Genomic DNA, 57,062 nt, shown 5'->3' on the forward strand with positions numbered 1-57,062 from the left:
TTCGCGATGACGATCCTGGGTGCGCAGACCGACCAGTACACGGTCTCGATCGGTCTCAAGTCGTTCTTCGGCCTGCACTCCAACGACTGGGGCAGCATCATGGCGGCGTCGACCATCATCACTGTCCCGGTCATGATCTTCTTCGTGCTGGTGCAGCGCAAGCTCGCCTCCGGCATGGTCGCGGGAGCCGTGAAGGGATGACCGACGAGCTCGAGCGCCTCGCGAACGGGGTGCTGTGGCCGGGATTCTTCGGCACCGAGGCGCCGGAGTGGCTGCGCGCCGAACTGCGTGACGGCCTGGCCGGGGTCGTGTACTTCGGTCAGAACGTCGGCGAAGGCCTCCCGGCGCTCAGCGCGGCGATCCTCGACGCGAACCCCGACGCCCTGATCGGCATCGACGAGGAGGGCGGCAGCGTCACCCGCCTGGAATCCGCCACGGGGTCCACGGTCCCGGGAGCCGCTCAGCTGGGTCTCCTCGACGACCTGGTGGCCTCGGAGAAGACCGGGGCGGAGCTCGCCCGACGCGTGCGCGCGGTCGGCGCCAACGTCGTGCTCGGCCCGGTCGCCGACGTCAACACCGACCCCCGCAACCCGGTCATCGGCGTGCGGGCCTTCGGCGACGACGAGGCACTCGTCTCGCGGCACGTCGTCGCCACGATCGACGGCATCCAGGACGCAGCGGTCGCTGCATGCGTCAAGCACTTCCCGGGTCACGGCGACACCCACATGGACTCGCACCACTCGCTCCCGGAGATCACGCTCGACCTCGACGAGTTCGAACGCGTGCACCTGGAGCCGTTCCGTGCCGCTGTCGACGCCGGCGTGGATGCGGTGATGACCGCGCACATCGTGGTCCCCGCCTGGGGTGAGCAGCCAGCGACCCTCAACCCGCGTGTGCTGGGCATGCTGCGGGACTGGGGTTACGGCGGCGTCATCATCACCGACGCGCTCGACATGGCCGCCATCCGTGAGACGGTCGGGCTCGGCGGGGGAGCGGCCCTGGCGCTCGCTGCCGGCGCCGACCTGCTCTGCATCGGCAACCCGACCAACCCGGGCGATGCCGCGCTCCCCGACCAGGACGAGCAGGACTTCCGCGCTACCCGCGACGGGATCGTCGCCGCACTGCGCGACGGCTCGCTCTCGCGCGAGCGCGTCGAAGAGGCGGCCCGCCGAGTCGCCGCCCTCGCTGCGAAGCTCCATGCCGCCGCCGACCGCGACCAAGAACCCGCCGACGAGTTCGACGCCGCGGAGATCGTGCGTCGCGTCCTGACAGTCACCGGCGATGCCCCCGCTGCGGCATCCGAGCTCGCCGTGATCGATGCCCGTCGCCGCTCGACGCTCGCGGTCGACAGCGCCGGCTCGTACGTCGCGAACGCCCTTGCCGACGACGGCCTGCGGGTACGCCTCGATGTCGCATCCGCCCCGCTCGCCGAGCAGGACCGCGTGCTGGACGAGGTCACCGCCGCCCCGGGCACGACGGTGCTGCTGATCGACCGGCCCGACACGGATCCCGCGCAGCGGGCGCTCGTCGAGCGGGCGGCGCTGCGTGATCCGGCAGCGGTCGTCGTCAACGTCGGTCTCCCGACGGCGACCCCGTTGCCGCTGCCGAGCGTCGAGGTCGCCGCTGCCAGTAGGCTCGGTGCGCAGATGGCGCGTGACGCACTCCTGGGGCGTTTCGCCGTGCAGCAGAGGACCAGCGTCGACTGAGGACAGGACCACTCCATGGACGATGACGTTCTGGCACGTGTGCGGCGCTCGCTTCCCAAGGTGAGTGCGGCGGAGGCGCGTGTCGCGGAGACGATCCTCGGCGACCCGACGCTCGTCGTGGATCTGGCCATCAACGATCTCGCCCAGCTCTGTCGCACTTCGCTGTCGACGGTGGCACGCTTCTCCCAGTCGCTGGGGTATAGCGGCTACCGGGAGCTGCGCGTGGCGGTGGCGCGTGCGATCACCCTGGAACAGGCGCAGCAGGCACGGTTCGGCCTGGACACGACGGCCATCGACCCCGATGACGGGCCGACGGCGATCGCCGCGAAACTCGCCGCGCAGGAGATCGACGCGATCGAGAAGACCGCGCTCGCCCTCGATGCCGTCGCCCTCGACCGGGTCGCCCGTGCGGTGGTCGACGCGCGACACATCGATCTCTTCGGCCAGGCGGCTTCGTCGCTGACGGCGCAGGACCTGCTGCTGAAGCTGTCGCGCATCGGGTGCTCCGTCTCGCATTCGCCGGACCCGCATCTCTCGGTGACGACGGCGTCGCTGCGAACCGCGGATGACGTCGCGATCGCGTTCTCGCACGGCGGGGAGACTGCAGAGACCCTGCGTGCTCTCGAGGTCGCGCGGGACTCGGGGGCGCTGACGGTCGCCGTGACCAGTGTCGCGGACTCCGCTCTGGCGCTCGCGGCGGATGTGGTGCTGCTGACCCACGCGCACGAGTCGCCGTTCCGGATGGCGGCGATGTCGAGCCGCATCGCCCAGCTCGCTCTGGTCGACGTGCTGTTCGTGCGCGTCGTGCAGCACCGCGGCGAGCCGGTCGCCGTATCGCTGCAGCGCACCCACGACGCGGTCCCCGCCCGTCGCCGCCGCAGCTGAACCCGGTGCCTCCCCCGCGTGGGGAGGAATCCTCCGTGTCAGGCGGAGAAATCCGGGGCAGAGTTCCGCCGCACGGCGAGTTCTCCTCCCGCGGCGCGGCTCAGTCGACGTGGTCGCGCGTGCTGAGGAGCGCGCGGGTCGCGATGCGGTGCCCGCGGGCGACACTCCCCGTGAGGGACAAGCCGGTCAGCACTCCGGCGAGGAATCCTGCCGCGAACGCGTCTCCCGCGCCGATGGTCTCCACGACGGGGGCATCGAGCGCGTCGCTCTCCGCTCGCTCGTCTCCGTCGAAGGCGACGGCTCCGCGGGAGTCGGTCACCACCAGGTATCGCGGCTGGGGGAACAGCGCGCGCAGCTCCTGGGGGTCACTGCTCCCGAACACGGCTTCGGCATCGGGGCGCGTGCAGAACACGATGTCGGCGCGGCGGGCGAAGTCCGACACGATCGCCCTGCCCTCCGCCTCGCGGCCGCGCCACAGCGCCGGGCGCCAGTTCAGGTCGAAGCTCACCAGGCGGGCGTGACGATCTTCCGCGAACAGCGCGTGTTGGGCGGCGAGTGCGGATGCCGAGAGGGCGGGCGTGATCCCGGAGGTGTGCACGAGCGAGGCCTCGGCGAGGAGGGCGGATGCCGCCGGCGCGGCCAGGGTCTCGGGCGACATCGCGGCGGCGGCGGACCCCGCGCGGTAATAGTGCATCGTGCCGTCGACGGCGCCGTCCACGCGGGCTACGAGCTCCTTCACGTAAAGCCCGGTCGGCGCCTGATCGTCGACCTCCACGGCCGCATCGTCGACGCCGTGCGCGCGCAGTTCCGCGGTGAGGAAACGTCCGAATCCGTCGTCGCCGACCCGGGAGACGACCGCGGTGCGGATGCCCGCCGACGCCAGAGCGATGGCGGTGTTCCACTCGGCACCGGCCAGGGAGCGATGGAAGGTTCGGCACTCCTCCAAGGGGCCGACGGTGGCGGCGACGAGGGCGACCATGCCCTCACCGAAGCAGACGGCGAGCGAGGTGGAGTCGGACACGGTCTGGACACTACCCGATGGGCAGGGCTCTCGCCGATACCGGATTGCAACGTGTATGGGTTTGGCATCTGCCGATCCGCTGGGTACCGTCTAGTCATCACCGTCCCCGAGGCGAAGAAGCCTCGGGACGCGCAACGAAGCGCCCGACAGGGAAGGTCACACAATGCACCAATCAGTCACGCGTCGGCGAGGACTCATCGCCGTCACCGGAGCCACGATCGCCGCGATCGCCCTCGCAGGGTGCGTCGCCAGTGAGCGAGGCGATGACGGCGAGAAAGCTGCAGGCGATGTCGACGGGACGTTCGTCTTCGCGGCATCCTCCGATCCGGCCAGCCTCGATCCCGCGTTCGCGCAGGACGGCGAGAGCTTCCGCGTCTCGCGCCAGATCTTCGAGGGTCTGGTCGGCACCAAGCCCGGCACGGCAGACCCGGCGCCGCTCCTCGCCGAGAAGTGGGAGTCGTCCGACGACGGCATGTCGCACACGTTCACCCTCAAGGAGGACGTGACCTTCCAGGACGGCACCCCGTTCAACGCCGAGGCCGTCTGCGTCAACTTCGACCGCTGGTTCAACTGGACCGGTCTCGCTGCGTCCGAGGCGTTCGGGTACTACTACAACAAGCTGTTCAAGGGGTATGCCTCCAACGCGGCCGATGCCGTGTACAAGTCGTGCACCCCCGATGGCGACTACTCGGTCACGATCGAGCTGAACAAGCCGTTCGCCGGGTTCATCCCGTCGCTCTCCCTCCCGTCGTTCGCGATGCAGAGCCCGTCGGCGCTGCAGGAGTTCGGTGCGGATGAGGTCGCCGGCTCCGCCGAGGCGCCGCAGCTGTCGGAGTACGCGATGGGGCACCCGGTCGGCACCGGCCCGTACCAGTTCGACGAGTGGGCGCCGGGCGAGCAGGTCACGCTCAAGGCCTACGACGACTACTGGGGCGAGGCGGGGCAGGTCGACGAGATCATCTTCCGCACGATCGACGACCCGACCGCTCGCCGCCAGGCGCTCGAGTCCGGCTCGATCGACGGCTACGACCTGGTCGGTCCCGCCGACACCAAGGCGCTGGAGGACGACGGCTTCACGATGGTGTCGCGCCCGCCGTTCACGATCCTCTACCTGGCGTTCAACCAGGCGATCCCGGAGTTGCAGGACCCGAAGGTCCGCGAGGCGCTGTCGTACGCGGTCGACAAGGACGCGCTCATCAGCCAGGTCCTCCCCGAGGGCACCCAGAAGGCGACGCAGTTCGTGCCGGAGGTTGTCAACGGGTACAACCCGGATGTCACGACCTACGATTACGACCCCGCGAAGGCCAAGGAGCTGCTCGCCGAGGCCGGCTACGACGAGGCCAACCCGCTGAAGCTCACCTTCAACTACCCGGTCAACGTCTCGCGTCCCTACATGCCGGACCCCGAGCAGATCTACACCGTTCTGTCGTCGCAGCTGTCCGAGGTCGGCGTCGAGACCACCCCGGTCTCGGAGGAGTGGGTCGAGTACCTCGACCGCACCACCGGCACCGCCGATCACGGCATCCACCTGCTCGGCTGGACCGGCGACTACAACGACACCGACAACTTCGTCGGCGTCTTCTTCGGACAGAAGAGCTCCGAGTGGGGCTTCGACAACCCGGAGCTGTTCCAGAAGCTGACCGAGGCGCGCGGCGTCTCCAGCCTCGACGAGCAGACCCCGCTGTACGAGGACATCAACGAGATGGTCGCCGAGTTCATCCCCGGTGTCCCGCTCGCGCACCCGGCGCCGACGTTGGCGTTCGATCCCCGCGTGAAGAGCTACCCGGCCAGCCCGGTGAACGACGAGGTCTTCACCGACATCGTCCTCACCAAGTAGTCGGCCTGACCACCTGATATGCCGAGTCCCGGTTCCGCACGTGTGCGGGACCGGGGCACGGCGTACCTTCTGATCGACGGAGATCTTCGTGCTGCGCACCATCGGCAGGCGACTGCTGTTCCTCATTCCCACTCTGTTCGGGCTCAGCATCCTGCTGTTCGCCTGGGTCAGAGCCCTTCCCGGCGGCCCCGCGGTCGCCCTTCTCGGCGAGAAGGCCACACCGGAGGCCGTCGCCAGGGTCAACGAGCTCTACGGCTTCGACAAGCCGCTCATCGAGCAGTACTTCATCTGGATCGGACGTCTCCTCCAGGGCGACTTCGGCACCTCCATCCAGACGAACCGACCCGTGGTCGAGGAGTTCATGCGCCGCTTCCCGGCGACGCTCGAGCTCAGCGTCATGGCGCTCATCTTCGCGGTGGGCGTCGGCATCCCGCTCGGGTACTGGGCCGCTCGACGGCACGGCAAGTTCACCGACCACGCGTCGGTGGTGATGAGCCTGGTCGGCATCACCATCCCGGTGTTCTTCCTGGCATTCATCCTGAAGTACGTCTTCGCCGTGCAGCTCGGATGGCTGCCGTCTGATGGCCGTCAGGATCCTCGGATAGATGCCACCCATCCCACCGGGTTCTACGTGTGGGACGGCATCATCACCGGAGAATTCGACGCCGCGTGGGATGCCATCCTGCACCTGATCCTGCCCGCGCTCGCGCTCGGCACCATCCCGCTCGCCATCATCGTCCGCATCACCAGAGCCAGCGTGCTGGAGGTGCAGAACGCGGACTACGTGCGCACGGGGCGGGCGAAGGGCGTCGGATCCTCGACACTCCGCAGCCGCTTCATCCTGCGCAATGCGATGCTCCCGGTGATCACGACCATCGGCCTGCAGACCGGACTCCTGATCTCGGGCGCGGTGCTCACCGAGACGGTGTTCGCGTTCCCCGGCATCGGGTCGTTCCTCGCGAGGGCCATCTTCACCAGGGACTTCCCCGTGCTCCAGGGATTCATCATCTTCATCGCCATCGCGTACGCGCTGATCAACCTGGCGGTCGATGTCTCCTACAGCTTCATCGACCCGAGAGTGAGGGTGCAGTGATGTCCCTCCCCATCGTCCGAAAGGAGGCGGTCGTATGAGCATCGCTCTCCCGCCCGCCCAGGGCCCGTCTGCAGAGAGCGGCGGCAGCATCGACACCGTCGCGATCGCCCAGGCGGATCTGAAGAACGGCTCCGGCGGATACTGGCGAGACGTGTTCCGCCGCCTCCGCCGCAATCCGACGGCGTGGATCGGCGCGATCATCGTGCTGCTGTTCCTCCTCGTCGCAGCCCTCGCTCCCTGGCTCGCTCCCTATCCGGAGACGGCACTGCCCGGCGCGAAGTACATCACGCCGACCCACATCCCCGGTCCCGGCGAGGTGCCGGAGTTCCCCTTGGGACTCGACCGCTTCGGCGGCGACGTGCTGTCCAAGCTCATCTGGGGTGCACAGGCATCGCTCATGATCGGCGTGATCTCCACCGCGATGGGTCTCGCCGGTGGAATGATCCTCGGCCTCCTCGCCGGCACGTTCGGCGGATGGGTCGACACGCTCATCATGCGCGTCGTCGACATCATCCTGTCGGTGCCGAACCTGCTGCTGGCGGTCTCGATCGCTGCGATCCTCGGGCAGACGCCGTTCGCGATCATGATCGCGATCGGGGCGTCGCAGGTGCCGATCTTCGCGCGTCTGCTGCGGGCCTCGATGATGCAGCAGCGATCGAGCGACTATGTGCTCTCGGCGCAGACCCTGGGGCTCGGCCGCGGCAGCATCACGATGTCGCATGTGCTGCCCAACGCCATCGGTCCCGTGATCGTCCAGGGCACCCTGACGCTCGCGACCGCCGTGATCGATGCGGCAGCGCTGTCGTTCCTCGGTCTCGGCGGCGGCGGCCCCGCGACCGCCGAGTGGGGGCGCATGCTCACATATGCGCAGGCCGAGCTCGCGATCGCACCGTGGCTCGCGTTCCTCCCCGGTATCTGCATCGCCGTCACCGCGCTCGGCTTCACCCTGCTGGGCGAAGCGCTGCGCGAGGCGATGGACCCCCGGACGAGGGCGCGATGAACGCCCGCGACGAAGGCGCGTCGCGCGCCGCGAAGGAGAATCAGATGTCGACCGAGCCGCTGCTGTCGGTCCAGGGACTCGCGGTGGACTTCGCCACCCTGGACGGGGTCGTGCACGCCGTCGAGGGCGTGGACCTCGAGATCCGTCCCGGGGAGACCGTCGCGATCGTGGGCGAGTCCGGTTCCGGCAAGTCGACGACGGCCATGGCCATCATCGGTCTGCTCGCCGGGGGAGGGAAGGTGGCGTCCGGCAGCATCCGGCTCGACGGGAAGGAGATCTCCCACGCGCCGGAGCACGAGCTGCGGACGATCCGTGGTCGCGACATCGGCCTCGTCCCGCAGGACCCGATGTCGAACCTGAACCCGGTGGCGAAGATCGGCACCCAGGTGGCGGAGGCGCTGCTCGCGCACGGACTCGCCACTCGGCAGAACGTGCAGGCGAAGGTGGTCGAGGCCTTGACCGCAGCCGGCCTCCCCGACCCGGAGCGCCGTGCCAAGCAGTATCCGCACGAGTTCTCCGGCGGCATGCGTCAGCGAGCGCTGATCGCGATCGGTCTGGCGTGCAATCCGCGACTGCTGATCGCCGACGAGCCGACCAGTGCGCTCGATGTCACGGTGCAGCAGACGATCCTCGACCAGATCGGGCAGATGACGCGCGAGCAGGGGACGGCCGTGCTGCTCATCACCCACGACCTCGGACTCGCCGCCGAGCGCGCGGAGCGGGTGGTCGTGATGCATCGAGGCAAGGTGGTCGAGCAGGGCGCCGCCCGTCAGATCCTCGAGGACCCGCAGCATCCGTACACGCAGTCGCTCGTCAAAGCGGCGCCGTCGGTGGCGGCGGCGCGACTGCGGCCGGAGGCGTTCCGGGTGCAGGAGAGGGATGCGGAGGCGGATGCCGTCGCCGATGCAGCTCCCGCCGACAACATCGTCGAGATCGAGAACCTCACCAAGGTGTATCCGGTGCGGGGTCGCGGCGAGGACTTCGTGGCCGTCGACGACGTGTCGCTGGTGATCCCCCGCGGCGAGACCGTCGCGATCGTGGGGGAGTCCGGTTCGGGCAAGACCACGACCGCGCGGATGCTCCTGAAGGTGATCGAACCCACGAGCGGGCTGATCCGTTACGAGGGCAAGGACATCGCGTCGCTGAGCAAGGCGGAGACGAAGGAATTCCGCCAGCAGGTGCAGCCGATCTTCCAGGATCCGTATTCGAGCCTGAACCCCATGTTCACGATCGAGCGGCTGATCGGGGAACCGCTCGACTTCTACAAGCGGGGGAGCAGCGCAGACCGGCGCACGCGCGTTCGCCAGCTGCTCGACGACGTGGCGCTGCCGCAGTCGATGCTGCGCCGGTATCCGTCCGAACTGTCCGGCGGTCAGCGGCAGCGTGTCGCGATCGCGCGGGCGCTCGCGTTGTCTCCCGATCTGATCGTGTGCGACGAGCCGGTGTCGGCGCTGGACGTGCTGGTGCAGGACCAGATCCTGAAGCTGCTCGGCGACCTGCAGCGCGAGTACGGGCTGAGCTACCTCTTCATCTCGCACGACCTCGCAGTGGTGCGCCTCATCAGCGACTACGTGTGCGTGATGAAGGACGGGAAGCTGGTCGAGGCGGCCTCCTCGGAGGAGATCTTCACGAACCCGCGCGACCCGTACACGCGGCGTCTGCTGGCGTCGATCCCGGGCAACGAGCTGAACATCGCGTCCTGAGGCCGCCTCGCCGAGACCCCGGTCTTCCGCCGAGACCCCGCACTGCGGGCATCGGCAGGCCGGGGTCTCGGCACGAACACGGGGTCTCGACGGAGGTGATCGGATGCTCATACCGCAGCATCCGAGATTGGTCAAGGATTGAGGTTGCCATGTCGCACAATCGTGCGTATAGTTGGTAGTTGCGCTCGCTTCTCCCTGCCCTCATATGGTGGTCGGCATCTGTTGAGTTCCCGGGCGCACACTCCACCTGACGACAAAGGAATCGAGAAGCCCTGCGGGGCTCACGGAGGTTATTCCCTTGGCTGCTGCTCGCAACGCATCCACATCCACCACCACCAAGAACGGACGCGGAGCTTCCCGTCTTTCGTTCGCCAAGATCTCCGACACGCTGACTGTCCCAGACCTTCTTGCCCTGCAGACCGAGTCCTTCGGTTGGCTGGTCGGAAACGACGCCTGGAAGGCGCGCGTCGCCGAGGCCAAGAAGCAGGGTCGCACCGACGTCAACGAGAACAGCGGTCTCGGCGAGATCTTCGAGGAGATCTCTCCGATCGAGGACCTCGGCGAGACGATGCAGCTGTCGTTCACGAACCCGTACCTCGAGCCGGAGAAGTACTCGATCGAGGAGTGCAAGGAGCGTGGCAAGACCTACGCCGCTCCGCTGTACGTCGAGGCCGAGTTCATGAACCACCTCACGGGTGAGATCAAGACCCAGACGGTCTTCATGGGCGACTTCCCGCTCCAGACCGACAAGGGAACGTTCATCATCAACGGCTCCGAGCGCGTCGTCGTCTCGCAGCTCGTGCGCTCGCCGGGTGTCTACTTCGACAAGACCCCCGACAAGACGAGTGACAAGGACATCGTGTCCGCTCGCGTCATCCCGAGCCGTGGTGCCTGGCTCGAGTTCGAGATCGACAAGCGCGACCAGGTGGGCGTGCGCGTCGACCGCAAGCGCAAGCAGTCGGTCACGGTCTTCCTCAAGGCGCTGGGCATGACCAGCGAGGAGATCCTCGCCGAGTTCGCCGGCTACACCTCGATCGAGGAGACGCTCGCGAAGGACACGATCGTCACGAAGGAAGATGCGCTCCGCGACATCTACCGCAAGCTCCGTCCGGGCGAGCAGGTGGCCGCCGAGGCCGCTCGCGCGCTGCTGGACAACTTCTACTTCAACCCGAAGCGCTACGACCTGGCCAAGGTCGGTCGTTACAAGATCAACCACAAGCTGGGCCTGGACCAGCCGCTGAACTCGTCGGTGCTCACCGTCGAAGACATCGTGGCCACGATCAAGTACCTCGTCCGCCTGCACGCAGGCACCGAGGAGACCTTCACGGGCATCCGCGGTGGCAAGAAGGCCGAGATCCGTCTCGCGACCGACGACATCGACAACTTCGGCAACCGTCGCATCCGCGCGGTCGGCGAGCTGATCCAGAACCAGGTCCGCACCGGTCTGTCCCGTATGGAGCGCGTCGTCCGCGAGCGCATGACCACGCAGGACATCGAGGCCATCACGCCGCAGACCCTGATCAACGTGCGCCCCGTCGTCGCCGCGATCAAGGAGTTCTTCGGAACGTCGCAGCTGTCGCAGTTCATGGACCAGAACAACCCGCTCGCGGGTCTGACGAACAAGCGTCGTCTCTCCGCGCTCGGCCCCGGTGGTCTCTCGCGTGACCGCGCCGGCGTCGAGGTCCGTGACGTCCACCCGTCGCACTACGGCCGCATGTGCCCCATCGAGACGCCTGAAGGCCCGAACATCGGTCTGATCGGTGCTCTCGCGACGTTCGCGCGCATCAACTCGTTCGGCTTCATCGAGACGCCGTACCGCAAGGTCGTCGACGGTGTCGTCACCGAGCAGATCGACTACCTGACCGCTTCCGAAGAGGTCGACTTCAACATCGCGCAGGCCAACGCCCCGCTCGATGCCAAGGGTCGCTTCCGCGAGAGCCACGTCCTGGCCCGCCCCAAGGGCGGCAGCGGCGAGGTCGACCTGTTCGTCCCCGAGGAGATCGGCTACATCGACGTCTCCCCGCGCCAGATGGTGTCGGTCGCGACCTCGCTCGTGCCCTTCCTCGAGCACGACGACGCACAGCGCGCCCTCATGGGTGCCAACATGCAGCGTCAGGCTGTGCCGCTGCTGCGCAGCGACTCGCCGCTCGTCGGAACCGGTATGGAGGGCTACACGGCCATCGACGCCGGTGACGTGCTCACCGCCGAGAAGGCCGGTGTCGTCTCCGAGGTCTCCGCGGACCGCGTCGTCGTCATGCTCGACGAGGGCGGCACGCAGGAGTACCACCTGCGCAAGTTCGACCGCTCCAACCAGGGCACGTCGTACAACCAGAAGGTCGTCGTCAACGCCGGTGAGCGCGTCGAGGTCGGAGAGGTCATCGCCGATGGCCCCGCCACCGAGAACGGCGAGCTGGCCCTCGGAAAGAACCTCCTCGTCGCGTTCATGACGTGGGAGGGCTACAACTTCGAGGACGCGATCATCCTGAGCCAGGACCTGGTGAAGGACGACACCCTCTCCTCGATCCACATCGAGGAGTACGAGGTCGACGCGCGCGACACCAAGCTCGGCAAGGAGGAGATCACCCGTGACCTCCCCAACGTCAGCCCGGAGCTGCTGAAGGACCTCGACGAGCGCGGCATCATCCGAATCGGCGCCGAGGTCCGCCCCGGCGACATCCTCGTCGGCAAGGTCACGCCGAAGGGTGAGACCGAGCTTTCGGCCGAGGAGCGCCTGCTCCGCGCGATCTTCAACGAGAAGAGCCGTGAAGTCCGTGACACCTCGCTGAAGGTGCCCCACGGTGAGCAGGGCACGATCATCGCCGTCAAGGAGTTCAACGCCGAGGACGGCGACGACGAGCTCGGCTCGGGCGTCAACCGCCGCGTCGTGGTCTACATCGCCCAGAAGCGCAAGATCACCGAGGGTGACAAGCTCGCCGGCCGTCACGGCAACAAGGGTGTCATCGCGAAGATCCTCCCGATCGAGGACATGCCGTTCCTCGCGGACGGAACTCCGGTCGACATCGTGCTCAACCCGCTCGGCATCCCCGGTCGAATGAACTTCGGTCAGGTCCTGGAGACCCACCTCGGGTGGATCGCCAAGCAGGGCTGGAAGGTCGAGGGCACTCCGGAGTGGGCTTCCCGTCTGCCGGAGCACGCCTTTGAGGCCGCTCCCGGCACGAAGGTCGCCACCCCGGTGTTCGACGGTGCGAGCGAGGAGGAGATCGCCGGTCTCCTCGACGCGACCATCCCGACCCGCGACGGTGTCCGCCTGATCGACTCCTCCGGAAAGGCCCAGATGTTCGACGGCCGCTCGGGTGAGCCGTTCCCGGCTCCGATCTCCGTGGGCTACATGTACATCCTGAAGCTGCACCACCTGGTCGACGACAAGATCCACGCACGTTCCACGGGTCCGTACTCGATGATCACCCAGCAGCCGCTCGGTGGTAAGGCGCAGTTCGGTGGACAGCGCTTCGGTGAGATGGAGGTGTGGGCCCTCGAGGCCTACGGCGCCGCATACGCGCTCCAGGAGCTCCTCACGATCAAGTCCGACGACATCCTCGGCCGCGTCAAGGTGTACGAGGCGATCGTCAAGGGCGAGAACATCCAGGAGCCCGGCATCCCCGAGTCCTTCAAGGTGCTCATGAAGGAGATGCAGTCGCTCTGCCTGAACGTCGAGGTCCTCTCGGCCGACGGCACGCTGGTCAACCTCCGCGACACCGACGACGAGGCGTTCCGCGCCGCAGAAGAACTCGGTATCAACATCTCCAGCCGCTTCGAGGCCGCCTCGATCGACGAGATCTAACCCTTCGACAGGCTCAGTGCCCACTGGGTGGCTGAGCCTGTCGAAGCCCAGACTTCTCAAAAAGAATTCCGACACAGGAGAATCAGTGCTCGAGTCAAACACTTTCGATGAGCTTCGCATCGGCCTGGCCACCGCGGACCACATCCGCGCGTGGTCGTACGGTGAGGTCAAGAAGCCCGAAACCATCAACTACCGCACCCTGAAGCCGGAGAAGGATGGTCTCTTCGGAGAGCAGATCTTCGGCCCGTCCCGCGACTGGGAGTGCGCCTGCGGCAAGTACAAGCGTGTCCGCTTCAAGGGCATCGTCTGCGAGCGCTGCGGCGTGGAGGTCACCAAGAGCTCCGTCCGTCGTGAGCGCATGGGTCACATCGAGCTCGCCGCTCCCGTCACCCACATCTGGTACTTCAAGGGCGTGCCCTCGCGTCTCGGCTACCTGCTCGACATGGCGCCGAAGGACCTCGAGAAGGTCATCTACTTCGCCGCCTACATGGTCATCTCGGTCGACGAGGATGCTCGTCACCGCGACCTGGGCACGCAGGAGAACAACATCCGTCTCGAGCTGAAGACGCTCGGCGACCGCCGCGACTCCAAGATCGCGGAGCGCCTGGCCAAGCTGGAGGAGGAGCTCGCTGCCCTCGAGGCAGAGGGTGCCAAGGCCGACGCCAAGAAGAAGGTGAAGGACGCCGCCGAGAAGGAGATGTCCCTCATCCGCAAGGGTGCCGACGAGCAGATCGCCAAGCTCGAGCGCGTGTGGGAAGACTTCCGCACCCTCGAGGTCGGGGCGCTCCGCCCCGAGGACGACGTCTTCCACGAGCTGCAGGACCGCTTCGGTCAGTACTTCGAGGCCTACATGGGCGCCGAGTCGATCCAGCGTCGCCTCGCGGCGTTCGACCTGGTCGCCGAGGCGGAGAACCTGCGCCTGCAGATCTCCGAGGGCAAGGGCCAGCGCAAGATCCGTGCGATCAAGCGCCTCAAGGTCGTCAGCTCGTTCCTCGAGACCGGCATGAGCCCGGCCGCGATGGTCCTCGACGTCGTCCCGGTCATCCCGCCGGAGCTGCGTCCGATGGTCCAGCTCGACGGTGGCCGTTTCGCGACGTCCGACCTGAACGACCTGTACCGCCGCGTCATCAACCGCAACAACCGTCTTCGTCGTCTGATCGACCTCGGTGCCCCCGAGATCATCGTCAACAACGAGAAGCGCATGCTGCAGGAGGCCGTCGACGCACTGTTCGACAACGGCCGTCGCGGTCGTCCCGTCACCGGTACCGGCAACCGTGCCCTGAAGTCCCTCAGCGACATGCTGAAGGGTAAGCAGGGTCGCTTCCGTCAGAACCTGCTCGGCAAGCGCGTCGACTACTCGGGCCGTTCGGTCATCATCGTCGGCCCGCAGCTGAAGCTGCACCAGTGCGGTCTGCCCAAGCAGATGGCGCTGGAGCTCTTCAAGCCGTTCGTGATCAAGCGTCTGATCGACCTCGGTCACTCGCAGAACATCAAGGCCGCCAAGCGCGCGGTCGAGCGCACCCGTCCCGAGGTCTGGGACGTGCTCGAGGAGATCATCCGTGAGCGTCCGGTTCTGCTGAACCGTGCACCCACGCTGCACCGCCTCGGCATCCAGGCGTTCGAGCCGCAGCTCGTCGAGGGCAAGGCCATCCAGCTGCACCCGCTCGTCTGCGCGGCGTTCAACGCCGACTTCGACGGTGACCAGATGGCTGTGCACCTGCCGCTGTCGGTCGAGGCTCAGGCCGAGGCCCGCGTGCTGATGCTCGCGTCGAACAACATCCTGAAGCCGTCCGACGGACGCCCGGTCACCCTGCCTTCGCAGGACATGATCATCGGTCTGCACCACCTGACCACGGTCAAGGAGGGCGCAGCCGGTGAGGGTCGTGCATTCGGTTCGGTGGGCGAGGCGATCCTGGCCAAGGACGAGGGCACCCTCGACCTGCAGGCGAAGATCCGCATCCGCATCCCGGGTCTGACCTTCCTCGAGGGCGAAGCTCCCGAGGGCTACGAGCGCCACGGTCTCGTGGACGCTTCGCTGGGTCAGGCGATCTTCAACGACACGCTGCCGAAGGGCTACCCGTTCGTCCGCGAGCAGGCTGACAAGAACAAGCTGTCGCAGATCGTCAACAAGCTGGCCGAGGAGTACCCCAAGGTCGAGACCGCTGCATCGCTGGACCGCATCAAGGACGCCGGCTTCTACTGGGCCACGCGCTCCGGTGTGACCGTCGCCCTGAGCGACATCCTCACCCCGCCGAACAAGGCGGAGATCGTCGCGGGCTACGAGAAGCAGGCCGCGAAGGTCCAGTCGCAGTACGAGAAGGGTCTGACGACCGACTCCGAGCGTCGCCAGGAGCTCATCAAGATCTGGACCGAGGCGACCGACGAGGTCCAGGCCGCGATGAAGGCGAACTTCCCGGAGGACAACACCATCAACCGCATGGTGTCCTCGGGCGCCCGTGGTAACTGGCTGCAGATCCGGAACATCGCCGGTATGCGTGGTCTGGTGAACAACCCCAAGGGTGAGATCATCCCGCGTCCGATCATCTCCTCGTACCGCGAGGGTCTGTCGGTTGCGGAGTACTTCATCGCGACGCACGGTACCCGTAAGGGTCTGGCCGACACCGCTCTGCGTACCGCCGACTCGGGTTACCTGACCCGTCGTCTGGTGGATGTCTCGCAGGACGTCATCATCCGCGAAGAGGACTGTGGCACGTCGAAGGGCCTCGAGCTCCCGATCGCCGCTCCGAACTCGCAGGGCGAGCTGGTGCGCGACGCGAACGTCGAGAACTCGGTGTTCGCTCGTACCCTGGCCTCCGACGTGGTCGACAGCAAGGGCGAGGTCCTCGCTTCTGCCGGTGACGACGTGGGTGACGTGCTGATCGACAAGCTGGTCGCTCTGGGCGTCGAGACCATCAAGGTGCGCTCGGTCCTGACCTGCGACTCCGCCGTCGGTGTCTGCGCGCAGTGCTACGGCCGTTCGCTCGCGACGGGTAAGACCGTCGACATCGGCGAGGCCGTCGGCATCATCGCGGCCCAGTCGATCGGTGAGCCCGGTACCCAGCTGACGATGCGTACCTTCCACACGGGTGGTTCGGCATCGGCGGACGACATCACGCAGGGTCTTCCCCGTGTGCAGGAGCTCTTCGAGGCGCGTACCCCCAAGGGCGCGTCGCCGATCGCCGAGGCCGATGGCCGCATCGCGATCGACGAGACCGACAAGGGCAAGAAGGTCATCCTGACGCCCGACAGCGGTGAAGAGCCGGTCATCTACCCGGTGCTGAAGCGTGCGACGCTTCTCGTCGAGGACGGGCAGCACGTCACGGTCGGTCAGCCGATCCTGGTGGGCACGCTCGACCCCAAGGAGATCATGCGTGTCATGGGTGCTCGCGAGGTGCAGCGTTACCTCGTCGGCGGCGTCCAGGGCGTGTACCGCTCGCAGGGTGTGCCGATCCACGACAAGCACATCGAGGTCATCGTCCGTCAGATGCTCCGCAAGGTCACTGTCGTCGATCACGCCGACACGAACCTGCTGCCGGGTGAGATGGTCGACCTCAAGCGCTACCAGTCGATCAACCGTGAGACCGTGGCAGAGGGCAAGCGCCCCGCGTCGGGACGACCGGAGCTGATGGGTATCACGAAGGCGTCGCTCGCGACCGAGTCGTGGCTGTCGGCCGCCTCCTTCCAGGAGACGACCCGCGTGCTCACCGAGGCTGCGATGCAGGGCAAGCGCGACCCGCTGGTCGGTCTCAAGGAGAACGTCATCATCGGTAAGCTCATCCCCGCCGGAACCGGTCTCTCGAAGTACCGCGACGTCACGGTCGAGGCCACCGAGGAAGCCAAGAGCGAGCGCTACCCGAACCGGATCTTCGCATCCGACGGTGCGTACGCCGACGGTGACTTCGGTTACGTCGACTTCGACGCGTTCTCGACGGACGACATCACCCCCGGTACTTACAACTGAGTGCTGAGTGATTGAGGAAGGCCCCGGGGTTCGCCCGGGGCCTTCTTCGTGCCCTCGGCGATGTTGCCGGTCCCGCCGAGTGCACAACTTCGGAGATCGCGGTGGGCGCGCCGCTCTCTGGGCCGTGGGCGCGGCGTGTCGGGCCTGATCTCCGAAGTTGTGCGGCCGACGCGTCGCCGGGAGGAGCCTCGCTCGGCAGGGAACATCGTGTGGCGCGTGCGAGGTGCGGGGCCGGCGGGGAAGTGGGCGCGGTAGTGTCGGCGGGTGAGCAACGAGACATCCTCCCGGTCCGTGGTCGTGATCGGCGACGCTCTGATCGACGAGATCCACGACCATGCCGGTGTGCGCGAGCTCGTCGGCGGAGCAGCGCTGAACGTCGCCGTGGGCCTGCGTCGGCTGGGGATCGACACCACGCTGATCGCCATGGTGGGCGAGGATGAGGCCGGCGGCCACATTCGCGAGTATCTGTCCGATCACGCGGTGCGTGTGATCGCGAGCGATGCGCCGCTCGGCTCGTCGCGGGCGATCGTGCGGCGCGCGGCGAACGGAGAACCGGAGTACGTCTTCAACGAGGCGGCCCGGCAGCGCAGCATCCGGTATTCGGACGAAGCTCGAGCGGCGATCGCGGATGCCGGGCTCGTCGCGATCAGCTGCTTCCCCTTCGACGCGGCGGCCGAGGTGGATGCTCTCGTAGATGCTCTCGCCGATGCACGTGTCGCCGTGGATCCCAATCCACGCCTCGGGATGCTCCGTGATCGCGTCGAATTCGTCCGCGGTTTCGAGCGGATCGCGGCATCGGCGGCTATCGTCAAGGTCGGCGCCGACGATGCAGCGGTTCTCTACGATGGCGACCTCGACGCGCTGCGCGGGCGCCTTCGCGAGATCGGCGCCGCCGCGGTGCTGGCTACAGCGGGTGCTGCCGGGGCCACGCTCGACACGGACGCGGGCATCGTCTCCGCACCGATCACCCCGCTGGCCGGTGACGTGATCGATACGGTCGGGGCGGGCGACGCGACGCTCGCAGCCGTCGCCGCCGGGTTGGTGTCCGACTCACCGACCGCGCGGGATGAATGGCGCGTGCTCCTCCTCCGGGCCATGGACATCGCGGCCGCGACGTGCCGTGCGGAGGGCGGTCTGCTGCGCACTCCGGAGTCGTCGGCGGATGCCCAGCGCGGGGTCCGCGGCAGCTGACGGTTCGATTTCTTGCACCCGCCCCGGGCAGGTATGCTTGTCTTTCGTGCCCCCGGTTGGCTGTTCAAGTCGGACGGGTGCGCTCTGGCGAGTTACCCAAGCGGCCAAAGGGATCTGACTGTAAATCAGACTGCTCTGCATTCGGGGGTTCGAATCCCTCACTCGCCACCAATCACCGTGATGGTCCGAAAGGCCGCCGACTCGAGTCGGCGGCCTTTCGGCGTGCTACGGCTCCTTGCCGGCGCGCACCGGGCAGGCTCCCCGAAGGGCACTCGGATCGCGATCGCTCATGTCGTACACAGGTCGCCGAGGCCCGCTACAGTCTGAACCGAACCGTCTACGAGAGGCAGCGCCGATGACCGATGCAGAAAGGCTCGCCGAACTGGAGAAGGAGCACCTCGAACTCGTGCTGCGGCGGTTCGACCGCAAGGACGCATGGGAGCTCGGGCGTTCCATCGCAGAACGAGCACTCGAAGCAGGCCACCCGGTCGCCGTCGACGTTCGCACCTCGTCAGGGATCCTGTTCCATGCGTCGCTTCCGGGCGCGACCGGCGACAACGATTCCTGGGTGGAGAAGAAGGCCGCGACAGCCCTCCGCTTCGAAACGAGCACCGCGCTGCTGGAAGCGCGCATCGAGAACGGCGGGCGCGACATGCACGAACCGGGTTGGCTCGATCCCGCTGCGTACGCCGTCGCGGGCGGTGCTGTGCCCATCCGCGTGGAGGGAGTGGGCGTCGTCGCGGTCGCGACGATGTCGGGGCTGCCCTCGACAGAGGATCACGACAACGTCGTCGACAGCATCCGGCGGCTAGATCTGCTCGTCGGCTAGCACCACCGGGGCGCTGCCCGTGAGCGCGTACTCGGTGCCGTCCGCGCGGCGTTCCACGAGCTGGTAGTCCACGAGGTATCGGCGCAGCACCGCCACGTCTTCGGAGTAGGGGAGGAGCCGCGCATTCACTTCCCGTTCCGTCAGGACCTCATCGGCGGAGAAGACCTCGCGGGCGACCCAGGCGAGGAGCTCGCCGCGCTCTTGCAGGTTCGCCGGGTACTGGCGGATTCGCTTCCCGTCCGTGAACCGTTCGATTCCTTCGCGCCGGGGAACGGTGGCCGACGCCAGAATCTCTCGGAACACGTCGGGCGCGAGCGCCTGGATCTCCGCGTCGACCAGCCCGCTCTGCACGACCGCCTCGGTCACGCGTCGACGTCGAGAGGGCGAGAGGCCGGCCGTGGCCGTCTCGAGGCTGCTGCCCAGCATCACTTCGGCGGCGACCCGGCGCGTCTCCGGGTTCGCGAGAATCGCGATCAGCGGTCGCCAGCCGTTCGAGTCCATCGCACCATCTTTCTTCCGCAGCGCCGCCTCGTGCTCCCGCCTCGAGTGAGGGGAACCTCCTGCAGGCTACTTCGTGTGGTCATCTCGACGCGATATGCAGGTGACACCGAGGCCCTCCATCCGCCACACTGAGTCCCATGGGATCAGCGTTGACCACCATCGGACTGCCCGTCGCTCTGGGCATCATCATGCTCGGCCTCGGCCTCAGCCTCACCCTCGCCGACTTCGCGAGGGTCCTGAAGCAGCCGAAGGCGGTGATCGTCGCGCTGCTCTGCCAACTCGTCCTGCTGCCGGCGATCTGCTTCGGACTCGTGCTGGCGTTCCAGCTCCCGCCGATCCTGGCGGTCGGCATGATGATGCTGGCCGCATCTCCCGGCGGAACCACCGCCAATCTCTACAGCCACCTGTTCCGCGGGGACATCGCGCTGAACATCTCGCTCACCGCGGTCAACTCGGTCATCGCGGTGATCACGCTGCCGATCATCACCAACTTCGCCATCGCCTACTTCCAGCCGTTCGACGACCGACTCGGACTGCAGTGGTCGAAGGCGCTCGAGGTCTTCGCGATCGTGCTGCTGCCGGTGGCACTGGGCATGCTCGTGCGGCGCTTCTGGCCGAAGTTCGCCACGGGCATGGACAAGCCGGTGCGCATCGCCTCGGTCATCATCCTGATCGTCGTGATCGCCGGCGCTGTGGCCTCGAACTGGACGCTGCTCGTGGCCAACTTCACGCAGCTCGCCCTCATCACCGTGCTGTTCTGTCTGATCAGCCTCACCATCGGGTTCCTGGTCCCTCGGATGCTGCGGGTGGGGAAGAGACAGGCGATCGCCACGTCGTTCGAGATCGGCATCCACAACGCGACGCTCGCGATCGTGATCGCTCAGTCCGTGCTCGGCTCCGTGGAGCTGAGCCTCCCCGCAGCCGTCTACGGAGTGCTCATGTTCTTCATCGCGTTCGGTTTCGGCTTCCTCATCCGGGACCGGTCGGACGCAGGCGCAGAAGACGTGACTGCGCCCTCGGGCGTCGCGCGTTCATAGACTGGAGCGATGCGACCGCTCACAGAGGCCGACGTCAGGTCATCGTTCGTCAATGCGGATGCCGATGAGCTGCGGACCATGGAGATGCCGCACGACTTCGTGCTCGTCGACTGGGACTACCTCGACTTCTTCGCCTGGCAGGATCCGAGCGCCACTCGCCGCGGCTACGTGCTGATCCCGCATGGCGACGGGGTCGTCGGCATCGTGCTGCGCGCCACCGAGCCGGGGCGCGGACGCTCCGGCATGTGCAACATCTGCCACACCATGCAGCCGGGCAACCAGATCGCGCTCCTCTCCGCACGGCGCGCCGGCGAGGCGGGACGGCGGGGGGACTCGTTCGGCACGTACATGTGCGCCGACCTCTCCTGCCACGACAACGTGCGTCTGGCGCACCCGCTCGCGCCCAACGAGATCAGGACTCCCGGGCAGGTCGACTTCCGACTCGACGGCACACGGCGTCGGATGGAGAGCTTCGTCTCGCGGGTCTGGGAGCAGAGCTGATCGCGGTTACGCTGGACCGCACGTCCTGTGCTCGAAGGAGAAGCCATGAGTGATGCCATCCTGTTCGCCGTCGAAGAGGGTATGGCTCGGCTCACGCTGAACCGCCCTGCTCGCCTCAACGCGTTCAACGCCGACCTCGCGCACGCGTGGAAGGATGCGACCGCCGAGGTGACATCGCGGCCCGATGTGAAGGCGATCCTCATCGATGCGGCAGGCCCCGCCTTCTGCGCGGGCGGCGACGTCATCGACATGGCCACCACGATGGGGGCGTCCGGAGCGGAGATCACCGCGCTCGCCGAAGTGATCAACGCCGGTATCCGTTCGCTCACCGAGTCCGCGGTGCCCGTGGTCGCGGCCGCGCACGGCACTACGGCCGGCGGAGGCCTGGGCATCCTGCTCTGCAGCGACTACGCGGTCGTCGGGTCGCGCTCCAAGCTGGGCAGCCTGTACGCGAACATCGGCCTGACTCCCGACCTCTCGGTCTCGGCGCAGCTCGCCCGAGCCGTGGGCCAGCGGCGCGCGTTGCAGCTCGTGCTCCAGGATCGGCTGCTGTCGGCGTCGGAGGCGGTGGAGTGGGGGCTCGTCGCCGAGGCCGTGACGGGCGCGGACGGGTCTGCCGAGGCGGATGCCGTGCGGGCCCGCGGTGAGGAGATCGCACGCTTCTGGCTCGCCGGAGCAGCCGACGCGTACGGACAGGCGAAGCGGCTCGTGCGCTCGCAGCCCGAACGCTCTTTCGTCGAGCAGCTGACCGAAGAGGCGCGGTCGATCGGCGCAGCCCTGGAGACTCCGGATGCGCAGGCCAGGGTTGCGGCCTTCGCCGCCGCATCCGCGAAGAAGTCGGGCTGACCTCTCCTCCCCGCATCGGCGTTCTGCGAAGACTTGTCCTCAGTGCGGCGCTCGGCCGTCGGCTCTGGCGATGCGCGTGGCAGGATGAAGGCATCGCCGCTCGACGAGAGGATCGCCATGTCCCAGCCGGACATCACCACGCAGCCGCAGGGTGAGAAGAAGAATATGTCGCTGCTGATCCGAGGTTCACTCTGGATCGCCATCGGGGCCCTGATCGCCGCAGCGCTCGTGTGCGTCATCTGGGTGCTCGTGGGAGACCAGGACGGTCTGATCGGAAGGGCGTTCCTGACGATCCTGCTCCTGGCGGCTTTCGCAGGGATCGCGATCCTCGAAGCGGGCCTCGCACCGAATCGCCCCGACTGGCTGCAACTGGCCAGCATGGTGAGCTGGATCGTGGCGCTGCTGGTGGGTGCCGTCAAGATCTGGCTCCCCGAAGAAGGCGTGTTCTTCGGGGCGGAGCGCTTCTTCCAGCTGCTGCTCGTGATCGGCATCCTTCAGCTCGCCCTCCTGCATGTGCGTCTGTTCACTCCGGCCGCTCAGCGGCACGTCACGACATTCACGCGGGTGATCTACATCCTCACGGTCACGTTCCTGGTCGGACTCGTCGGCATGCTCGTGTTCTTCCTCGCCTTCCCCAACACCTTCCACTACGGCGAGCTGTACTGGAGGATCGTCGTCGCGCTGACGATCCTCGTCGCTGTCGGAACCACGCTCATCCCGCTGCTCAATGCGCTGTTCGCGCCGAAGAAGAAGGCCTCGGCGGTTCCGGCGCTGGCCGCGGCCCCGTCGTGGCCGACCTATGCCGATGGGATCACCCCGCTGCCGGCGCTTCCCGACTCCTCGCCCGACTGGAACGCCTACTACACCGGCTACCCGACGCCGCAGCAGCCGCAGCTTGCAGCGCCCACCACGAGCTTCCCGGTTGCGCCCCAGCCCGCACCGCCCCAGCCCGCACCGCCCCAGCCCGCACCGCCCCAGCCCGCACCGTCCGCGGCTCCGGGTGGCCACCTCGTTCCTCCCGCTCCTGCCGGAGGTCAGCCACCGACCCCGCAGCAGGGCGAACCGCCGGCGTTCCCCCCGCCGCCCCCCGTACCGCAGCAGCCCGCGCCGTGACGCTCGAGATAGAGCTCAGCGAGCTCGCGACCGAGATCGCCCGGGAGGCCGGAGCGCTCGCCCGCACCCGTCGGTCCGAGGGCGTGCGTCTCGCAGCGACCAAGACGACGCTCGCCGACATCGTGACCGATGCCGATCGCGAGGTCGAGGCCCTCATCCGAGAGCGCCTGCGCGCCGCCCGTCCCGAAGACGGCTTCCTCGGCGAGGAGTCGGGGGCCGAGCAAGGCGCGAGCGGGATCACGTGGGTCGTCGATCCGATCGACGGCACGGTGAACTACGCCTACGGCATCCCGGCGTACAACGTCAGCATCGCGGCCGTGCAGGGCGAACCCGATCCGGAGACGTGGGTGGCGCTCGCAGCAGCCGTCGACGCGCCCGCTCTCGGCGAGACCTTCACGGCGGCTCGCGGTCACGGGGCATGGTTGAAGGGAAGTCGCCTCGCGGTGACCGAAGAGACTCCCGCGGGTGCGCTCCTCGGCACCGGTTTCGGCTACGACCCCGCCACCCATGACGGCGACCTCGCCACGGTGGCGCGGGTCATGCCGATGGCACGCGATCTCCGACGCATGGGGGCCGCGGCGCTCGACCTCGCCTACGTCGCGGCCGGGAGACTCGACGGGTACTTCGAGCGCGGGCTCCGTCCCTGGGACCATGCTGCCGGGGCGCTCCTGATCACGGAGGCGGGAGGCCGCGTCTCCAGAATCGACGTCGGATCACCGCGCCCGATGCTCGTCGCGGGAGGCCGCGATGTGCACGCGCGACTGCTCGAGATCCTCGCCCCGAAACACTGATCGATTCATGGCATTCCCAGGCTGATCAGGGTAGGGTTTACCCGATCGTTACTTTCGCCACCCGAAGGCGAAAGTGTGAGTTTGCCCTCCCGAGCTTGACGCACGACCGAGAGAAACGCTTTGCCCTTCGAGAATCCCCAGGCTGCCTCTGCGCCCACGCGCCGGTCCAGCCGACTCCGCACTGAGGCGCCCGAAGCCTCCGCGGCGGGAACGACGGCGCCCAGCGTGGCCGCAGAAGCCGCCGCCGTCGCCCTCGCTGTCGTCGCACCGCTTTCCCGTCGCGCCGCACGCCAGAGACCGGCCACCGACGACGTCGTAGTTGAATCTCCCGTCGAGCCCTTCATCGCCGCGACTCCCGAGCCGATCATCGCCGATGTGCCTGCCACGCCGTCGGCCGTCGACACGGCGGAGCAGGTCATCGAGATCGTCGTCGCCGATGAGATCGACGCCGCCCCGGCCGATTCGACGCCGGAGCCGGCGAGTAGCTTGCCCCTCGAAGATGACGTCGACGCCTTCGAGCGCGCATCACGAGCCTTCCGCACGGGGTCGATCCCAACGGTCGACTCTTCCGCCTCCGCGTTCACCGCGCGCCAGTCGGCTGCCGATTCCGAGCGGCCCGAGGCGTCCGCGCATGTCGCCTCCCGTCGCCCGCGCAACTTCCGCAAGGTCGTGGCCGTCGGCGCGAGCGTCGGTGTGATGAGCCTCGCAGGACTCCTCGCCGTCTCCATGACTCTTCCCGCCGAGGCGGTCGCCGCGGTTCAGGGAACCTCGGTCGCGGCCACCTCGCTGGTCTCTGCTGCCGCTTCCGATGCGAAGGGGGCGGCCGGTGACGAGATCCAGGCCTTCGTCGCACCCTCGGGCGTCGAGAACGAGTCGCTCGCACGGTCCGACGACTTCAGCACCATCTCGCTGGTCCAGGTCGCTGCCGAGCAGGGCATCAACTACTCGGGCGAGATCTACACGAACGACCCCGACGCGGCCATCCAGTGGCCCTTCCTGGTCGGTGTCGGCATGAGTTACGGGTACGGCATGCGCAGCGGCCGCCTGCACGAGGGCATCGACTTCGTTCCCGGCGACGGCGCCCCGGTCCAGTCGATCGCCGACGGCACCGTCCGCATCGCGACCGAGCAGGGCGGCGCCTACGGCGTGACCGTCTACATCGACCACGTCATCGACGGGTCGGTCATCACGAGCCACTACTCGCACATGCAGTACGGCTCGCTGCAGGTCAAGGCCGGCGAGACCGTCAAGGTCGGCACGGTCGTCGGCAAGACCGGAAACACGGGTCGTTCCTACGGCGCACACATGCACTTCGATCTCATCGTCAACGGGTCGACCATCGATCCGATGCCCTGGCTCAACGAGAACGCCGGGCGGACGTCGTACTGACCGGCCCGGATTTCATGAGGACGCCACAGTGATGGTATTCTCGTACGGTTGCCCCGCGAGGGGCAGCACGCCCCGATAGCTCAGTGGCAGAGCACTTCCATGGTAAGGAAGGGGTCGTCAGTTCAATCCTGACTCGGGGCTCGCAGCATTCTTCTCACGCGGACGGATGCCTCGCGGCAGGGTAGCTCAGCTGGTTAGAGCGCACGACTCATAATCGTGAGGTCGCGGGTTCAAGCCCCGCTCCTGCTACAGACGAAAACCCCCGGTTTCCCGGGGGTTTTGTCGTTTCTGCAGACCGTCGACGCGTTCGGCGCGGCGGTTACGCAGACGTGCTCGGCACGGCGAATTCCGGCTGTGCGTCACCCACCCGTCCGCGGATGAAGAAGATCAGCACGAAGCCGGCGACGATCACGGCGATGTTGCCGAACCCGGCGACGCCGGTGAGCGCGCCTTCCGCGGGGTACGCGGTCTGCAGGAAGATGCTCGGGTCGGTGCTCGCGTGCAGCAGGATCGGCGCGATGATCGTCCCGGTGACGCGGAGGGCGAGGTACATCAGGATGCCGAAGGCGAAGGTGTAGATGAGCTGGAATCCGGTCGCGAAGAGGTTCTGCCCGCTGAGCAGGTTGCCCGCGTGCAGTCCCGCGAACAGCGCGGCTGAGATCACGGCCACCACGACCTCGCGGTAGCCGGCCTTCCGAAGCAGGTTCACCACCAGCCCGCGCGTGAGCACCTCTTCGGTGAAGCCGATCAGGAGGCCCGCCAGGAGCCACGTCGCGACGACGTCGAAACCGACGCGACCATAGTCGATCGTCGCGAAGCGGAGGATGTTGAACAGCAGCACCACCACGATGGCGATCCACATCCAGCCCCTGCCGCGGATCGGCTGCTGGCCGAAGAGCTCAGCCCACCACCCGACCGAGAGGGTGAACGCGGTGAGGACGACGGCACCGACGAGTTCGGGGAGCACATAGAACACGGCGATGCCCGCCGCGCTGCTCGGCTCCTGGATGTTCAGGGCGAGCGGGGTGAACGCCAGCGAGAGCAGCTGGAAGACGACGAAGTACACGGCTGTGAGGAGGAGCGCTCGCCACCAGCCGCCCTTCTCCCAGAAGTTCTTCCAGAACGTGGGGGTGGGTGCGGGAGAGGACATGGGACTCCAAGCGGTGGGGAGGGCCAGCGTGTTCTCGTCAGTTTTGCGCACACCGGTCCATCGCGTCCAGCAGGGTGACTCGGTGCGTCAGCGAGGAGCGCTTCGGCCCGCTCCCCGGTTGCGCGTCGGAGGCAGGTGCGGGATGGGGATGGGGCGGGTCGCCCGTGAGGCGTCCTGGAACCGGCGCACGGCGTCGAGGACCTCCTCGGCGGAGCAGTACCGCAGTGCGAGAGGGAGGTCGCGTCGCCAGAGGACTTCGAACTCCGTCGGTGCGTCCTCGAAGATCGTGCAGACCACCCGGCGGTGGTCGCCCTCCGGGTAGTGCAGATCGTGGATCGCCCAATCGGTGTCGCTGACGTGCACCAGGGCGAACCTGCGGTCCGGGTCGTGCTCCATCATTCTCCTACCTGTCCCCACGGTGAAGGATGACCGATGGCGTGGCAGAAGGGGAGGGGCTTGACACCACAGCGCCCTCACCCTTCATCGGAAGGGTGAGGGCGCCGGCGACGTCAGCGGACGGTCGGGGTGGGAGCCGTGTCGGCCGGTCCAGCCTTCATCGCAGCGAGATCGTCCGGACGGGCGATGCCGCGCTGCTCGGCTTCCAGCCGTTCCGCCTCCTCGCCGCTGATCGCCTCGCCGCGGGCGACGAGTCCGGCCTGATCCGACAGGGGGATCTGCTTCAGGAACAGCGACAGCACGAGCGCGAGCACGATGAAGGGCACGAGGTACCAGAACACCGGCGCCAGAGCATCGGCGTAGGCGGTGACGATGCTGTCGCGCACCTCGTCGGGAAGGGTGCTCAACGTGGCCGGGTCGATCGTGGACGCGGCCTGCGATGCGGCATCCGGCGAGGCTCCGGCCCCGGCGAAGACCCCGGTGAGGTTCTCGGTCAGGCGCGTGGTGAAGATCGTGCCGAACACGGCGGTGCCCAGCGACGCCCCCACCTCGCGGAAGTAGTTGTTCGTGCTGGTGGCCGTGCCGAGCTCGCCCGCGGGAACCGCGTTCTGCACGACCAGGACGACGACCTGCATGATGAGGCCGAGCCCGGCGCCGAACACGAACAGGAACGTGCAGATCAGCCAGATCGGTGTTGAGGCCGACAGGGTGGTCATGGAGACCATCGCGATCCCGGTGATGATCGTGCCGAGGATCGGATAGATCTTGTACTTGCCCGTCTTCGAGATCGCGATGCCCGAGAAGATCGACGTGCCCATGAGGCCCACCATCATCGGGATCATCAGCAGACCGGATTCCGCCGCCGACGTGCCGGACGACATCTGCAGGAACGTGGGTACGAAGCCGATCGCCGCGAACATCCCGATTCCGAGCACCAGCCCGATCGCGGTCGCGTTCACGAAGATCGGGTTGCGGAAGAGACTGAGCGGGATGATCGGGTCCTTGACCCGCGATTCGGTGATCACGAAGGCCGTGGCTGCGACGATCAGGCCGGCGCCCCAGGCCCAGGTGGCCAGCGAATCCCAGCCGAACTCCTTGTCGCCGCCGAAGTCGGTGAAGAAGATCAGGCAGGTCGTCGCGATCGAGAGGAAGATCACACCGAAGATGTCGATCGGCTTCTCGGCCTTCTTGCTCGGCAGCTTCAGCGCGACCAGCGCGATGATGAACGCGGCGATGCCGACGGGGATGTTGATGTAGAACGCCCACTGCCAGGTCAGGTGGTCGACGAAGTAGCCGCCGAGCAGCGGACCGGCGACAGCGGACAGGCCGAACACGGCGCCGAGCGGGCCCATGTACTTGCCGCGCTCGTTGGCCGGCACGATGTCGGCGATGATCGCCTGCGACAAGATCATCAGACCACCACCGCCGAGGCCCTGCAGGGCGCGGAAGACGACGAACATCCAGAAGTCGGTGGCGAACGCGCAGCCGACCGAGGCCAGCGTGAACAGGGCTATGGCGACCAGGAACAGGTTGCGTCGACCGAGGACATCGCCGAACTTGCCGTAGATCGGCATCACGATGGTCGTGGCGAGCAGGTACGCGGTGGTGATCCAGACCTGGTGGTCGACGCCGCCGAGCTGCCCGACGATGGTCGGCATGGCGGTGGAGACGATGGTCTGATCGAGGCTGGAGAGCAGCATGCCCGCGATGAGGGCGCTGAAGATGATCCAGATGCGGCGCTTCGTGAGCAGGAAGGGCGCATCCTTCGTGGCGGTGGCGGACATTCAGTGGTCTTTCTGTGACGGTGCGTAGAGCGCGCGGGCGAGGTCGAGGCGTCGCGCGATGAGGTCGCTGAACGGCTCGGTGGACTGGTGGTGCAGGAGCTGATCCATGCTCATCCGGACGAGCGCGCCGACGGTGTGCACGATCACCTCGGCGCGGAGTTCGGCATCGGCGTCGTCTCCGGTGCGGCGCACGATCAGCCCCATGTCGCGGCGCTCGTTCTTCGCGAGCTGCTCGAACGCGGCCTTGAGCAGACGCGGCTCCTGCTCGATCACGGCGAACATCGCCGGAGCATCCTCGACCGGGTTGAAGAGCTCGAAGCGGCGGATGGTCAGCTGGATGAAGTCGTCGAGCAGGTCGCCGTGCTGAGAGGCGAACTCCTCTTCGAGGGCCTCCTGACGCGAGTCGATGGTCGTGAACCCGAAGACCGCGTTCTCCTTGCTCTCGAAGTAGTTGAAGAAGGTGCGTCGGGACACGCCCACCTCGGCGCACAGCTCCTCGATGGTGAAACCCGCGAAACCCTGCTCCGTCGTCAGTCGGCGTGCGGCGTCGGTGAGTGCGCGGGACGTCTCGCGTTTACGCTGCTCTCGCAATGAATCTGCACTGTCGCTCATGGAGTGCAATATTGCACTCTGTTCCTTGGAGTGCACTGTGAGCGCTCGGTCTGGGCGACCGGAAAACGTTCCGACGAATCTGTGACGTTCTCCGCCCGGCATCCGTCCTAGTGGTGTCGCTGTACGGCGACCCGCACTCCGCAGGGGGAACGGACACACGGATGAAGGAGCTCGAGATGGCGAACGTGACCGGCAGCACTCAGCCCAAGACCCAGATCGTCGCACCGCAGCTGGGGGCTGCTGCGGGGAAGACCACGATCGAGGATGCGGTGGTGGCGAAGATCGCCGGCATCGCTGCTCGCGAGGTCAGCGGCGTCTACGCGCTCGGCGGGGGAGCCGCGCGCATGGTGGGGGCGATCCGCGATGCGCTCAACACGACCGACCTCTCGCAGGGGATCAGCGTCGAGGTGGGCGAGACGCAGGTCGCGGTCGACGTGACGATCGTCGCCGAGTATCCGGTCTCCCTGCAGAAGGTCGCGGATGAGGTCCGCGCCGCCATCCACCGCGCCATGGTGGAACTGGTCGGCATGGACGTCGCCGAGGTCAACGTGACCGTCAACGACGTGCACATCCCCTCCGATGACGAGGGCGACGGCACGCAGGAGACGCGAGTCCAGTGACCGCGTCGGTGATCGGAGCGGCGGCTGCGGCCGCTCTCGCGTTGACCTGGCTGGCCCTGGGCTTCTGGGCCTTCGTGCTCGTGGCCCTGGCGATGCTGGTGGGCGCGGTCGCCGGCCGCATCATCGACGGTCGGCTCGACCTGCGGGCGCTCGCCGAGGTCTTCCGAGGCCGGCGCTCCTCCTCATGACCGTCGACCGCTCATCGCGGACGGAGGAGGGAGTCGTCGTGGGGACGACGACCTTCACCGCCCGCGCGTTGCAGCGGCTCGCTGTCGGCATCGCGCACGATGTCGCCCGGGTCTCCGTCCGAGACGTCGGGGTGCAGTTGTCGGATGAGCACGGTGCACTGCGGATCGCGGTCACCGTGCCTGTGGCCACGGCATCGACGAGCGGAAGGAACCTGGTCGACGGCGGGGAGGACCTTCGCAACGGTCTGATCGACGGCATGCGAGAACTGGCCGGCCGCGAGGTCGGGACCGTGGACGTCCGGTACTCGGGCGTGCGCCGGAGTGCGGAGAGGAGAGTGCGATGACGAACGAACAGGCGACGTATCGCCGCGTCCTGCGTCGCGAGACGTACACGTCTCGCACGGCTGCGGCGATGGTGGTCGCGTCCACCGGCGCACTGCTCCTGATCGCGCTGCTCGTGGGCGCCGTGTGGTGGCTCGTCGACCGTGGCTTCCGTGACGCGGCCGCGCGCCGGCTCGAGGGGATCTCCGTCGGGGTGCAGCAGCCCGCGGTGCTGTTCGGCATCGGCGGGGTGCTCACAGTCCTCGCCGTCGTGCTCCTTGCTCTCGCGCTGCTACCCGGACGGCGGGCGCGGCGCGCGCGCATCACCGAGCGCACCGCGCTGCTCGTGGACGACGGCGTGATCGCCGACTCGATCGCCGCGGCGGTCGCCCGTCGTGCCGGGGTCGACCGGTGTCGCGTGGCCGTGTTCGTGGGCCGGCGCACGGTCGAGGTCCGCATCACTCCCACCAGCGGCGTGTTCGTCCGGGTGGTCGACGCCGAGGATGCGGCGAACGACATTCTCGCGGGGATCGGCTTCTCGGCCACCCCGCGCGTTGTCATCGAAGCGCACGGAGTGGTCGCATGAACGCGACGAACCGATTCGTGAATCGCAGCGTGCTCTTCCTCGCGGGCGCGGTACTGCTGGTCGCGGGAGCCGTCGCCCTCGCTGCCGGGGTGCTCGCCGCGGGGGAGCCGCCCGCGTGGCTGCGGCGGCCGGCGACCGAGGTCGCCGCCGCGTGGGAATCAGCCGAAGGGTGGACGTGGCAGGCAATGGGCATCGGCCCGGTGTCGATGCCGGTGCTGCTCGCCGTGGCGGCCGCGGTGGTGCTGACGGTGCTGCTGGTCGTGTTCCTGAGCTCCCGCCGACGGGGGCGCTCGAAGACCGTGCTCGACGTCGTCACCGCCACCGGGCGGACGACGGTCGATCGCAACGTGGTCGACGCCGTCCTCACCGAGCCGCTGATCCGGCGACCCGACGTGCTCTCGGCACGCACCGGCACCTACCGTGTCGGCTCGACGCGCGCGGTCGAACTGGCGGTCACCGTGCGTCCGGGGGCCCCATTGGCCACCGTCGTCGCGGCGGCCGAGGCGGCGATCGGGGATTGGGACGACCTGCTGGGTTCCCGCATCCCGATCCTGCTGCACCTCTCGGATCGACGCTTGCGCGAAGGATTCCGCTCGCCGACCAGGGTGCAGTAGCCGGTTGTGGCGGCGATACAGAGCCACGCGCGGACCACGCGCGTGCGGATACGGACCCGACATCCGGGTGCGCTGAGGAAAGGAGACGCCATGGGCGCTGAAGACAAGATCAAGGCCGCTGCGGAGAAGGTCGCCGGAAAGGCGAAGGAGGCCGTCGGCAAGGTCACCGGCGACGACAAGCTCGTCGCCGAGGGCAAGACCGAGCAGGCCAAGGGCGAGATCCGCGACACGGCCGAGAACGTCAAGGATGCGTTCAAGAAGTAGCGGGTGCGGGGAGGGACCCGAACGGGTCTCTCCCCGATCACTCCCAGGTCGGTCGGCGAGGATCCGATCCGGTGAGGTGTCCGTTCCGAATCCCCTGGGGGGATCGGATCGAGGGGTGGGGAACAGATGGAAGAGGAACGCTTTCGCAGAGCGCTCGAGCATGCTGACGACGGCATCGTCGCCGGGCGCGCGATGGACGGCGATGTCGAAGCGTTCGCCGTGCTCGTGCGGAGATACACGCCGATGATGCGCGCGTACACGCAGCGGATGCTGAAAGCCTCGGCCGATGTCGACGACATCGTGCAGGAGTCCTTCGTCACCACATGGCAGCGGTTCGGCGAGCTCGACGACCCGTCGAAGGTGAAGAGCTGGCTCATGCGGATCGTGAGCCGCAAGGCGGTGGATCGCATCCGCGCGACGCGACCCGTGGTGGACATCGACTCCATCGACCGCCCCGCGCCGCTGGACGCCTCGCCGTCGACGGTGGTCGAGGTGCGCGCCGGAGTCGCCGCGGTCGGTGCGGCGCTCCGGGAGCTGCCCGACGCTCAGCGCGAATGCTGGGTCCTGCGCGAGATCGGCGGCTACTCCTACGAGGAGATCGCGGAACAGCTCGACATTCCGGTCTCGACCGCGCGCGGACTGCTCGCGCGGGCTCGGAAATACATGATCGTACGGATGGAGGAGTGGCGATGACCGACGAGAGAGACATCCCCGAAGTCCGCCGTCTCGGTCTGGAACCGAGCGATCTCGACGGGCACACGCTCGACGAGCTCACCGACTACCTCGAAGCGGGACGACAGCCCTCCGACCGCTCGATCGACGAGTCGCCCGGATGCCAGCTGGCGCTGGACGCGCTCGAACGCCTGCACGGTCTCGGTGCGGAGTTGATGGCCGCCGAGACCGCAGCGGAACCGGAGGTCGATGCGAGCTGGGTCGACCGCATCCTCAGCGGCATCGCCATGGACGCGCGCTCGGGCAGACGCATCCCGTTCGATTCCCAGGATCCGTCGACGGATCTCGGGATCACCGAGGGCGCGGTGCGTGGACTCATCCGCGCGGCCGAGAGCACTGTGCAGGGACTGCTCATCGGGCGCTGCCGCCTCATCGGCGACGTGACCGTCGCGGATGCTCCGATCCGTGTGGAGATCGACGCCAGCGCGCTGCACGGACAGCCGATCCCGGTGATCGCGGATCGGCTCCGGGTCGAGGTCGATCGGGCCCTTCGCGCGCACACGGAGTTGAACGTCGTCGCGATCGACATCGCGATCCGGGACATCAGGGAGGTGTCTTCATGGACGCAGGAGAGCTGACGGCGGCTGATGGGCGTGCCACTCTCTCCGCCGCGATCGAGGCGGCGGTGCGGGCGACTCCTGGTGTCCGCAGCGTGTACCGCTCGGGCTCGCTCATCTCGAACCTGCTGCGGGCGGGCGCTGCGGCGCTCGGCGGACGACCGGAGGACGAGCCGCTCGTGTCGGTCGCTCCCGTGGGCGACGGCATCGCGGTGGAGGTGTCGATCGGGGTGGACGCCGACGCGAGATCGGCGGATGCCCTTCGCGCGGCGCACGCCGCGATCGATGCCGTGCTCGATGCGCGGGGCATCCGGCGGGACAGCATCACCCTGACGGTCGTGCACGTGCAGTCCGCCGAGACGGCGCACGCGGGCTGAGGCGCGGGATGCCGCCCGCGGAGGAGAGCGGCATCCCGCGGAACCCGTTGCGATCAAGCGAGCGTGCGCAGGCCCTCGACGAGGGGGGTGGTGGGGCGTCCGATCAGGCGCGAGAGCGTTCCGTCGGAGTCGGCCAGGGCGCCACCGCGGATCCCGGCATCGAGAGCGGCGACGAATCCGGCGGTTCCCTCATCGAGACCGGCTTCACGGAGGGCCGCGAGCTGATCGTCGAACGAGACGGGGACGAATACGACCTCGCGGCCCGCGACCTCGGCGAAGGCCGAGGCCAGATCGCTGTAGGTCCAGGCGACGTCGCCGCCGAGCTCGTAGACCTCGCCGACGTGTCCGTCTTCGAGTGCGACAACCGCCGCCGCCTCTGCGAAGTCCTTGCGGCTGGCCGAGGCGACCCGCCCGTCACCGGTGCCGGCGGTGAGCACGCCGGTCTCGGCGGCGCGAGCGAGGTCGGCGGCGTAGTTCTCGGTGTACCAGTTGTTGCGGAGGATCACGGCAGGGAGTCCCGCGGCGGCGATCAGCTCTTCCGTCGCCTTGTGCTCGGGCGCCAGGACCAGGTCGCTGGTGGTCGCCTTCGGCGCGCTGGTGTAGACGAACTTGGAGACCCCGGCGGCCTTCGCGGCGTCGATGACAGCCTGGTGCTGGGCCACGCGCTGCCCGACCTCCGACCCCGACACGAGCACGACGGTTTCCACACCCTCGACGGCCGCGGCCACCGAGGCGGGGTCGGTGTAGTCCAGGCGCACGACGCGTACTCCGAGGTCGGCGGCCTTGGCGGTGTCGCGGGCTCCGGCGACGATCGACTGCGGGTCGGCTCCGTGCTCGAGCAGGCTGGCGATGATGAGGCGTCCGAGATTGCCGGTCGCGCCGGTGACGAGGATGGTCATGAGGGTCCTTTCGTAAGTGACACCCTCGACAACCTCGCGACGGGCATTGCGCATTCGACCCTGACGGTACCCACTTTGAAGTAAGGTACCCACATGACGGTTAGTTTCGCGCAGATAAAGGAATCCACGGCGTTCGTCTTCGATCAGAATTGCGGCACGCGGGTCGTACTCGACCACATCATGAGCAAGTGGGGGGTGCTCGTGCTCTCGTGCCTCTCCGACGGCACGCTCCGCTGGGGGGAGCTGCGACGCGAGGTCGACGGCATCAGCGAGAAGATGCTCGCCTCGACACTGCGCACCCTCGCCGACGACGGGCTCGTGCATCGCGAGTCGCTCCCGACCGTGCCCCCGCACGTCGAGTACAGCCTGACTCCACTCGGCCGCGATCTGATGGAGCGGATGCTGCCGCTGATGGAATGGGTCGCCGACCATGCCGACGGGATGCTCGGGAGGGCCTGAACCTGCGGATTCCGTCGCGAGCGCGGGCGCTTGGCTGCGGATTCGGTTGATGAAAGAAACCGTTGACGCGATAACCGCGGTGGCTCTACTGTTCTGACATGGCAGCAACGACGCCGATTCATCTGGAACGACCCGATGGCAAGGGTCTGGCTGCGGGGACGCTGGGACTCTGGGGGTCGACCGTCATCGGTCTGGCTTCGACGGCTCCGGTCTACTCGCTCGTCGCGACGCTCGGCTTCGTGGTGCTCGCCGTCGGTGCGCAGGCGCCGATCGCCTTCATCATCGCCTTCGTCCCGATGCTCTTGATCGCCTTCGCGTATCGCGAGCTCAACAACGCGGTGCCCGATTGCGGCACGACGTTCACCTGGGGGACCAAGGCCTTCGGCCCGTGGGTGGGCTGGATGGGCGGCTGGGGCGTCGCGGTCGCCGGCATGGTCGTGCTCGCCAACCTCGCGCAGATCGCCTCGGTCTACTTCTGGTCGCTGATCGGACAGGACCTCGAGAACAACGACTGGCGTGTGGTCGTCGTCGCCGTGCTCTTCATCGCGGCGATGACCTGGGTCAGCTGGCGCGGTGTCGAGATCGGTGAGCGCATCCAGAACATCCTCCTCGGCATCCAGTACCTCGCGCTCGCGATCTTCGTGGTGACCGCGCTGTGGCAGTTCTTCGCCGGCACCGCCCCGAATCCCACGCCGTTCTCGTGGGAGTGGATGAACCCGTTCGCGTTCACCGACTGGTCGGGCTTCACCGAGGCCATCCTCCTCGCGCTCTTCATCTACTGGGGCTGGGACACGTGCCTCGCCCTGAACGAGGAGACCAAGGACCCGAAGCGCATCCCCGGCCGCGCCGCGCTGCTGACCACCGTCATCCTGCTGGTCACGTATGTCGCTGTCACCATCGCGGCCATGATGTACGCGGGGCTGGGGGAGAGCGGCACGGGCCTGGGCAACGAGGCGAACGCCGACGACTTCTTCCTCGCGATCAAAGACGGGCTGCTCGGCCCGTTCGGCTGGGTGCTGGTGGTCTCGGTGATCATCTCGGCGATCTCGTCGACGCAGACCACGATCCTGCCGACCGCCCGCGGCACGCTGGCGATGGGCGTCTACCGCGCGCTGCCGGCGAAGTTCAAGGAGGTGCACCCCACCTACAAGACGCCGTCGTTCTCGACGATCGTGATGGGCGTCGTCGCCTCGGCCTACTACATCGGCATGACGCTGATCAGCGACAACATCCTGCAGGACTCGATCCTCTCGCTCGGGCTCGCGATCGCGTTCTACTACGCCATCACGGGTTTCGCGTGCGTCTGGTACTTCCGCAAGGATCTGACGTCGTCGCCGCGGGACTTCTTCTTCAAGGGGCTCTTCCCGCTGCTGGGCGGGCTGATGCTCACCTGGGCGTTCGTGCAGTCCGCGATCGACATGTGGGCGATCGACTACGGTTACACGGAACTGCTCGGCATCGGCGGCACCTTCGTGATCGGCATCGGCTCGCTCGCGTTCGGTCTGGTGCTGATGTTCGTCTGGTACCTGTTCCCGCGGTCGAAGCGGTTCTTCCGTGGCGAGAGCCTGAACCGCGAGACGCAGGTGATGGTGCCGGATGAGCCGTCCGTCACGATCCGCTCGATCGACGGCGGCATCTGAGGGTCGACCAGGCGCCGGACGGGGTTGTCCTAGGCTTGCTCCGTGCGCATCCGGCTCGATATCGCCTACGACGGCACCCACTTCCGCGGGTGGGCGAAGCAGCCGACGCTTCGCACGGTGCAGGGCACTCTCGAGGCGGCGCTCGCGCGGATCGTCGGGTCCGACGTGCAGTTCGTCGTCGCGGGCCGCACCGACGCGGGAGTGCACGCCAGCGGTCAGGTCGCGCACGTCGATCTCGACGAGAAGCAGTGGTCGCGCATCGAGGCCAGGCAGGGACGGGCGCCGATGGCTCCGGCGGAGACCATCGCCGGGCGCATGCGCGGGGTGCTGGGCGCCTACTCCGACGTCACGGTCACGAAGACGTCGATCGCTCCCGAGGGCTTCGACGCCCGGTTCTCGGCGGTGTGGCGGCGCTACCGCTACCGTCTCGCCGACGCGCAAGCCGGATTCGATCCACTGCGCCGACACGATACGACGAACATCCGCGGGCGTCTCGACGAGCAGGCGATGGATGCCGCGGCGCGCAGCCTCATCGGACTGCACGACTTCGCGGCGTACTGCAAGCCCCGCGACGAGGCGACGACCATCCGCACCCTGCTCGACTATCGCTGGGAGCGCGACGCCGAAGGGGTTCTCGTCGCCGAGGTCAAGGCCGACGCGTTCTGCCACAGCATGGTGCGGGCACTCGTCGGCGCGTGCGCGGCCGTGGGGGAGGGGCGCCTCGACGTCGAGGACCTCGTGGTGCTGCGCGACGCCCTGACGCGCACCAGCGAGTTCAAGGTGCTGGCGGCCCGAGGACTGATCCTCACAGAGGTCGGATACCCGGCCGACGAACTGCTGTCGGCACGAGCGGAGCAGACGAGGGCGCGTCGTGACGGTGTGAGCCGTCTTCGCGATCCGGAGCCCGACCACAGCCTGGGCGAGTAGCGTGGAACGGTCATGAAGGTCATCTCCTATAACCTCCAGAAGCATCGCGCGGCCGGAGAACTCGCGGCCCTCGTCGGCGAGCACGACCCCGACATCCTGTGTCTGCAGGAGTGCGACGTTCCGGAGCTGCCCGCAGAGATCGGCGACCTCGTGCTGGCGGATGCGACGCAGGGCAACCGACTCGGACTCGCGCTGTTCTACCGATCGAGCACCTACCACCTGCAGTCGATCCGCACCCTCGGGCTGAAGAAGTCCCTGCACGACCGCATCGCGAAGCCCGCTCACGAGCGTGTGCTGGGGGCGCGGCTGCGTGACATCGACGATGCGCAGGATTTCATCGTGGCCTCCTTCCATGCGGCCCCGCTGACGGCGCTGAACTCGCTGCGCCGGCACCAGATCCGCGCAGCGCTCAGCGAGCTCGCGACTCTCGGCGAGGGACTGCCGCAGCTCATGGTCGGCGACTACAACTACCCGATCTTCAAGGAGAACCTCGGTCAGGCGGTGCGCGACCACGGTTACGCCCTCTCGCTCAGCGACGACCACACGTACACCCGCTACCGCGTGTTCCGCGGGCACTACGACTTCGCGACCTCGGCCGGTTTCGAGATCGAGCGCATCACGACTCTGCCGCAGGGGTCGAGCGACCACCGCCCGATCCTGGTCACGGTCAAGCCCGACTGACTCGGCGCTCTTCCGCTCCGGTCGCACTTGCTGCCGCTCTCAGCCGCCGATAGCGGCAGAAACTGCGACCGGAGCGAGCCGAGGGGGTGGGTTTGGGCATCCGCGCCCGGTGGCGTATGATTTCCCTTTGGTGCCTTTCCCTTTTGCGAGAGAGGGGCACGTCCGAACGTGAGCCCTCCACTGGCGTGTTCCTCCCTGTCGGGAAGAACCACCCCGGAGTGGGATTCACGAACTTCTCCGTTCGACACAAGAAAGCAGCACTATCGTGACGCGCACTTACACCCCCAAGGCTGGCGAAGTCCAGCGCGATTGGGTCGTCATCGACGCCACCGACGTCGTTCTCGGCCGTCTGGCTTCGCACGCCGCTACGCTCCTGCGTGGCAAGCACAAGCCGACCTTCGCCAACCACATCGACTCGGGTGACTTCGTCATCATCGTGAACGCCGACAAGGTCGCGCTCACCGGTCAGAAGCTCCAGAAGAAGCTGGCCTACCGCCACTCCGGTTACCCGGGCGGCCTGAAGTCGGTCACCTACGCCGAGCTCCTCGAGAAGAACCCGGTCCGCGCTGTGGAGAAGGCCATCCGTGGCATGCTCCCCAAGAACAGCCTCGGCCGCCAGCAGCTGACCAAGCTCAAGGTGTACGTCGGTGCCGAGCACCCGCACGCCGCGCAGCAGCCGCAGACGTACACCCTCGACCAGGTCGCCCAGTAAGCGCCGTAAAGACTTAAGGACATACTCGTGGCTGACATCCAGGACACCACCGAAACCCCCCAGAACTTCTCGACGTCGACTCCCGAGACCGACGTGGTCGAGGCGGCTCCCCGCCCCGTCCTCAGCGTCCCGGGTGCCGCTGTCGGCCGTCGCAAGCAGGCCATCGCCCGCGTGCGCATCGTCCCCGGCTCGGGCACGATCACGGTCAACGGCCGCACGATCGAGGACTACTTCCCGAACAAGCTGCACCAGCAGCTGATCAACGACCCGTTCACGGTGCTGAACCTCGCGGGTGCGTACGACGTCATCGCGCGCATCTCCGGTGGTGGCCCTTCGGGTCAGGCCGGTGCGCTCCGCCTCGGCATCGCTCGTTCGCTGAACGGCATCGACGAGGAGAACAACCGTCCGACCCTGAAGAAGGCCGGCTTCCTCTCGCGCGACGCTCGCGTCAAGGAGCGCAAGAAGGCCGGACTCAAGAAGGCCCGTAAGGCGCCTCAGTACTCGAAGCGTTAAGGTCCACTGCTCCGATGCCGATCTTTGGCACGGACGGCGTGCGAGGACTCGCCAATGGCATCCTCACCGCCGACCTGGCGCTCACCCTGGCCCAGGCGACTGCTGTCGTCCTGGGCCAGGGCCGTACTGCGGAGGCTCGCAAGGCCGAAGGCAAGCGACTCACCGCAGTGGTCGCCCGGGACCCTCGGGTCTCCGGACACTTCCTGACGTCGGCCGTCTCGGCCGGTCTCGCCTCTTCGGGGGTCGACGTGCTCGAGGCCGGTGTCATCCCGACCCCGGCGCTGGCGTTCCTCGTCGCCGACCGTGACGCCGATTTCGGTGTGATGATCTCGGCGTCGCACAACGCCGCTCCCGACAACGGCATCAAGATCTTCGCCCGTGGGGGCCGCAAGCTCCCCGATGAGGTCGAGCAGCGCATCGAAGAGGCCATGCACGGCGAGATGCTGCGCCCGACCGGCGCCGGCGTCGGTCGTGTCGACCGCTTCTCCGACGCGGAGGACCGCTACGTCGTGCACCTCCTCGGCTCGCTGCCGAACCGTCTCGAGGGCATCCACGTCGTGCTCGACTGCGCCCACGGTGCGGCGTCCGGCGTCTCGCCCGAGACGTTCCGCGATGCGGGCGCCGAGGTGACCGTCATCGGGGCCGACCCCGACGGCTGGAACATCAACGACGGCGTCGGCTCGACCCACCTCGACAACCTCGCCGAGGCCGTCGTGCGTCTGGGCGCCGACATCGGCATCGCCCACGACGGCGACGCCGACCGCTGCCTGGCCGTCGACGCCGAGGGCAACCACATCGACGGCGACCAGATCATGGCGATCCTCGCGGTGTCGATGAAGGAGCGCGGAAGCCTCACCGACGACACGCTCGTCGCGACCGTCATGAGCAACCTCGGCCTGCACGTCGCGATGCGCGAGCATGGCATCACGGTGCGTCAGACCGCCGTCGGCGACCGTTACGTGCTCGAAGACATGAACGAGGGCGGATACGCGCTCGGCGGCGAGCAGTCCGGCCACGTCATCATGAGCGAGTTCGCCACCACCGGTGACGGCATCCTCACGGGCCTTCACCTGGTGGCCGAGATGGCCCGACAGAAGAAGTCGATCGCCGAGCTCGCGTCGATCATGACGGTGTACCCGCAGGTGCTCATCAACGTGCGCGACGTCGACAAGGATCGGGTCGCCGACGACGAGGTCGTCCAGCAGGCGGTGCGCGACATCGAGAGCGAGCTGGGGGAGTCCGGTCGTGTGCTGCTGCGCAAGTCCGGCACCGAGCCGCTGGTTCGCGTCATGGTCGAAGCCGCGGATGCGGAGTCGGTGCACGCCTACGCCGGTCGTCTGGCAGAGGTCGTCCAGGACCGCCTCGCGCTCTGACGCTCGCAGAACCTCGAACCGGCCGGTCGCTGATCTCAGCGGTCGGCCGGTTCTCTGTCTTCGGGGCGTCGACGGGGTGCGCGGTCAGGGCGCCGCGCAGATGCGGTACTGGCCGGCGTCGACGAGCGTCTCGGTCGCGCAGGGCCGAGTGGTCAGCCGGGGCGCGTCGGCCATGGCGGGAGCGTCGAAGAGCCCGACGTGCGCACCCGTCAGCACGATCGGCGCGACCGCGTATCCCCAGGGCTCCGCCGCCAGCCATTCGACGTCGTTCGCTTCGACCCAGGCCGTGAGCGGCACGAGGGCTGTGCGCTGACTCTCCAGCGTGGTGCGGGGCTCGTACGTCGACACGACGTGGGCCGCGCCGCCGCCGGCGATGATGGCGGCCAGTGCGGACGCGGCGACGACGCCGATGACACGAACGCCGTTGCGGCGGGGCAGGGCCGCCACGGCCCACAGGGCGACCGCAGCGATGACGGGGAAGAACGCCAGGATGCCGGGTGCGGGGTGTCGCACCCACAGCGGCAGTCGGGAGGCGGTGGCCCACCAGCCCACGAACGCGAGTGCGCCGACGATGGCGGCAAGGGCGTAGGCGATCACGATCCGGTCGGCGGCGCTCGCGTCACGCCAGCGCAGCACGATGCCGGTGATCGCGAGACCGAGGGCGATGACCGCTCCGATCACGGCGAGGAAGCCGGGCAGCGACCACGAGTCCGCCAGTGTGCCGAGCTTCTGCACCACCGTGGTCGCGGCGTCGCCCTGTCCGCCCGTGCGGAGGAAGTGACCGAAGTCGCGCAGGTGCTGCACGAAACCGCCGAATCCCAGTGACAGCAGTGCGCCCAGCTCGAGCAGCAGCGTCGGCACGGCGGCCAGCAGGAGGGGCAGCCACGATCGCCGGAGGGTGTCGCGCACGCGGGCCCAGCCGGTGCCATCGGAGAGCACCCACAGGGCGATGGCGAAGGCGGGCAGCGCGAGGGCTGCGATGAGCTTCGCCTGGATGGCGAGGCCGACGAGCAGCCCGGCCAGCCAGGCGCGTCGGGGAAGCAGTGTGAGCGCCCAGACGAGGAGCGCTGCCGCGGGGATCTCGCCGAGCAGGTCGGCGGGGCCCTGGATGGGGGAGAATCCGGCATCCGCCGTGAATGCTAGGGGAACGGCAACCGCAAGCAGAGCGGCCCAGCGTCCGCCGATGCGTCGTCCGATCACGGCGAGGCCGGCGAGGAGCGCCACCCAGAAGGCCAAGGGCACGAGCCGGGCCGCCAGCACCGGGTCCATCCCGGTCGCGAGGAGCGCGGCGACGGGCAGAAGCACGACGGGACCGGTCGAGATGCGCGGGTCGAACGGTGTGATGGTCGAGCCGGAGAGGGCGCCGTCGCTGGAGTATCCGAGACCGTCCAGCAGGTTGAGCGGAACGGTGAGGTTGAAGGCCTCGTCCTCCCAGAAGCGCCAGACGAAGAGGCTGTGCCACGCGACGATGACGTGCCCGATCAGCAGGGCGACTGCCGCCGCCCAGAACGCGATCGTGCGTGCTCGCGTCATCGCGCGACGGTCTCCGGTCGACGGATGTTGCGCAGGGGAGCGGAGGGCCGCAGTGAGAGCGTCCACGCCTCGACGAGGGCGACGCGCACGAACCGGCGCAGGCGCTTCGGCGGCAGCGTGACGGCGTTCCCGCGCCCCCACATGGTGCCGGTGGTCGATTCTCCTCGTCGGGGGATGCTGGCCACACGGAGATAGCGCACGGTGAAGCCGGCGCGAGCCTCGGCGAGTGAGAAGTGCACGTGCGGCACCGTGGCGTCGGCCGGGGTCGCATCGACGAGCAGTCGCAGGGCGTCGGGGCGGTAGGCGCGCAGCGGGGTGTTGACGTCGGGGATGCGGCGTCCGGCGGCGAGGGCGATCAGGAGGCCGACGGCGCCCGTGAGCACCTTGCGATACCAGGGGTCGGTGCGACCGTCGCGCACGCCGTGGACGACATCGGCGTCCTCGGTCGTGAGCGCGGTGATGAGCCGGGTGAAGTCGCTGCCGTAGAACTGGCCGTCGCCGTCCACGTGCACGAGCACGTCGGGGTCGGCGGCGAGTCCGGCGCGGTAGGCCGAGAGCGCGGTCGGGCCGTGACCGCGGTTGAGGGGCTGCACCTCGACGGTGACGTCGGAGACACCGTCGAACACCGAAGCCGTGGCATCCGTGGAGCGATCGTCGGCGACGTGGAAGGTGACGCGGTCGGCCAGGGGAGACACGCAGTCGCGGATCTCGTCGATGAAGCCCCGGATGCCTTCGGCCTCGTTGTAGGCGGGCATGACGACGGCGAGATGGCGAAGGGTCACAGGGTCCTTGGGGTGGCGGAGGGCGCGGGGATCAGCAAGTAGCCTAGTTGAGCCATGAACCCTCCCTCTCGCATCCGTCGCCTCGCCGGCGTCGGCAGCCGTTTCCTCGTCGTCGGCGCTCTGAGCACCCTCATCGAGGTCGGCGTCTTCAATCTGCTGGTCTTCGCGTGGGGATGGGATGTCGTCGCCGCGAAGATCGTCGCCTCGCTCGTCGCGCTGGTCAACGCGTACATCGGGAACCGTGAGTGGACGTTCCGCCATCGCGACCGCCGCGGACGGGTCTCCGAGGTCACCCTGTTCCTCGTCACCAACGCCGTGTGCACGGCCATCGGCGCCTTCCTCGTCTGGGTGGGCGTCGAGGCGGTCGCCGCGGTCCTCGGCCGGGAGCCCGGAGCGGTCGCCGTCAACGTCGTGAACCTGACGAGCATCGTCATCGTGGTGCTGCTGCGCTTCGTGCTCTATCACGGCATCGTCTTCCGGGTGGCGCCGACCAAGTAGTACGGCTCGGTCGGGGCGGATCAGACTCGAGCGGTTTCGCGCTTCTTGGCGCTCTTCGCCTTCTTGGCACGCTTGGCCTTCCGACGATCCGTCGACGTCTCGCCGTCCAGGTCGTGCGTCGACCCGTAGGTGTACGAGCCGTAGCCGTAGCTGTCCGGGCCCTTCGTGGGCAGCATCGTGACGACGACGCCCAGCATCTGCACGCCGGCGTTCTCGAGTGCGCGCAGTGCCCCGGAGAGCTCCTGCTTCTTCGTCTTGCCGGAGGCCGCGGCGAGGATGACGCCGCGGGTCTTGCTTCCCACCACGGCCGCATCGGTCACCAGCAGCAGCGGCGGCGCGTCGATGAGCACGTAGTCGAAGTATTCGCCGAGCGACGTGAGCACCTGATCCATCGCGGCGGAGCCCAGCAGCTCGCTCGGGTTCGGCGGCACCTGCCCACTCGGCAGCGCGTACAGGTCGGTGGTGCCCCACTTCTGCAGCGCATCGGCCACGTCCACGCGTCCGATGAGCACGTCGGTGAGCCCGACGCCGCCCTCGATGCCCAGGTAGTCGGCTACACGGGGCAGTCGCAGGTCACCGTCGACCAGGGCCACGCGGGCGCCCGTCTCGGCGAGAGCGATGGCGAGGTTGGCGGTCGTCGTCGACTTGCCCTCACCGGGGCCTGCACTGGAGACGACGAAGATGCGGGGGCCGGCGTCGAGGTTGAGGAACTGCAGGTTCGTGCGCAGGCTGCGGAACGACTCGGCGCGCGGGCTGCGCGGATCGGCGTGCACGATGAGCGGGCGCTTGGTGGCATCCGGGTCGTACGCGATGCCGCCGAGGACGGGCCGATCGGTGAGTGCCTCGATGTCGTGGAGTGTGTGGATGCGGTTGTCGAGCACGGTGCGGAGCATCGCGATGCCGAGACCGAGAGCGAGGCCGATGATGCCGCCGAGGATGATCAGCAGGCGCACGTTGGGGCTCGTCGGGGTGGAGGAGGCGATGGCGGGTTCGGTCACGGTGATGCGCACCGGGCTGACGGCGTCTTCGGTCGCGGGCTGCTCGAGTGTCTTCTGCACCGCGTCCTGGAAGCTCACGGCGACCGCGTTGGCGATGGCCGCGGCCTGCTCGGGGTCGCCGTCGGTCACGCTGACGTCGATCAGGACGGTGTTGAGCGGGGTCGTCGCTGTGACGCGGCTGCTGAGGCCCGAGACCGAGTCGTCGAGGCCGAGTTCTTCGATGACGGGTTCGAGCACGAGCGCGGTGCCGACGACGTCGACGTAGCTGGTGACCATCTGCCGCGCGAAGGTCGTGCCCTGCACGAGGTCACCGGTGGCGGCGCCCTCGGTGCGGACCGAGACGTACAGCTGCGTCGATGCGACGTACTTCGGCTGCTGCAGCGCGGCATAGCCGGCACCGCCGGCGAGGCCGAGGACCATCAGGACGAGGATCAGGATCCAGTTTCTGTGCAGCACACGCACGTAGTCGCGAAGTTCCACGCGGCAGATTCCCCCTGATGCAGTGCGACCTCTGCCGATCAAGGCGGGCCGTGAAAACGGTATCCCAGTATTCTTCCACAGCGACGGTGGGACGACCGGCGCTGCGCGTGTTCAGTGCGTCGCCGGCGCGGCGGTGCCGTAGGTCGTGCTCGCGGCAGCGGTGATCGGAGCCTTCGTCAGCACCGTCCCGAGCACTCTCGCTCCGACCGACTCGATGCTCTTGGCCGCATCGGCGAGCCGATTGGCCTGCGACGATCCGGCGGCGGCGATCAGGAGGGCTCCGGTCGTCACGCGGGCGATCACCGCGGCATCCGTCACGAGCAGCAGCGGCGGGGCATCGATGATGACGACGTCGAAGGCTTCTGTGAGCGTGCCGATCAGGCTCTCCATCGCGGGGGAGCCGAGCAGCTCGGCCGGGTTCGGCGGCACGGTGCCGGACGGGAGGACGAAGAGGGCGCTGCGGCCCCAGCGCTGGATGACGTCGTTGAGCTGCACGCGGCCGGCCAGCACATCGCTGAGTCCGATGCCGCCTTCGATGCCGAAGTACTCGGCCACGCGGGGGAGGCGGAGGTCGCCGTCGAGCAGGGCCACGCGCTGACCCGCGTCGGCGAAGGCGAGCGCCAGGTTCGCGGCGGTGGTCGACTTCCCTTCACCCGGACCGGAGCTCGTCACGACGAAGACGCCCTGGTTGCCGGAGAAGAAGAAGCGCACGTTGGTGCGGAGGCTGCGGTAGGCCTCGGCGCGGAGCCCGTGCGGTGCGGTGCTCATGGCGAGGGGGTGCTCACCGGTGTCGGGGTCCAGCGGGATCTGTCCGAGCCCCGGCACCGGCACGGCCGCCTCGACATCGGCCGCGACGCGCACCCGGCGGTCGAGCGTCGCGCGCAGGAGAGCGATGCCGACGCCGACCGCGAGGCCGAGCAGAGCGCCGATCGTGAGTGACAGGGAGAGGTTCGGCGCGACCGGCTGCGTCGGCACCTGGGCCGGTTCGAGGGTGACGATCCGGATGCTGAACGCGGCGGTCTGCTCGCGCTCTTCGAGAGTGCCGGTGACGACGGTGGCGAAGCTCTCCGCGACGGCGTTCGCGATGCGTGCGGCCTGCCCCGGGTTGCGGTCGTTGACGCTGATCGTGATGATCGCGCTGTTGAGCGGTGCGGAAGCGCTGATGCCGGAGGGGGCTGCGGAGAGGCCGAGGTCTTCGACGACGGGGTCGAGCACGAGCGAGCTCGTGATGATCGAGCGGTAGGTCTCCACAGCCTGCTTCGCGTAGCCCGTGGCGAGCGAGCGTTCCGCGGGGGTGGCGGTGTCGGCGACCTGCACAGCCACCATCACCTCGGTCGAAGCCTGGTAGCGGGGAGGGGTGAGCATCGCGACCAGCGCGCCGGTGGAGAGTCCGATGAGAACGCTCGCGATGATCACGACGATCTGGCGACGGAACACCCGAAGGTAGTCATGGATGTCCATAGCTCTCCAGCATGGTCGGGTGCGATCGGCGGTATCGTCTTCCGAGACTACCCATTCCTATGAAGGCGACATGACTCACCTCGACGAGCTCTTCCCCGACGGGCCCCGCGCCGGCGACGCAGGGACGGCGGTGCTGGACGACCATCACACCGCTCGCCGGTTGCGGGAGATGATCGGGGAGCCGAGGCAGAGTGGTGCATCGGCGACATCGGACGCGGACGCCCGAGCACTCGCTGACATGGTCGAGGCCGCCGCCCGCACCGCCGTTCCGGTCGGTGCAGGATCCGGTGAGTCGTCCCGTCCGAAGAAGCGCCCCAGGCGCTCGATCGACGCCGTCACGCTGGCGGCAGCCTCCCTCGCCGTCGTGGCCCTCGTGGTCGCCGGCACCGTCGGCGGCATCCAGATGGCGACGGCCAGCCCGGCCGCGAGTGCCGTGGAATCGTTGGAGGCCGATGAGGCCGCCCTCCTGAACGCTCACCAGTCTTTGAAGACGGCCGGGGACCGCCTCGTCGCCGACATCGATGCGCAGACGGCGGAGGCCGCGCAGCTCCGCAGCACGCTCACCGGGACGAGCACCGCCGCCGATCCGGCCGGCGAACTCGACGATGCGCCGCTCGCCGTCACCGACGCGGCCGCGCTCGCCACGGCGCTCGCGGCCGTCGATGCGTACGCCTCGGGGTTGGCGGGGATCACCGTCCCTTCGCTGCCTGCCGACTATGTGCGCGACGATATCGACGCGGATTCGCTGGTGGAGGTCGGCGGCGCGATCGACGGCGTGCAGGAGCGTCTGGTCGCGATGGACGCTGCGACCGCCGAGGCGCGGGCGGTCCGCGAGCGCCTCGATGCGCTTCGCCCCACGGCCGACGCGGCGGTCGCTGCCTACGCTGCGTCGTTCGTGCCCGCGGCGGATGCGGCGATCGCTCGCTACCCGGACGCTGAGGACTCGTTGCGCACGGCCGTGTCCGATGCCGCGGCACGCGTCGCTGCCGCGGATCTGTGGACGGCGGAGGGCCGTTCCGCGCTGGCGGCGTACCGGGACGCGTTCGCGGCGTTGGCCGCGGACCAGCTGCGGTTCGAGATCGAGCGCGAACAGCGCGAGGAAGCGAATCAGTGGCAGCCGCAGCAACAGCAGCAGCAAGGTGACGGGAACCAGACGCCGCCGACGGAGGGGAGCACCGACCCGGGAACCGGCGTCACTCCGACTGTCCCGAACCCGGGCGGCGGCGAACCGGATCCCGGCACCGACCCGCCGCCGGACGGCGAGGGAACGCCATAACGGACGGACCTGCTCGTTCGCTGTGAGAACATATCTCCTGGGGATTGAATAAGTCTGAGGGGGCTCCGTATCTTGATTCCGGATGGGTCGACCGACGTGTCTACCGGCAATATTCCAATATTGTCCGAGGTGTCCGTGAAGCAGCGGCGACGCCGGATGCTGGCCGCGGTGGTCGATGGGCTCGCCTGGACTTTCGGCGTCGTCCTGGCGATCGCGCTCCGTTTCGAGTTCATGATGGACGCCCAGGGGTGGATCTCGACGATCGTGCTCGCGCTCTCGGCCGGTCTCATTCAGATGGCCGTCGGTTTCGCGACAGCCCTCTACCGTGGACGATTCACCTACGGCTCCTTCGACGAGGTCCGCGCGGTGGCGTTGATCGTCGTGGTCGAAGCAGTGCTGCTGTCCCTGATCGTGATCCCGATCGGGCCGATCGTCGGCATCCCGCGCGGAACGCTGCTGCTCGCGTTCCCGTTCGTGCTGCTGCTCATGTTCGGCGTGCGGTACGTTGCACGTCTGGCCATCGAGCGTGCGCGCAAGCCCGGTGCGGATGCCGAGGCGGCACTGATCATCGGTGCCGGATTCCTCGGTGACAAGCTGCTCGCGAACGTCACGACCGACCCGTCCTCGCCCATCCGGCCGGTCGGGCTGCTGGATGACGATCCGGCCAAGCGCAACCTCCGTCTGCGGGGCGTTCCGGTGCTCGGCACCACGCGCGACATCGCGTCGGTCGCGCGGAGTACCGGCGCGAAGCTGGCCGTCATCGCGATCCCGAGCGCCGACAGTGCGTTGCTGCGTGCGCTGAGCGACCTTGCCGAGAGCGCCGGTCTGCGGGTCGCGGTAACCCCCACTCTGGCGACGCTTGCCTCGGGGGAGCAGTCGGTCACCGACGTGCGCGACATCAGCATCGAGGACCTGATCGGGCGTCACCCCGTCGACACGAACGTCGAGCTGATCGCCGGGTACATCACCGGGCGGCGCGTGCTGGTGACCGGCGCCGGAGGTTCCATCGGCTCTGAACTCTGCCGGCAGCTCGCGAAGTACGGGCCGCGCGAGCTGATCATGGTGGACCGCGACGAGACCGGACTCCAGGTGGCTCAGCTCGGGACGCTCGGACACGGGCTGCTCGACTCTCGTGACGTCGTCCTCGCGGACATCCGCGAGGACGAGACTCTGCGCGAGATCTTCGCCGACCGTCGCCCCGAGGTCGTGTTCCACGCAGCCGCTCTGAAGCACCTGCCGATGCTCGAGCAGTATCCGGACGAGGCGTGGAAGACGAACGTGCTCGGCACGCTCAACGTGATCAACGCCGCCCGCTCCGTCGGCGTCGACACCTTCGTCAACATCTCGACCGACAAGGCGGCCAACCCCACGAGCGTGCTCGGGCACTCCAAACGGGTCGCCGAGAAGCTCACCGCGTGGGCGGGATCCGAGACCGGGATGCGGTACCTGTCGGTGCGGTTCGGCAACGTGATCGGAAGCCGCGGGTCGATGCTGCCGACGTTCCAGCGGTTGATCGCCGAGGGGCGGCCGATCACGGTCACCCACCCCGAGGCGACGCGGTACTTCATGACGATCCCCGAAGCATGCCAGCTGGTCGTGCAGGCGGGCGGAATCGGTCGGGCGGGCGAGGTGCTGATCCTCGACATGGGCCAGCCGGTGTCGATCCTCGAGGTCGCCAAGCGCATGATCGCGATGTCGGGCAAGAGCGTCGAGATCGTGTTCACCGGGCTCCGTCGCGGCGAGAAGCTGCACGAAGAGCTCGTCGGATCGCGCGAGAACCTGGAGCGCCCGTTCCACCCCAAGGTGTCGCACACGAGGGCCGACATCATCACGCCGGAGCGGCTCAACAAGGCGGGATGGATGGACCGGATGTACGCGAGCCCGCGGAACAACGACACGACCGTGCTCAACGCTGTGGACTTCCGTGCTGCAGTGACCCGAAAGAGCCCCGAGTGACGGCACCCCTGTGGCTGGCGCTCCTGCTCGGCGCGGCGGTCACATCTCTGGCGCTGCCCGCGGTGAGACCGATGCTGACTCGATATGCCGTGCTCGACGAGCCGAATCAGCGTTCCTCTCACACTCGCGCCACGCTGCGGGGCGGCGGGGTCGCGCTTCTGCCTGCGTTCATCCTCGGCGGGATCCTCCTTGCGCTCGCCTACCCCACCGCAACCGTCCCGGTCGCCGTGGTCCTCCTGGCTGCGGTCTCCGCGGGCCTTCTCGGTCTCTATGAGGACGTGCGGGGGGTCCCCGTCCCCATCCGAGCGGTCGCGCAGCTCGTGATCGGAGTCGCGGTCGCAGTACCCCTTGTCGTCGTCACGGGCAACAGCTGGGCATGGGTGCCGGTCGCCACCGTTTTCGTCATGGGCTACATCAACGTCGCCAATTTCATGGACGGCGTCAACGGTATCTCCGGAATGCACGGCGTCGTCGCCGGGGGTATGTATGCAGTCGTGGCGGTGAGCGCTGGACTCGATTGGGCCGCGGGGATCGGCCTGCTGCTGGCTGGAACCTGTCTCGCCTTCCTTCCGTGGAATCTGAGTCGTCCCGGTCTGTTCCTCGGTGACGTGGGGAGCTATCTGCTCGGTGCGAGCGTGGCCGCCCTCGGAGTCTGCCTGACCCTCTTCGGCGTCTCCCCGCTGCTGACAGCCGCGCCCGTCGCGATCTATCTCGCCGACACGAGCTCGACACTCATCCGTCGCGCTCTGCGAGCCGAGCCCGTCTTGCGGCCACACCGAACTCATGTCTATCAGCGCCTGCTCGACACTGGTTTGGGACATGTGGGCTCCGCCGCACTGGTGACTTTCTTCACCCTCGGCGTCTGCGTCATCGCACTTCTCCCGCAGCTGGCGGGAATTGCCCCGTGGGCGTCGCTGATGGGCATGGTCCTTCTCTGTGGCATCTATCTGGCACTCCCGCGGCTGCGCGGCAACAGGCTCAAACCGGTGTCTTCTGTGCTGCTGGAGCCGTTCGACGCCCCGGCGGTCATCCCGACTCCGGCAGGGTTCGCTCCGCAACGGTGGGCTGTCCTCGGTGCCAGCGGCTTCGTCGGCAGCGCTGTCGCAGACAAGCTCGTAGCCGAGGGATTCCCGGTACTGCGCCTCGCCGGCCCCCGCGTGACGCTCTCACCGGATGTGGACTCGCCTCACACGATCGCCGCACTCGCGCACGACGATGTCGCTGTCGGGGCCCTGGCGCAGCAGCTCGAAGGCACCGACGTCGTGATCAATGCTGCGGGGATGGCGAGCCCGGATGCCGTCGCGGACGACGCCCTCTACGGCGCGAACGCTCTCCTCCCGGCCCTGGTCCGCAGCGCTGCATCGCGAGCCGGTGTCCAGAGGGTGGTGCACATCAGCTCCGCGGCCGTACAAGGACGTCGACCGATACTCGACGAGACCGCCGAGGCGGCACCGTTCTCTCCGTATTCACGATCCAAAGCGCTGGGCGAGCGGGCATTCCTGGCATCGTTGGATGATGTGCAGGCCATCGTCGTCAGGGCCACGAGCGTGCAGGGATCCAGCAGGGGAACGACCCGGAGCCTCCGACGGATTGCGGCATCCTCGCTCGCGAGCGTGGCTGGCGACGGGTCGCAGCCGACTGTCGTCAGCAGTATCGACGGGCTGGCGGGTTACATCGCCCACGTCGGGTCCACTGCGGCCGCCGTCAGGCCCATCATGCTCCAGCCGTGGGAGGGATGCTCCGCCGAGGAGATCTTGCGTGCTGCAGGAGGGAAAGCCCCGCGGAGGCTGCCTAGATGGGTGTGCGAAGCGGTCCTGGTACTGGCACGGGCAGGCGGGCGAGTCGTACCGGAGATCGCGGGAGCGGGGCGACGGCTGGAGCTCATGTGGCTCGGCCAGTCACAGATCGACTCGCCAGACGGCTACCGTTCGATCCCGAAGTCTCGTCTCCTCGAGATACTGCGATACGACGGTGAGGCGCGCGCATGAAAATCAGCCTCCTTTCGCAGTGGTACGACCCGGAACCCGGACCCGCAGCCCTTCCCGCCATCTACGGGCGGGAGATGATCCGACAGGGTCATTCGGTCCGAGCCCTCACGGGATTTCCCAACTATCCCGACGGTAAAGTCCATGACGGGTACCGCATTCGTCGGAAGACCATCGAACGGCGCGACGGCATTGACGTGCACCGCGTCGCTCTGTACCCGCAGCACAGCCGCTCCGCGATGGGGCGGGTGCTCAACTACGCATCGTTCGCGGCATCGGCATCGATCTCCGGGCGAGCCGCGCTCCAGGGCGCAGATGCAGTGTGGGTCTACAACTCCCCAGTGACCGTGAGTCTCCCGCTGCTCCTGCACACGCGACGCGGCACCGTGCCCTACTTCCTTCATGTGCAGGATCTCTGGCCGGACTCCCTGATCGCCAGCGGGATGGTGCCCGAGGGCTGGGTCGGTGACCGAGCGGCATCGATGATCAGTCGTATCGTGAAACTCACCGAGCGGAAGGCGACGAGCGTCGGTGTGATCTCGCCGGGGGTCCGAAATCTCATCCTCGAGCGTCACACGCAGCTGGATCCGGCCAAGATCGTGTACGCGCCGAATCCGACGAACGAGCAGCTGTTCGAGCCCGCCGAGGAGATCCGTCGGCGTCTGGACATCGACCTGAGCTCTGATCACACGATCGACTTCATGTACGCCGGAGCGATCGGTGATGTACAGGGACTCGACACGGTTCTGGATGCCGCCGCGTTGCTCCGTGATCTCCCCGCTGTCCGACTGACCATTTATGGAGACGGCATCAGTCGCAACCGGCTCGAGCGGCGGGTGAAGGAGGAACGGCTGGGCAACGTGCGCTTCATGGGACGGGTCGAGCAGCACGAGATCCCTGAACTGATCGCCCGGTCTCACATCCAGCTGGTGAGCCTGGCGTCGAGCCCTTTCCTTCGGTTCACGACCCCGAGCAAGATTCCGAGCCTGCTCGCGTCTGGAGCGCCGATCGTCGGACAGATCGGTGGAGACGGCGCTGATCTCATCCGAGACGCGGGTGCGGGGTTGGTCGTGGAACCAGGCGACGCCGTCGCGCTGGCGGATGCGATCGCCCGGATGGCGGCCAGCGGCCCGGAGCAATGGCAAGCTTTTGGGGAAAGCGGTCGGCGCTACTACTCCTCGCATCTTTCGGTCGCCTCGACCACGAGAATCATCCTGGACTCCCTCGGAGCTCCACGGCCCCCCATTCAGGACTGAGGTACTACTTGTGTCAGAGAACTACGGCGGCGCGCGCGTATTGGTGACCGGCGGGACCGGATCGTTCGGCCACACGGTCGCAAGGAAGCTGCTCGAGCGCGACGTGTCGGAGATCCGCGTCTTCAGTCGCGACGAGGCCAAGCAGGACCTGATGCGGCACGAGATTCCCGATGCCCGCCTGCGGTTCTACGTCGGCGACGTGCGCGACTACGACAGCGTGGACCGGGCGACGCGCGACGTCGACTTCGTCTTCCACGCGGCAGCCCTCAAGCAGGTTCCGTCGTGTGAGTTCTTCCCGATGGAGGCGGTTCGCACAAATGTGCACGGAAGCGAGAACGTGGTGCGCGCAGCCGATCGCAACGGGGTGAGGTCAGTCGTCGCGCTCAGCACCGACAAGGCCGTTTACCCCGTCAACGCCATGGGAATGTCGAAGGCGCTGATGGAGAAGGTCGCGCAGTCCCATGGTCTCAACAACCCGAACACGGACACCACGGTCTCGTGCGTCCGCTACGGGAACGTGATGTATTCGCGCGGTTCCGTCATCCCGCTATTTATCCGTCAGATCAAGGCGGGCAACAACATCACGGTCACGAATCCCGAGATGACGCGCTTCATGATGTCGCTCGCGCACTCGGTCGACCTCGTGGAGTTCGCATTCCGCAACGCAGAGCAGGGCGACCTGTTCGTGCGCAAGGCGAAGGCCACATCGATCGGTACCCTGGCGCAGGCGACGATCAACCTGTTCCGCTCTGATGCGAAGGTCGATGTGATTGGCACACGTCACGCGGAGAAGCTCTCCGAAGCACTTGCGACCCGCGAGGAGCTTGCTCGTGCGCGAGACATGGGGGAGTACTTCCGTGTGGTTGCAGACAATCGTGACCTCAACTACAGCGTCTACTTCGAGGAAGGCGACACCAGCCAGAGCCGCTTCGAGGACTACGACTCGCACACGGTCGAGCAGATGTCGGTGGGCGAGGTGGAGGCCTTGCTGCTCACGCTGCCGGAGGTGCGTGCCGAGCTCCGTCAGGCGGGTCTGCCCGACACGGTTTCAGGATCGTGACCCGTTTCGCTGTCACCGGTGCTCGGGGGTTCCTCGGATGGCATCTGCGCGGTGCCGCGCAGGAGTCGAACATCGCGGTCGACATGATCCCGGTCGGTAGGGGATTCGACTCTGCCCAGGCCGTCGGTGCCGTGGACGGTGCCGCGCGTGTCATCCATATCGCTGGCGTCAACCGTGCGGCGGATAACGAGGTCACTGCCGGGAACATCGACTTCGCGGAGCAGCTGGCGTCGGCGCTCCGCGCCACCGATGCACCCCCACCCGTCGTCGTGTACGCGAACTCGACCCAGGCCGCCAACGGTTCCGTTTACGGCGAGGCGAAGGCCCGCGGCGCGGAGATCCTCGCCGGTGCGGCATCCGACATCGGAGCGGAGTTCATCGACGTGCGGTTGCCGAACCTCTTCGGTGAACACGGTCGTCCGTTCTACAACGCGGTCACTGCGACGTTCAGCCATCTGATCGCCACGGGGCAGCGACCCGAAGTGGAGAATGACAAGGAACTCGCGCTCCTCCACGCGCAGAACGCAGTCGACCTGCTCACCGGGGCTGCGCCGCTGAGTTCGCTCGGCAGCCTGCAGCGCACCGAGACGGTATCCGCCCTGCTGGAGCGCCTCGAGGGCTACGCGGAGTTCTACGACCGTGGCGAGATCCCCGACCTCGCGGACGCGTTCGACCGCGATCTCTTCAACACCTACCGGTCCTACACGTTCCCTGCGCGCTCGCCCATCGGCCTCACGCGCCATGCCGACGCCCGCGGGTCGTTCTTCGAGATCGTCCGTTCGCACGGCGGGCCCGGCCAGTCCTCGTTCTCGACGACCGCGCCGGGAATCACCCGTGGTGACCACTATCACCGCCGAAAAGTCGAGCGGTTCACGGTTCTCCAGGGGCGGGCGCGCATCTCACTTCGTCGCCTGTATTCTGAGGACGTCGTGTCCTTCGAGGTGTCCGGCGATGCGCCGGGCGCCGTCGATATGCCCACGCTCTGGGCCCACAACATCACGAACATTGGCGACGATGTGCTCTACACGTCGTTCTGGACCAATGACATCTTCGATCCGGCGTCCCCCGACACGATTGGCGAGGCAGTGTGACCATGGCCGACAAACTCAAGGTGATGACGGTCATCGGCACCAGACCTGAGATCATCCGTCTTTCCGCGACGATCAAGCTTCTGGATGAGCACACGGATCAGGTGCTCGTCCATACCGGACAGAATTACGATTACGAACTCAACGAGGTGTTCTTCGAAGACCTCGGCCTGCGCCAGCCCGATCACTTCCTCGAGGCGGACACGTCGTCGTTGGGTGCAGCGCTGGGATCGATCCTCACGAAGACCGAGAAAGTCCTCCGTGAAGAGAAGCCAGACGCCTTCCTCGTGCTCGGCGATACGAACAGCTGCATCTCCGCCGTGATCGCGAAGCGCATGAAGGTCCCGGTGTTCCACATGGAGGCGGGCAACCGCTCGTTCGACGAGAACGTTCCGGAGGAGACGAATCGGCGACTCGTCGATCATGTCGCTGACTACAACCTCGTCTACACGGAACACGCCCGGCGGAACCTGCTGGCCGAAGGGCTGCACCCGTCGAAGATCGTGCTCACCGGCTCCCCCATGCGCGAGGTCCTCGAGCAGAACCGGGCGCAGATCAGTGCGAGCGACGCCGTCGATCGGGCGGGCCTCGTTCCCGGGGAGTATTTCCTCGTGAGCCTGCACCGGGAGGAGAACGTCGACAATCCGGACCGGCTGAGGTCCGCGATCGCCGCCTTGCAGGCTCTGCGGACTCAGTACGGCCTCCCTGTCCTGGTGTCGACGCATCCGCGCACGCGCAAGCGCATCGAAGCTCTGGATGCTGCCGAGTCTGTGGACGGCATCACATTCCACTCGCCCTTCGGCTTCCACGATTACATCAAGCTGCAGCAGAACGCGAAACTGGTGCTCTCCGACAGCGGCACCATCAGCGAGGAGTCGAGCGTCCTCGGTTTCCCCGCGGTCACCGTTCGCGATTTCATCGAGCGGCCCGAGGCGCTCGATGCGGGTGCGATCATCACCACCGGCCTGACCCCGGAGAGCGTACTGCGCGCCGTCAAGGCTCGTCTCAGCGTGCCGTCGGATCCGGCGTCGATGCCTGCGGGCTACGAGATCGACAACACGGCGTGGCGGGCGACCGCGTTCATCCTGTCCACCGCTCACTCGCATCGCGCACGTCTGGGCCTTCATGTCTGACGTCGAGCTGGCCGCACCCGACAGGGAAACGGTGCTGATCGTGTCGTTGGCGGGAATCCGCTTCGCGACACGCCCCCGCAAGGCCGCGCGTGAGTTGGCCTGGACGCACCGCGTGCGCTACCTCGCACTGCAGAGTTCCGGACGGGGTGGGCGCGTCGACGCAGCCGGCGTCTTCGATTCGGACGGCGTCGCGGTCCACCAGATCCGCGTCCGCGATCGCAGGCCCGGGGGCGGGATCACCGCCAAACTCTTCAATCTGCTCGTCGCGTACGCACCGGCGTTTCTGCGGCTCTTCTGGGTGGCGATGAAGACGCCCGCATCGATCGTCATGATCGCGAACCCGGTCCTCGCTCCGATCGCTGCCGCGCACCGTCTTCGGTTTCGTTCTCGGATCGTCCTGGATGTAGCCGAAAGGCCGGGGGCGATCGCCGCAAAAGACTCGCTTGCGTCCTTCTTCAGCAGGCTCGAGCCGTTCACATTGCGGCATCTGGCAAAGGGTGGGGGAATCGCGACTGTCGCCGTACCCAGTGACGCGGGCCTGCTCCAGCGATACGGCTTCGAACGAGTGATCCCTCTGCGCAACACACCTTTGGCCTCGTGGCGCGCTCCGTATCATGACCCCGAGCACGATGGCACGCTCCGCTGCGTGGTGATCGGCTCGGTGTTCGAAGGACGTGCGTTCGAGATCCTCATACGCGCCATGGCGATCTGCGTCGCGCGAACTGTGCCGGTCCATCTTCGCGTCGTCGGGCCGGGAACTCCCGCCTACCTCCAGCGACTGCAGGTGATGACCCAGGATCTCGGGGTCGAGCAAGTGCTCACCTGGGAGGGGCCCATCGAAGGTGACGAGGTCTCGAAGGCGTACCTCGGCGCGGACCTCGGTCTGGTGCTGTACGAGGCGGACGATCCCGCCAACGATGGGCTTTCCAACAAGATCCTCGAGTG

53 protein-coding genes and 3 tRNA genes (2 of these 56 running past the window's edge) are annotated in these 57,062 nt (G+C 67.6%); 45 read left to right on the forward strand and 11 right to left on the reverse strand.

The window, feature by feature from the left end; translation table 11 throughout:
• The 3 genes in view from ACFC14_RS09790 to ACFC14_RS09800 are tightly spaced (at most 15 nt apart) and all read left to right on the forward strand, a layout consistent with a single transcriptional unit that may run on beyond the window.
• Window positions 1–201, forward strand: the final stretch of a protein-coding gene (locus ACFC14_RS09790) for a carbohydrate ABC transporter permease (protein ID WP_136042923.1). It extends 633 nt beyond the left edge of the window; only the last 201 of its 834 coding nucleotides appear in the window; its start codon lies beyond the left edge, outside the window; the stop codon is at window positions 199–201.
• Window positions 198–1,706: a glycoside hydrolase family 3 N-terminal domain-containing protein gene (locus ACFC14_RS09795; protein WP_376103566.1), complete on the forward strand. Its 1,509-nt coding sequence runs from the start codon at window positions 198–200 to the stop codon at window positions 1,704–1,706. Before ACFC14_RS09790 ends, ACFC14_RS09795 begins: the two co-directional genes overlap by 4 nt.
• 15 nt (window positions 1,707–1,721) lie before the next feature.
• Window positions 1,722–2,591 (forward strand): MurR/RpiR family transcriptional regulator, encoded by an 870-nt coding sequence (locus ACFC14_RS09800; RefSeq protein WP_376103569.1) that lies wholly within the window; start codon window positions 1,722–1,724, stop codon window positions 2,589–2,591.
• 100 nt (window positions 2,592–2,691) lie between these two features.
• On the opposite strand, the gene ACFC14_RS09805 is transcribed toward ACFC14_RS09800, so the two are convergent.
• Window positions 2,692–3,612, reverse strand: coding sequence for a sugar kinase (locus ACFC14_RS09805; protein WP_376103572.1), 921 nt, complete (start codon window positions 3,610–3,612; stop codon window positions 2,692–2,694).
• A gap of 163 nt (window positions 3,613–3,775) precedes the next feature.
• Here ACFC14_RS09805 and ACFC14_RS09810 point away from each other — a divergent pair, with 163 nt between their 5' ends.
• From ACFC14_RS09810 to ACFC14_RS09850, 9 genes are all read left to right on the forward strand, one after another.
• Entirely contained in the window at window positions 3,776–5,449 is a 1,674-nt protein-coding gene (locus ACFC14_RS09810) for an ABC transporter substrate-binding protein (protein WP_376103574.1), read from the forward strand.
• Window positions 5,450–5,537: 88 nt separating this feature from the next.
• Window positions 5,538–6,542: an ABC transporter permease gene (locus ACFC14_RS09815; RefSeq protein ID WP_136042918.1), complete on the forward strand. Its 1,005-nt coding sequence runs from the start codon at window positions 5,538–5,540 to the stop codon at window positions 6,540–6,542.
• 34 nt (window positions 6,543–6,576) lie between these two features.
• A complete protein-coding gene (locus tag ACFC14_RS09820) occupies window positions 6,577–7,542 on the forward strand; it encodes an ABC transporter permease (RefSeq protein WP_376103577.1) in 966 nt (321 codons plus the stop codon).
• Entirely contained in the window at window positions 7,539–9,245 is a 1,707-nt protein-coding gene (locus ACFC14_RS09825; RefSeq protein ID WP_376103580.1) for an ABC transporter ATP-binding protein, read from the forward strand. Before ACFC14_RS09820 ends, ACFC14_RS09825 begins: the two co-directional genes overlap by 4 nt.
• A gap of 298 nt (window positions 9,246–9,543) precedes the next feature.
• On the forward strand, window positions 9,544–13,047 hold the full coding sequence (locus ACFC14_RS09830; RefSeq protein WP_376103582.1) for a DNA-directed RNA polymerase subunit beta: 3,504 nt from the start codon (window positions 9,544–9,546) through the stop codon (window positions 13,045–13,047).
• An 85-nt stretch (window positions 13,048–13,132) separates the two neighbouring features.
• Window positions 13,133–17,008: a DNA-directed RNA polymerase subunit beta' gene (gene rpoC, locus ACFC14_RS09835; RefSeq protein WP_029261838.1), complete on the forward strand. Its 3,876-nt coding sequence runs from the start codon at window positions 13,133–13,135 to the stop codon at window positions 17,006–17,008.
• Window positions 17,009–17,272: 264 nt separating this feature from the next.
• On the forward strand, window positions 17,273–18,199 hold the full coding sequence (locus tag ACFC14_RS09840; protein ID WP_376103586.1) for a PfkB family carbohydrate kinase: 927 nt from the start codon (window positions 17,273–17,275) through the stop codon (window positions 18,197–18,199).
• Between the two features lie 86 nt (window positions 18,200–18,285).
• Window positions 18,286–18,370, forward strand: a tRNA-Tyr gene (locus tag ACFC14_RS09845).
• Between the two features lie 184 nt (window positions 18,371–18,554).
• Entirely contained in the window at window positions 18,555–19,028 is a 474-nt protein-coding gene (locus tag ACFC14_RS09850) for a heme-binding protein (protein WP_376103589.1), read from the forward strand.
• On the opposite strand, the gene ACFC14_RS09855 is transcribed toward ACFC14_RS09850, so the two are convergent.
• A complete protein-coding gene (locus ACFC14_RS09855; RefSeq protein ID WP_376103592.1) occupies window positions 19,008–19,529 on the reverse strand; it encodes a DUF2087 domain-containing protein in 522 nt (173 codons plus the stop codon). The two genes, ACFC14_RS09850 and ACFC14_RS09855, sit on opposite strands and share 21 nt — an antisense overlap.
• A 137-nt stretch (window positions 19,530–19,666) precedes the next feature.
• On the opposite strand from ACFC14_RS09855, the gene ACFC14_RS09860 reads away from it, so the two are divergent.
• From ACFC14_RS09860 to ACFC14_RS09895, 8 genes are all read left to right on the forward strand, one after another.
• Complete coding sequence (locus ACFC14_RS09860) at window positions 19,667–20,566, forward strand: bile acid:sodium symporter family protein (protein WP_376103595.1); 900 nt, start codon at window positions 19,667–19,669, stop codon at window positions 20,564–20,566.
• A 9-nt stretch (window positions 20,567–20,575) separates the two neighbouring features.
• Complete coding sequence (locus tag ACFC14_RS09865; protein ID WP_376103598.1) at window positions 20,576–21,067, forward strand: FBP domain-containing protein; 492 nt, start codon at window positions 20,576–20,578, stop codon at window positions 21,065–21,067.
• Between the two features lie 45 nt (window positions 21,068–21,112).
• Window positions 21,113–21,913, forward strand: coding sequence for an enoyl-CoA hydratase/isomerase family protein (locus ACFC14_RS09870; protein ID WP_376103601.1), 801 nt, complete (start codon window positions 21,113–21,115; stop codon window positions 21,911–21,913).
• A gap of 117 nt (window positions 21,914–22,030) precedes the next feature.
• On the forward strand, window positions 22,031–23,026 hold the full coding sequence (locus tag ACFC14_RS09875; RefSeq protein WP_376103604.1) for a hypothetical protein: 996 nt from the start codon (window positions 22,031–22,033) through the stop codon (window positions 23,024–23,026).
• Window positions 23,023–23,817: an inositol monophosphatase family protein gene (locus tag ACFC14_RS09880; RefSeq protein ID WP_376103607.1), complete on the forward strand. Its 795-nt coding sequence runs from the start codon at window positions 23,023–23,025 to the stop codon at window positions 23,815–23,817. Before ACFC14_RS09875 ends, ACFC14_RS09880 begins: the two co-directional genes overlap by 4 nt.
• A gap of 225 nt (window positions 23,818–24,042) precedes the next feature.
• A complete protein-coding gene (locus ACFC14_RS09885; protein ID WP_376103610.1) occupies window positions 24,043–25,206 on the forward strand; it encodes a peptidoglycan DD-metalloendopeptidase family protein in 1,164 nt (387 codons plus the stop codon).
• A gap of 69 nt (window positions 25,207–25,275) precedes the next feature.
• Window positions 25,276–25,347: transfer RNA gene (locus ACFC14_RS09890), tRNA-Thr, on the forward strand.
• A 34-nt stretch (window positions 25,348–25,381) separates the two neighbouring features.
• Window positions 25,382–25,455, forward strand: a tRNA-Met gene (locus ACFC14_RS09895).
• A gap of 70 nt (window positions 25,456–25,525) precedes the next feature.
• Here ACFC14_RS09895 and ACFC14_RS09900 read toward each other — a convergent pair.
• The 4 genes from ACFC14_RS09900 to ACFC14_RS09915 all read right to left on the reverse strand — a co-directional run bounded on the left by ACFC14_RS09900 (window position 25,526) and on the right by ACFC14_RS09915 (window position 29,148).
• On the reverse strand, window positions 25,526–26,356 hold the full coding sequence (locus ACFC14_RS09900; protein ID WP_376103613.1) for a CPBP family intramembrane glutamic endopeptidase: 831 nt from the start codon (window positions 26,354–26,356) through the stop codon (window positions 25,526–25,528).
• Window positions 26,357–26,443: 87 nt separating this feature from the next.
• Window positions 26,444–26,755: a hypothetical protein gene (locus ACFC14_RS09905; RefSeq protein WP_240745129.1), complete on the reverse strand. Its 312-nt coding sequence runs from the start codon at window positions 26,753–26,755 to the stop codon at window positions 26,444–26,446.
• A 110-nt stretch (window positions 26,756–26,865) separates the two neighbouring features.
• The gene (locus ACFC14_RS09910; RefSeq protein WP_376103616.1) at window positions 26,866–28,536 is read right to left on the reverse strand and encodes an MDR family MFS transporter; all 1,671 of its coding nucleotides are present in this window, start codon (window positions 28,534–28,536) and stop codon (window positions 26,866–26,868) included.
• Window positions 28,537–29,148 carry a TetR/AcrR family transcriptional regulator gene (locus ACFC14_RS09915; protein ID WP_376103618.1) on the reverse strand — a complete coding sequence of 204 codons (612 nt, stop codon included), beginning with the start codon at window positions 29,146–29,148 and terminating at the stop codon, window positions 28,537–28,539.
• Window positions 29,149–29,324: 176 nt separating this feature from the next.
• On the opposite strand from ACFC14_RS09915, the gene ACFC14_RS09920 reads away from it, so the two are divergent.
• The 9 genes from ACFC14_RS09920 (at window position 29,325) to ACFC14_RS09960 (ending at window position 33,407) form a co-directional block, all read left to right on the forward strand.
• Complete coding sequence (locus ACFC14_RS09920) at window positions 29,325–29,768, forward strand: Asp23/Gls24 family envelope stress response protein (RefSeq protein WP_240745128.1); 444 nt, start codon at window positions 29,325–29,327, stop codon at window positions 29,766–29,768.
• The gene (locus tag ACFC14_RS09925; RefSeq protein WP_376103621.1) at window positions 29,765–29,956 is read left to right on the forward strand and encodes a DUF2273 domain-containing protein; all 192 of its coding nucleotides are present in this window, start codon (window positions 29,765–29,767) and stop codon (window positions 29,954–29,956) included. The genes ACFC14_RS09920 and ACFC14_RS09925 overlap by 4 nt, the downstream gene beginning before the upstream one ends.
• Before the next feature lie 38 nt (window positions 29,957–29,994).
• The gene (locus ACFC14_RS09930; RefSeq protein ID WP_376103623.1) at window positions 29,995–30,300 is read left to right on the forward strand and encodes a hypothetical protein; all 306 of its coding nucleotides are present in this window, start codon (window positions 29,995–29,997) and stop codon (window positions 30,298–30,300) included.
• Complete coding sequence (locus ACFC14_RS09935; RefSeq protein ID WP_376103626.1) at window positions 30,297–30,863, forward strand: hypothetical protein; 567 nt, start codon at window positions 30,297–30,299, stop codon at window positions 30,861–30,863. The genes ACFC14_RS09930 and ACFC14_RS09935 overlap by 4 nt, the downstream gene beginning before the upstream one ends.
• Window positions 30,860–31,477, forward strand: coding sequence for a hypothetical protein (locus tag ACFC14_RS09940; protein WP_376103629.1), 618 nt, complete (start codon window positions 30,860–30,862; stop codon window positions 31,475–31,477). The genes ACFC14_RS09935 and ACFC14_RS09940 overlap by 4 nt, the downstream gene beginning before the upstream one ends.
• A 90-nt stretch (window positions 31,478–31,567) precedes the next feature.
• Window positions 31,568–31,741: a CsbD family protein gene (locus tag ACFC14_RS09945; RefSeq protein WP_136042862.1), complete on the forward strand. Its 174-nt coding sequence runs from the start codon at window positions 31,568–31,570 to the stop codon at window positions 31,739–31,741.
• Window positions 31,742–31,867: 126 nt separating this feature from the next.
• Window positions 31,868–32,434 (forward strand): RNA polymerase sigma factor, encoded by a 567-nt coding sequence (locus ACFC14_RS09950; protein WP_376103632.1) that lies wholly within the window; start codon window positions 31,868–31,870, stop codon window positions 32,432–32,434.
• On the forward strand, window positions 32,431–33,051 hold the full coding sequence (locus ACFC14_RS09955; RefSeq protein WP_376103635.1) for a hypothetical protein: 621 nt from the start codon (window positions 32,431–32,433) through the stop codon (window positions 33,049–33,051). The genes ACFC14_RS09950 and ACFC14_RS09955 overlap by 4 nt, the downstream gene beginning before the upstream one ends.
• Window positions 33,033–33,407: a hypothetical protein gene (locus ACFC14_RS09960; protein WP_376103637.1), complete on the forward strand. Its 375-nt coding sequence runs from the start codon at window positions 33,033–33,035 to the stop codon at window positions 33,405–33,407. Before ACFC14_RS09955 ends, ACFC14_RS09960 begins: the two co-directional genes overlap by 19 nt.
• Window positions 33,408–33,460: 53 nt before the next feature.
• Here the strand turns inward: ACFC14_RS09960 and ACFC14_RS09965 are convergent, their stop codons facing one another.
• Window positions 33,461–34,306 carry an SDR family oxidoreductase gene (locus ACFC14_RS09965; RefSeq protein WP_376103640.1) on the reverse strand — a complete coding sequence of 282 codons (846 nt, stop codon included), beginning with the start codon at window positions 34,304–34,306 and terminating at the stop codon, window positions 33,461–33,463.
• 93 nt (window positions 34,307–34,399) lie between these two features.
• Between ACFC14_RS09965 and ACFC14_RS09970 the strand changes: the two genes are divergently transcribed.
• The 7 genes from ACFC14_RS09970 to glmM all read left to right on the forward strand — a co-directional run bounded on the left by ACFC14_RS09970 (window position 34,400) and on the right by glmM (window position 40,611).
• On the forward strand, window positions 34,400–34,765 hold the full coding sequence (locus ACFC14_RS09970; protein ID WP_376103643.1) for a winged helix-turn-helix transcriptional regulator: 366 nt from the start codon (window positions 34,400–34,402) through the stop codon (window positions 34,763–34,765).
• Between the two features lie 98 nt (window positions 34,766–34,863).
• A complete protein-coding gene (locus ACFC14_RS09975) occupies window positions 34,864–36,405 on the forward strand; it encodes an APC family permease (RefSeq protein WP_376103646.1) in 1,542 nt (513 codons plus the stop codon).
• A gap of 42 nt (window positions 36,406–36,447) precedes the next feature.
• Entirely contained in the window at window positions 36,448–37,332 is an 885-nt protein-coding gene (gene truA / locus ACFC14_RS09980) for a tRNA pseudouridine(38-40) synthase TruA (protein ID WP_376103649.1), read from the forward strand.
• 12 nt (window positions 37,333–37,344) lie between these two features.
• Window positions 37,345–38,013: an endonuclease/exonuclease/phosphatase family protein gene (locus ACFC14_RS09985; protein ID WP_136042854.1), complete on the forward strand. Its 669-nt coding sequence runs from the start codon at window positions 37,345–37,347 to the stop codon at window positions 38,011–38,013.
• Between the two features lie 265 nt (window positions 38,014–38,278).
• Window positions 38,279–38,725 (forward strand): 50S ribosomal protein L13, encoded by a 447-nt coding sequence (gene rplM / locus ACFC14_RS09990; protein ID WP_029261158.1) that lies wholly within the window; start codon window positions 38,279–38,281, stop codon window positions 38,723–38,725.
• A 27-nt stretch (window positions 38,726–38,752) separates the two neighbouring features.
• Window positions 38,753–39,238: a 30S ribosomal protein S9 gene (gene rpsI, locus ACFC14_RS09995; protein WP_017828210.1), complete on the forward strand. Its 486-nt coding sequence runs from the start codon at window positions 38,753–38,755 to the stop codon at window positions 39,236–39,238.
• 14 nt (window positions 39,239–39,252) lie between these two features.
• Window positions 39,253–40,611, forward strand: a complete 1,359-nt coding sequence (gene glmM, locus ACFC14_RS10000; RefSeq protein ID WP_376103653.1) for a phosphoglucosamine mutase — start codon at window positions 39,253–39,255, stop codon at window positions 40,609–40,611.
• Window positions 40,612–40,695: 84 nt separating this feature from the next.
• On the opposite strand, the gene ACFC14_RS10005 is transcribed toward glmM, so the two are convergent.
• Window positions 40,696–42,144 carry a hypothetical protein gene (locus ACFC14_RS10005; protein ID WP_376103656.1) on the reverse strand — a complete coding sequence of 483 codons (1,449 nt, stop codon included), beginning with the start codon at window positions 42,142–42,144 and terminating at the stop codon, window positions 40,696–40,698.
• Window positions 42,141–42,926 carry a glycosyltransferase family 2 protein gene (locus ACFC14_RS10010; RefSeq protein ID WP_376103659.1) on the reverse strand — a complete coding sequence of 262 codons (786 nt, stop codon included), beginning with the start codon at window positions 42,924–42,926 and terminating at the stop codon, window positions 42,141–42,143. Before ACFC14_RS10010 ends, ACFC14_RS10005 begins: the two co-directional genes overlap by 4 nt.
• A gap of 54 nt (window positions 42,927–42,980) precedes the next feature.
• Here ACFC14_RS10010 and ACFC14_RS10015 point away from each other — a divergent pair, with 54 nt between their 5' ends.
• Window positions 42,981–43,424 (forward strand): GtrA family protein, encoded by a 444-nt coding sequence (locus ACFC14_RS10015; protein ID WP_136042850.1) that lies wholly within the window; start codon window positions 42,981–42,983, stop codon window positions 43,422–43,424.
• 20 nt (window positions 43,425–43,444) lie between these two features.
• Here the strand turns inward: ACFC14_RS10015 and ACFC14_RS10020 are convergent, their stop codons facing one another.
• Both ACFC14_RS10020 and ACFC14_RS10025 read right to left on the reverse strand, forming a co-directional pair.
• Entirely contained in the window at window positions 43,445–44,902 is a 1,458-nt protein-coding gene (locus ACFC14_RS10020) for a polysaccharide biosynthesis tyrosine autokinase (RefSeq protein WP_376103662.1), read from the reverse strand.
• A 111-nt stretch (window positions 44,903–45,013) separates the two neighbouring features.
• The gene (locus ACFC14_RS10025; RefSeq protein ID WP_376103665.1) at window positions 45,014–46,363 is read right to left on the reverse strand and encodes a polysaccharide biosynthesis tyrosine autokinase; all 1,350 of its coding nucleotides are present in this window, start codon (window positions 46,361–46,363) and stop codon (window positions 45,014–45,016) included.
• 70 nt (window positions 46,364–46,433) lie between these two features.
• Here ACFC14_RS10025 and ACFC14_RS10030 point away from each other — a divergent pair, with 70 nt between their 5' ends.
• The 8 genes from ACFC14_RS10030 to ACFC14_RS10065 form a co-directional block, all read left to right on the forward strand.
• Complete coding sequence (locus tag ACFC14_RS10030; protein ID WP_376103668.1) at window positions 46,434–47,639, forward strand: hypothetical protein; 1,206 nt, start codon at window positions 46,434–46,436, stop codon at window positions 47,637–47,639.
• A gap of 129 nt (window positions 47,640–47,768) precedes the next feature.
• Window positions 47,769–49,595, forward strand: coding sequence for a polysaccharide biosynthesis protein (locus ACFC14_RS10035; RefSeq protein WP_376103671.1), 1,827 nt, complete (start codon window positions 47,769–47,771; stop codon window positions 49,593–49,595).
• Window positions 49,592–51,583 (forward strand): NAD-dependent epimerase/dehydratase family protein, encoded by a 1,992-nt coding sequence (locus ACFC14_RS10040; protein WP_376103674.1) that lies wholly within the window; start codon window positions 49,592–49,594, stop codon window positions 51,581–51,583. The genes ACFC14_RS10035 and ACFC14_RS10040 overlap by 4 nt, the downstream gene beginning before the upstream one ends.
• Window positions 51,580–52,836: a glycosyltransferase family 4 protein gene (locus tag ACFC14_RS10045; RefSeq protein ID WP_376103677.1), complete on the forward strand. Its 1,257-nt coding sequence runs from the start codon at window positions 51,580–51,582 to the stop codon at window positions 52,834–52,836. Before ACFC14_RS10040 ends, ACFC14_RS10045 begins: the two co-directional genes overlap by 4 nt.
• A gap of 10 nt (window positions 52,837–52,846) precedes the next feature.
• On the forward strand, window positions 52,847–53,896 hold the full coding sequence (locus ACFC14_RS10050) for a polysaccharide biosynthesis protein (RefSeq protein ID WP_376103679.1): 1,050 nt from the start codon (window positions 52,847–52,849) through the stop codon (window positions 53,894–53,896).
• Window positions 53,893–54,987 carry an NAD-dependent epimerase/dehydratase family protein gene (locus ACFC14_RS10055; RefSeq protein WP_376103682.1) on the forward strand — a complete coding sequence of 365 codons (1,095 nt, stop codon included), beginning with the start codon at window positions 53,893–53,895 and terminating at the stop codon, window positions 54,985–54,987. Before ACFC14_RS10050 ends, ACFC14_RS10055 begins: the two co-directional genes overlap by 4 nt.
• A 2-nt stretch (window positions 54,988–54,989) precedes the next feature.
• Entirely contained in the window at window positions 54,990–56,117 is a 1,128-nt protein-coding gene (wecB, locus tag ACFC14_RS10060; RefSeq protein WP_376103685.1) for a non-hydrolyzing UDP-N-acetylglucosamine 2-epimerase, read from the forward strand.
• A 31-nt stretch (window positions 56,118–56,148) separates the two neighbouring features.
• Window positions 56,149–57,062 carry the 5' portion of a glycosyltransferase gene (locus ACFC14_RS10065; RefSeq protein WP_376103687.1) on the forward strand. The gene runs 292 nt beyond the window's last position, so the window shows 914 of its 1,206 coding nt (coding positions 1–914); the start codon lies at window positions 56,149–56,151; its stop codon lies beyond the right edge, outside the window.

Origin of the sequence: Microbacterium sp. NPDC055988 (assembly GCF_042269505.1) — a bacterium.
GTDB lineage: Bacteria > Actinomycetota > Actinomycetes > Actinomycetales > Microbacteriaceae > Microbacterium.

Excerpts from the sequence above, each read along its gene's own strand:
- ACFC14_RS09800 (WP_376103569.1), top strand. The coding sequence starts at position 1,722 with ATGGACGATGACGTTCTGGCACGTGTGCGGCGCTCGCTTCCCAAGGTG.
- ACFC14_RS10005 (WP_376103656.1), bottom strand. The coding sequence starts at position 42,144 with ATGACGCGAGCACGCACGATCGCGTTCTGGGCGGCGGCAGTCGCCCTG.
- ACFC14_RS09810 (WP_376103574.1), top strand. The coding sequence starts at position 3,776 with ATGCACCAATCAGTCACGCGTCGGCGAGGACTCATCGCCGTCACCGGA.
- ACFC14_RS09905 (WP_240745129.1), bottom strand. The coding sequence starts at position 26,755 with ATGATGGAGCACGACCCGGACCGCAGGTTCGCCCTGGTGCACGTCAGC.
- ACFC14_RS09910 (WP_376103616.1), bottom strand. The coding sequence starts at position 28,536 with ATGTCCGCCACCGCCACGAAGGATGCGCCCTTCCTGCTCACGAAGCGC.
- ACFC14_RS10015 (WP_136042850.1), top strand. The coding sequence starts at position 42,981 with ATGAACCCTCCCTCTCGCATCCGTCGCCTCGCCGGCGTCGGCAGCCGT.
- ACFC14_RS09920 (WP_240745128.1), top strand. The coding sequence starts at position 29,325 with ATGGCGAACGTGACCGGCAGCACTCAGCCCAAGACCCAGATCGTCGCA.
- ACFC14_RS09850 (WP_376103589.1), top strand. The coding sequence starts at position 18,555 with ATGACCGATGCAGAAAGGCTCGCCGAACTGGAGAAGGAGCACCTCGAA.
- glmM (WP_376103653.1), top strand. The coding sequence starts at position 39,253 with ATGCCGATCTTTGGCACGGACGGCGTGCGAGGACTCGCCAATGGCATC.
- ACFC14_RS09900 (WP_376103613.1), bottom strand. The coding sequence starts at position 26,356 with ATGTCCTCTCCCGCACCCACCCCCACGTTCTGGAAGAACTTCTGGGAG.
- ACFC14_RS10045 (WP_376103677.1), top strand. The coding sequence starts at position 51,580 with ATGAAAATCAGCCTCCTTTCGCAGTGGTACGACCCGGAACCCGGACCC.
- ACFC14_RS09940 (WP_376103629.1), top strand. The coding sequence starts at position 30,860 with ATGAACGCGACGAACCGATTCGTGAATCGCAGCGTGCTCTTCCTCGCG.
- ACFC14_RS09820 (WP_376103577.1), top strand. The coding sequence starts at position 6,577 with ATGAGCATCGCTCTCCCGCCCGCCCAGGGCCCGTCTGCAGAGAGCGGC.
- ACFC14_RS09935 (WP_376103626.1), top strand. The coding sequence starts at position 30,297 with ATGACGAACGAACAGGCGACGTATCGCCGCGTCCTGCGTCGCGAGACG.
- ACFC14_RS09865 (WP_376103598.1), top strand. The coding sequence starts at position 20,576 with ATGCGACCGCTCACAGAGGCCGACGTCAGGTCATCGTTCGTCAATGCG.
- ACFC14_RS09870 (WP_376103601.1), top strand. The coding sequence starts at position 21,113 with ATGAGTGATGCCATCCTGTTCGCCGTCGAAGAGGGTATGGCTCGGCTC.
- wecB (WP_376103685.1), top strand. The coding sequence starts at position 54,990 with ATGGCCGACAAACTCAAGGTGATGACGGTCATCGGCACCAGACCTGAG.
- ACFC14_RS09975 (WP_376103646.1), top strand. The coding sequence starts at position 34,864 with ATGGCAGCAACGACGCCGATTCATCTGGAACGACCCGATGGCAAGGGT.
- ACFC14_RS09915 (WP_376103618.1), bottom strand. The coding sequence starts at position 29,148 with ATGAGCGACAGTGCAGATTCATTGCGAGAGCAGCGTAAACGCGAGACG.
- ACFC14_RS09860 (WP_376103595.1), top strand. The coding sequence starts at position 19,667 with ATGGGATCAGCGTTGACCACCATCGGACTGCCCGTCGCTCTGGGCATC.
- ACFC14_RS10025 (WP_376103665.1), bottom strand. The coding sequence starts at position 46,363 with ATGGACATCCATGACTACCTTCGGGTGTTCCGTCGCCAGATCGTCGTG.
- ACFC14_RS09875 (WP_376103604.1), top strand. The coding sequence starts at position 22,031 with ATGTCCCAGCCGGACATCACCACGCAGCCGCAGGGTGAGAAGAAGAAT.
- ACFC14_RS09965 (WP_376103640.1), bottom strand. The coding sequence starts at position 34,306 with ATGACCATCCTCGTCACCGGCGCGACCGGCAATCTCGGACGCCTCATC.
- ACFC14_RS09960 (WP_376103637.1), top strand. The coding sequence starts at position 33,033 with ATGGACGCAGGAGAGCTGACGGCGGCTGATGGGCGTGCCACTCTCTCC.
- ACFC14_RS09825 (WP_376103580.1), top strand. The coding sequence starts at position 7,539 with ATGAACGCCCGCGACGAAGGCGCGTCGCGCGCCGCGAAGGAGAATCAG.
- ACFC14_RS09795 (WP_376103566.1), top strand. The coding sequence starts at position 198 with ATGACCGACGAGCTCGAGCGCCTCGCGAACGGGGTGCTGTGGCCGGGA.
- ACFC14_RS09970 (WP_376103643.1), top strand. The coding sequence starts at position 34,400 with ATGACGGTTAGTTTCGCGCAGATAAAGGAATCCACGGCGTTCGTCTTC.
- ACFC14_RS10030 (WP_376103668.1), top strand. The coding sequence starts at position 46,434 with ATGACTCACCTCGACGAGCTCTTCCCCGACGGGCCCCGCGCCGGCGAC.
- ACFC14_RS09950 (WP_376103632.1), top strand. The coding sequence starts at position 31,868 with ATGGAAGAGGAACGCTTTCGCAGAGCGCTCGAGCATGCTGACGACGGC.
- ACFC14_RS09945 (WP_136042862.1), top strand. The coding sequence starts at position 31,568 with ATGGGCGCTGAAGACAAGATCAAGGCCGCTGCGGAGAAGGTCGCCGGA.
- ACFC14_RS09855 (WP_376103592.1), bottom strand. The coding sequence starts at position 19,529 with ATGGACTCGAACGGCTGGCGACCGCTGATCGCGATTCTCGCGAACCCG.
- ACFC14_RS09985 (WP_136042854.1), top strand. The coding sequence starts at position 37,345 with ATGAAGGTCATCTCCTATAACCTCCAGAAGCATCGCGCGGCCGGAGAA.
- ACFC14_RS09955 (WP_376103635.1), top strand. The coding sequence starts at position 32,431 with ATGACCGACGAGAGAGACATCCCCGAAGTCCGCCGTCTCGGTCTGGAA.